We start from the raw sequence: 57,671 nt of genomic DNA, 5'->3' as shown, positions 1-57,671 counted from the left end.
GCAACTCTATGAAGTGGCAGGGGCGAGCCATGATAAGCAGCTTCACGCGACAGGCCAAATCGGTGCTGACGAATGTTTCACTTCAGTCCCGTTAACCTGATCGTTCCCCCGCTCTGCGTGGTAACGCCGCCCGGGACGCTCCGCGTCCCCTGTGACGCAGAGCGTCACTGGATGCATTCCCACGCAGAGCGTGGGAACGATCAACCGCGCGACGGTCTAAAATGCCGTTGCCCAACCTCCCAAGGAAGCCCCTTACGTGAAATCCCTCCTTGCTCTGTTTGCTCTCGTCGCGCTGCCGGTCATGGCCGCCGAGCCGACGCTGTACGGTCGCTACGAATACATCGCGCTGCCGGAAATCGGTGGCGAAGTGCTCAAGGCCAAGATGGACACCGGCGCGCTGACCGCCTCGCTGTCGGCCAAGGACATCGAGACCTTCACACGTGATGGCGAAGACTGGGTGCGTTTCCGCCTCGCCACCAAAGACGCCAGCAACAAGGTTTTCGAGCACAAGGTCGCGCGGATCAGCAAGATCAAAAGCCGTTCCGACGAGGACGATGAAGAGCGCGACAGCAGCGATGTCGCCAAGCGCCCGGTGGTCGATCTGGAGCTGTGCCTGGGCAACGTCAAGCGCACCGTCGAGGTCAACCTGACCGACCGCAGCCACTTCAACTATCCGCTGCTGATCGGCGCCAAGGCCCTGCGCGAGTTCGGCGCGGCGGTCAATCCGGCGCGGCGCTACACCGCCGACAAGCCTGACTGCTAAGTGGTCTGATTGACGTAACCCCGGGCTTGGGGCACCGTTCGCGCACTAACTGCCACGGGCTCGGACGCCATGCCGCACATCCTGATTGTCGAAGACGAAGCGGCGATTGCCGACACATTGATTTTTGCCTTGCAGGGCGAGGGGTTCAGAACCACGTGGCTGAACCTCGGCGCGGCGGCGCTGGAGCATCAGCGACAAACCCCGGCCGACCTGATCATTCTCGATATCGGTTTGCCGGACATCAGTGGCTTCGAAACCTGCAAGCAGTTGCGACGCTTCACGGAAGTGCCGGTGCTGTTTCTCAGCGCCCGCGACGCCGAGATCGACCGCGTGGTGGGTCTGGAGATCGGTGCCGACGATTACGTGGTCAAGCCGTTCAGCCCGCGTGAAGTGGCGGCGCGGGTCAAAGCCATCCTCAAGCGCATGGCGCCGCGTGCAACCCTGGAAGCAGGCTCAACGCTGTTTCGCATCGATGCTGAACGCGTGCAGATCAGCTATCGCGGCCAGCCGCTGAGCCTGACCCGCCATGAATTCCGCTTGTTGCAATGCCTGCTCGAACAACCTGAGCGGGTGTTCAGCCGCGAGCAATTGCTCGATGCGCTGGGCGTAGCGGCCGACGCCGGCTACGAGCGCAGCATCGACAGCCACATCAAAAGCCTGCGCGCCAAGTTGCGCCTGGTGCGCGCCGAGGCCGAGCCGATCCAGACCCATCGCGGCCTCGGTTACAGCTACAGCCCGGGGCACAGCTGATGTCGCTGGGGCTGCGGATTTTTCTGGTGTACGTGCTGTTTGTCGGCCTGACCGGTTATTTCGTCCTCAACACGGTGATGGAGGAAATCCGCCCCGGCGTGCGCCAGTCCACCGAAGAGACGCTGGTGGACACCGCCAACCTGATGGCTGAAATCCTGCGCGACGATTTCAAGGCCGGCACCCTCAGCGAGAACCGCTGGCCGCAACTGCTCCGTGCCTATGGCGAGCGGCAGCCGCAAGCGACCATCTGGGGCTTGCCGAAGAACCAGGTCAACCACCGCATCTACGTCACCGACGCCAAGGGCATCGTCGTGCTCGACTCCAGCGGCGTCGCGGTCGGCCAGGATTATTCGCGCTGGAACGATGTTTACCTGACCCTGCGCGGCGAGTACGGCGCGCGCTCCAGCCGCAGTGATCCTGATGATCCGAGCTCTTCAGTGATGCACGTCGGTGCACCGATCCGCGACAACGGCAAGATCATCGGCGTGGTCACCGTGGCCAAGCCCAACAGTTCGCTGCAACCCTACGTTGATCGCACCGAGCGGCGCTTGCTGTTTTACGGCGCCGGACTGATCGGCCTCGGTCTGCTCTTCGGCGCCTTGCTCTCATGGTGGCTGAGCCGCGCGCTGCACCGTTTGACCGGTTATGCCCAGGCGGTCAGCGAAGGCCGGCGCGTGGAAGTGCCGCACTATCGCGGCGGCGAACTGGAGCAACTGGCCACAGCGGTCGAGCAGATGCGCACGCAGCTCGAAGGCAAGGCCTACGTCGAGCGCTACGTGCACACCCTGACCCATGAATTGAAAAGTCCGCTGGCGGCGATTCGGGGCGCGGCGGAGTTGCTGCAAAGCGATATGCCGGCCGTCCAGCGTTTGCGCTTTGTCAGCAACATCGACAGCGAAAGCGCGCGGATGCAGCAGTTGATCGAGCGCCTGCTCAACCTAGCTCAGGTCGAGCAACGCCAAGGGCTGGAAGAACAGGTGGCAGTGCCGCTGGCGGCGTTGGTCGCAGAACTGCTCAAGGCGCAGGCCGCGCGGATCGAGGGCAAACAACTGCGCGTCGAGCAAGCAATCGGCGAGGATCTGCTGTTGATTGGCGAGCCGTTTCTGCTGCGCCAGGCGTTGGGTAATCTGCTGGAAAACGCACTCGATTTCACCCCGACGTCGGGGCTGTTGCGCTTGAGCGCCGAGCGGGTTGGCGAGCAGATCGAGTTCCGCCTGTTCAACCAGACCACGCCGATTCCCGATTACGCCTTGCCGCGCCTGACCGAGCGCTTCTACTCGCTGCCGCGCCCGGACAGCGGACGCAAGAGCACCGGACTGGGGCTGAACTTCGTTGAAGAAGTGGTCAAGTTGCATGGCGGGGTGATGCGCATTGGCAATGTCGAGCGCGGGGTTGAAGTGGTATTGCGCTTGCCTTGAAACCCAGTCGCGGCCTTCGCGAGCAGGCTCGCTCCCACAGGGGAGTGCATTCTCCACACAATCTCCATATTCCCACCACACTGCCACCACACCGCATCAGCAGACTCCCCCCATCCAAACAGGGAGAGTCCCATGAACAAGAATCTGACCATCAAACTCGGCGCGATCGCCTTGCTGATCCTGCTGTTGCTGATCCCCTTGCTGATGATCGACGGCATCATCGATGAGCGTCAGCAACTGCGCGACGGTGTGCTCGAAGACATCGCGCGCAGCTCCAGTTACAGCCAGCAACTGACCGGGCCGGTGATGGTAGTGCCGTATCGCAAGGTGGTGCGCACCTGGAAAACCAACGAGAAAACCAACAAGCGCTACGAAGAAGTCAGCGAAGCGCGCGGGCGTCTGTACTTTCTGCCGGAGCGTTTCGAGCTCGACGGGCAAGTACAAACCGAACTGCGCAAACGCGGCATTTACGAGGCGCGACTGTTCCACGCCGACAACCGCATCGATGGGCATTTTTCCCTGCCGGCGCAGTTGGGCATCAAGGAGAATTTTGCCGATTACCAATTCGACGCGCCGTTCCTTGCCGTCGGTATCAGCGATATTCGCGGCATCGAAAACGCGCTGAAACTCGAGCTCGGCGGCCAGCAACTGGACTTCGTGCCCGGCAGCGAAGTGGCCTGGATCGGTGAGGGCGTACACGTGACGCTACCGGCACTGGACGCCAGCAAAGCCACGCAACTGACCTTCGGTTTCGACCTGCGCCTGCAAGGCACCGGCTCGCTGCGGGTGGTGCCGGTGGGCAAGACCAGCAGCGTCAGCCTCGCCGCCAATTGGCCGCACCCCAGCTTCGTCGGCAACTTCCTGCCGGCCAAGCGCGAGATCAACGATCAGGGTTTCAGCGCCGACTGGCAAACCTCGTTTTTCTCCACCAACCTGCAAGAGGCGATGGAGCGCTGCGTCGCTGGCGACTGTGATGCACTCAACGGCCGCAGCTTCGGCGTCAGCTTCATCGACCCGGTGGATCAGTACCTGAAGAGCGACCGGGCGATCAAATACGCGCTGCTGTTCATCGTCCTGACCTTCGCCGGTTTCTTCCTCTTCGAAGTGCTCAAGAGCCTAGCGGTGCACCCGGTGCAATATGCCCTGGTCGGTGTTGCGCTGGCGTTCTTTTACCTGCTGCTGTTGTCGCTGTCGGAACACATCGGTTTTGCGCTGGCGTATCTGTTGTCGGCGAGTGGCTGCGTGTTGCTGATCGGCTTCTATGTCAGCCACGTCCTGCGCAGCGCGCGGCATGGCTTGAGCTTCTCGGCCGGGCTGGCGGCGCTGTATGGCTTGCTGTACGGCTTGCTCAGTGCCGAGGACTACGCGCTGCTGATGGGCTCGCTGATGCTGTTCGGTCTGCTCGGCGTGTTCATGGTGCTCACGCGCAAACTGGACTGGTACGGGATTGGTTTGAAGCCGGCCAGGCCGCTGGAGTTTGACGTGGAGGCGATGCAATGAGCGGGTGGCTTGGGTTACGCGAGGAACAGCGGGAAGCGGAGGTTTTGGTGACGCTGCTTATTGCGTCACTACCTCCGAAACCGAGTTGGTGCATTCGCGAGCAAGCTCGCTCCCACATTGGAATGTGGTCAACTGTGGGAGCGAGCCTGCTCGCGAAGAGGCCGGAACAGGCAGCCCAGATCTAAGGCTTGGGCATCGTCGCCACCATGGACGGTCGCTGACTCACCTCGAAATACCAGTTGGCCAGTTGCGGATTGGCTGCACGCCAGTCCATGTCCGGGAAGCGCAGATCCAGATAGCCCAAAGCGCAGGCCACGCTGATCGCCGCGACGTCGAAATGGCTGGTCAGCTCGGCAATCGCTTCGTTTTCCAGTACAGCGAGGGCGCGGCGGATCTTGTCGCGCTGGGCGTCGAGCCATTCGTCCCAGTGTTTTTCCACCGGGCGCAGGACGGTTTCATAACGCACCATCACCGAGGCATCCATGATCCCGTCAGCCATCGACGCCAGGGTCAGGCGCCGCCAGCGCGCCGCACCTTCACGGGGGATCAGCGGATTGCCGACGTGCTGCTGGTCGAGGTACTCGAGGATGACGCGGCTGTCATGGATGACATTGCCATCGGCCAGGCGCAGGGCGGGGATTTTGCTCAACGGGTTGTCGGCGATCAGCTCCGGGTTCGGGCTGACCGGGCTGAGCACACAGTCCTGCAGCGCGACACGATCCTGCTGACCGGTTTCGTGCAGCAGCACCATGACCTTGCGGACGAAGGGCGACAGGGTGTTGTGGTACAGGGTCATGCTGGGGGCGGACATGGCAAGGTCTCGATCAGGACAATGATCGGGCAGCATAGCCTGCTCGCGTCCGGCGCAGAACCCATGTGGGAGCGAGCCTGCTCGCGAAGGCGTCGTGACAGTCGACTTTGATGTTGAATGTGAGGGCGCTTTCGCGAGCAGGCTCGCTCCCACAAGGGATTCTCAGCTTCGCGGCAGAAAACCTCTTATCGCCAGAAATGCCGGCACGCCAAGCCCGACCCAGCTCAACGCATCCCAGATTCCATCCCCCAGCAACGCCGCAAACAGCCCCGCCGCACTGAGCAGGGCGATCACGATCGGTGTGCTGAAAACCTTCCAGAAACTCGACTGACGCGGCTTCATGCCGAGGCCTCCGCCGGTTCCAGAACAGGCTTGGCCGCCTTGCGCCGCACTACCCAAAGATAAACGCCACTGGCCAACACAATGATTGTCAGCACATCCAGGGTTGCCCAGAGAATCTTCATCGGCATGCCGCCGTAGTCACCAAAGTGCAGCGGCTGCGACATGCCCATGGCGTCCATGTACCACGGCCGTTCCGCCACGGCGGTGACCTGCAAGGACGTGGCGTCGATCAGCACCGGCGTCAGCAGGTGCGAAGTCAGGTGCGTGCCGCCCTTCATGAATACCGAGTAATGGTGCTCGCTGGAAAAGCGCGTGCCGGGGAAGGCGATGAAATCCGGCTTCATCCCCGGTGCGACTTCTTCGGCGATGTCGAGCAACCGCGTAGCCGGCGCCAGTTGGGTCAGCGGCGGCGCATCGCGATACGGCGCGATCAGCGTGGTCAACGCGTCGTTGCGCCAGGCGGCGATGAGCAGGTCGGCGCAGGCGCTGATCACCCCGGTCACGCCCACCACCAGGCACCAGGTCAAAGTGACGACGCCGATCAGGTTGTGCAGGTCGAGCCAGCGCAGTCTTGTCGATTTGTCCTGGCGCACGGTGCCGAATTTCAAGCGGCGCATGAACGGCAGGTACAGCACCGTGCCGGACACGATCGCCACGACAAACAACAGACCCATGAACGCCAGCAGCAGCTTGCCCGGCAGCCCGGCGAACATGTCGACGTGCAGGCGCAGGATGAACAGCATCAAGCCACCGTTGGCCGAAGGGGTTTCCAGCGCTTCGCCAGTGCGCGCATCGAGCATGAAGGTGTGCGAAGAGTTCGGCTCGGTGTCGGCCGTCCTGGCCATGATCGCGAATGCCGCGTTCGGCTCTTCGTCGTCATAACCGAAGTACTGCATGACTTCGCCCGGGCGATGTTTCTGCGCGGCATCGACCAGTTGCTGCAGATCGAGTTGCGGCGTGTCGGCCGGCATCTCGCGCAGTTCCGGGGCGTTGCCCAGCGCGTGATCAATCTCGTGGCTGAAAATCAGCGGCAGACCGGTCAGCGCCAGCATCAGCAGAAACACGGTGCAGATCAGGCTGGTCCAGGTGTGGATGAACGACCAGCGGCGGATGGTTTTACTTTTCATTGCATGACCTTCAAAAACACCAAAGCCGCCCGGTGCGGACGGCCTGGGAACAGGGCCTGTTTCAGCTCACTGGCTTACCACTTGTAAGTGGCGCTGGCGACGACACTGCGCTGGTCGCCGTAGTAGCAGTAGAAGCTGTCGCAGGTGGAAATGTAGTCCTTGTCGAACAGGTTGGTCGCGTTCACCGCCAGCGATGCACCTTTGAGACTGTTGTCCAGACGGCCGAGATCATAATGCACGCTGGCGTCGAACACGGTATAGGCATCGGCCTTGCCCAGCCAGGTGTTGGCCTTGTCGCCGTAGGTGTTGCCGGTGTAGCGCACGCCGGCACCGATACCGAAACCGTCGAGCACGCCGGCGTGCCAGGTGTAGTCGGTCCACAGCGAGGCTTGTTGGTTGGGCATCAGTTGCAGACGATTGCCCTTGTCGATGCCTTTCTGCACTTCGGACTTGGCCAGGGTGTAGGCGGCGATGACTTTGAGGTTGTCGGTCACATCCGACACCGCTTCGAGCTCCAGGCCTTTGACCTTCACTTCGCCGGTCTGGCTGGTCACCGAAACGTTGTTGACGAAGGTGTTCACCGCGACGTTCTTCTGGGTCAGGTCATACACGGCGGCGGTCAGCAGGGTCTTGCTGCCCGGAGGCTGGTATTTGATGCCCAGTTCCCACTGCTTGCCTTCGGTTGGCTTGAGCGAGCCGGTCGAGGTGGCATCGGCGCCGGTGGTCGGCTGGAAGGATTCGGCGTAGGACAGGTACGGCACGAAGCCGTTATCGAAGACGTAGCTGAGCGCCGCGTTGCCGCTGAATTTCTTGTCACGCTGGGTGTTGGTCGCATCGCCCTTGTTGAAGAATTCAGTGCTGGTGTGCACCCAGTCTTCACGGCCGCCGAGGGTCAGGCGCCACTGATCGAGGGCCATTTGGTCCTGCACATAGAGGCCGGTCTGGTAGGTCTTCTGGTTGTAGTCGTAAAACGCCGTGGAGCGCGCTGGACGTACGATCGGCTGGCCGAAGATCGGGTTGATGACGTTGGTTTGCAGGCCATCGCCAAAGATCGAGGTGTAGTTGGTGTTGCTGCGCTGGTGATCCAGACCCAGCAGCAAGGTGTGGCGAACCTCACCGGTGGCGAAGTCGGCCTGGAAGTTGTTGTCCACGGCAAACTGGCTGATGTCTTCGTCGACGCTGGTGCTGGTGCGGCCGACGTTGCCCTCTGCATCCACGGTGGTAAACGGGTAGGAACCGGGTGTCAGCGACTGGAACGACAGGTCCGACTTGGTGTAGCGCAGGTTCTGTTTGAACTGCCAGACATCGTTCAACCGATGTTCGAAGGCATAACCCAACGCGTAGTAGGTGCGGTCGTAGTATTCCCAATCCGGATCGCCGAGATTCTTGTGATGGGAAATATCACCGAGCGGCGATTTGATTTTGGTGCCCTGAATGGGCAGAAACTGGCTGGTGATGCCGGTGTCGTCGCGGGTGAACTGGCTCAGCAGAGTGAGTTTGGTGTCGTCATCGATGTTCCAGGTCAGGCTCGGCGCGATGTTGTAGCGCTTGTTGTCGACGTGATCGACCTGGGTGCCGCTGTCGCGCACCACGCCGCTGAGGCCATAGAGAAACTGCCCGGCCTCATCGATCTTGCCGGTGCTGGCGAAGTTAATCTGGCGGTGATTGTCGCTGCCGTATTGCAGCTGGATTTCGCTGCTGGCCTCCGCGCTCGGACGGCGGCTGACCATGTCGAGCAAACCGCCCGGCGGGGTCTGGCCGTACACCGACGAGGCCGGGCCACGCAGCAGGGCGAGGCGGTCGAGGTTCCAGGTTTCCTGTTTCGGATTGGCGTACACGCCTTTTGGCAGCGGCAGGCCATCGAGGAACTGGGTCGGTTCGAAACCGCGCACGCGCAGCCAGTCGGCACGGGTGTCGCTGCCGTAGCTGCTGGCGGTGATGCCCGGCATGTAGCGCACGGCGTCATCGAGGCTGTGCACGCTGCGGTCGTCCATTTGCTGGCGGGTCGCCACCGAAATCGAACGCGGTGCTTCGACCAGCGCAGTGTCGGTCTTGGTGCCGGCGGCGGTGCGGGTCGCGGTGTAGCCTTCGACCGGGCCCCAGGCGCTTTCGAAGTTTTCCACGCCGATGACCGAAGTTTCCGGCAGGGCCAGCGTGCCTTCCGGCACGGCCACCAGGGTGTAAGTGCCGGCGCTGCTCTGTTCCAGCTGCAGACCGGTGCCGCGCAAAGCCGCGCGCAGGGCACCGGCGGCGTCGTACTGGCCGTTGACCGGCGCCGAGGTCTTGCCGGCGGCCAGCGCAGGATTGAGCGACAGGGCGAGGCCGCCCTGGCTGGCGATCTGGTTCAGGGTGGTCGACAGCGGCGCCGCCGGCAGGTCGTAGGCGCGCACGCTGGACGCTTGCTCAGCGGCGAGCAACGGGCTGCTGATCAGCGGCGTGCCGAAAGCGATGGCAAAAGCCAGCAGACTGGGGCGCAACAAGGTGTCTGGCGAACGGGACATACGGCGGCTCCTGAATGGAAATATTTCTCAATTGCCTGTGTGCCGGACGAGATTGGAAAAGTGATAGGGCTGGGTGGAAATTCTTTTTTGCAGGAAATGGTTGTGCGGCTGATGGCGCCTTCGCGAGCAGGCTCGCTCCCACATTGATCGTTCCCACGCTCCGCGTGGGAACGATCATGTCAAGGGGCGGAGGGCTCCGCCTTCGCCACGGTGACCCAATACGGCGTATGCCGCTCGATCTGCACTGGCAGAGTCGGCAGCAATGCACTCAGTGCCTTGTCGGTGTCATGCAACGGAAAGCTGCCGGTAATGCGCAGATCGGCCACTTCCGGCGCCACGCCCAGATGCCCGCGACGATAGCGCCCCAACTCGTGCACCAGATCGCCCAGCCGTGCGTTGTCCACCACCAGCATGCCGCGCGTCCAGGCATCGGCGCCGGGGGCGAGGGCGGCAATCGAGCCCAGCCCGTCACTGCGCAGCAACACCTGCTGGCCTTCGCGCAGAATCTGTTCTTGCGGGTTGGCCTGGGCATGTGCCGCCACCGCTGACTGCAACACGCTCAGGCGTGTGCCATCGTTCTCGCGCTTGACCAGAAACCGCGTGCCCAGCGCACGCATGCTGCCCTCGCGGGTTTCGACGATAAACGGCCGCGCGTCGCCATGCCCGGTCTCGACGAGAATTTCGCCTTCCTGCAACACGATCAAGCGGCGTTCGTCATCGAAGCGTACGTCGACCGCGCTGTGGGTATTGAGGTTGAGCAGAGTGCCGTCGGACAGGCGCACGGTGCGCTGTTCACCGGTGGCGGTGCGCTGATCGGCGAGCCAGTAATCCAGCGGCAGGTAGCGCTCACTGACAAACAGCCCGAGCCCGATGATTACCACGACACTGGCCAGCCCACTGCCGAGTTTGCGCATGCGACGACGGATGCCTTCGCGCGATTGCAGCAACGCACTTCGGGCCGGGCCCTTGGCGACGCTGAAGCGCTGATCGAGCATGCCCAACTGGCGCCAGGCGCGGGCATGTTCTTCATGTGCCGCGTGCCACTTGGCGAATTCCTCGCGCTCCAGTGCGGTGCTCGAATCGAGGGTCAATTGCCAGGCAATCGCCGCGTCCAGCACATGCGCCGGCACGGGCCGCGAACTGGCCGCGGTCATGTCGGCTCACCGTAAAGGGCGATGTAACACTGGCGCAGGCCTTGGGCCAGATACTGCCGCACGCGCGGCACCGAGACGCCGAGTCTGGCGGCGATTTCGCCGTGGCTGAGGCCGTCGAGGCGGTTATACAGGAAGGCCGCACGAGCCTTGGTCGACAGCTTGCCGAGCAGACGGTCGATGGCCTTTAGGTCGTCGAGGATCATTTGCTGTTCTTCCACCGACGGCTGTTCGTTTTCGGGCATCAGCATCAGTTCGGTGAGGTAGGCCTGTTCCAGCGCGGCGCGGCGGAAGTAGTCGAACAACAGGCCTTTGGCGATCGCCACCAGAAACGCCCGAGGTTCGCGCGGCGTCAGCAGTTCGTCGCGGTTGAGCAGGCGCACGAACGTGTCCTGGCTCAGGTCTTCGGCACGCTGCGGACACGCCACATTGCGCCGCAACCACGCCAGCAGCCAACCGCGATGGTCGCGATACATCGCACCGACGAGCTCACTGTGGGGGTTGGGCACTGACGACACCGGACATCACCGATTGGGAAGTGTTAACTAACGAGAATAGTTCGCGATTCTGGCAGAGGTGGGAATGGTTAGCAATTGGCCACTGGTCAGGTGATGAATCAAGGGCAGCCCCTCACCCTAGCCCTCTCCCGGAGGGAGAGGGGACTGATCGGGGGATATTCTGGAGGTACACCGACCTGAACGATTTTCAGCGATTCCTCAATCGACTCGGTCTTTCAGGTCGATATAAGGCTTCAGACACCACGATCGGCTCCCTCTCCCTCCGGGAGAGGGCTGGGGTGAGGGGCTTTTGATCTGAATGATTCTAAAAGGACGGCGCCTGCTGCCTGCGCTTCCACTGGCTCAACCGCTGCTGCAACTGCAACGGACTGTAAATCTGCTGCGCCCGCGCCCGGCTGAACAGAATCAATGCCAACTCCGCCGTGGCCAGCGCATCGGCACTCGCGTTATGCCGCTCGAACACTTCGAGCCGGAACCACTCGATCCACTCATCCAGCCCCGCCTCGCGGATCTGCGCCTGCGGACACAGAAACGGCGCGATATCCGCCACATCCAGAAACACATGTTGCAGCTTGTGCCCCAAGTGCTCCTTCACTGCGCGCCCGAGCATGTGCTGATCGAACGGCGCATGAAACGCCAGCACCGGGCTGTCGCCGATGAACTCCAGCAACTCCAGCAACGCTTGCGCCGGGTCGCTGCCTGCGGCAATCGCATTCGGCCCCAAGCCATGAATCAGCACGCTGGGGCTGAGCTTCAATTCGCGGCATTGCAGCGTGCGCTCGAACTGCTGACGGAAATCGATCGCGCCGTCCTCGATCACCACCGCGCCGATCGACAGGACCCGATCCTTGCTCATATTCAGGCCGGTGGTTTCCAGGTCCAGCACCACCCAGCGCTGCTCGCGCAGGCTGCATTCGCTCAGCTCGGCAAGCGCCGGCAGCTTTGCCAGCCGCTGCTGCAAGTCCGCCGACACCACGGGGCTGGCCGGGCGTAGCCAGGAGAACAGGCTCATAGCTGATACCGCAAGGTCAGGCTGCTTTGCAGGCGCTGCGCCTGGCGCAGGGATTCGCGCAGGATACGTCGGTCGAGATGATTGAGGCTGTCGGGATCCACGCGGTTGGAGTACGGCTGATTTTCCCGGGTTTGCAACTGATGCTGCTGCATCCGCGTTTGTTGAATGAAGTGATAGGCCTCTTCATACGCCGCGCCGTCGAGCGGCTCGATGACCTCTTTATCGACCAGTTGGCGAAAGCGTTCGAGGGTGTTGTTGGCGTCAATGCCATTGGCCAGCGCCAGCAGACGGGCGCCGTCCACGAACGGCGTCAGGCCCTGGATCTTCAGATCCAGCGTGGCTTTCTCGCCGTTCTTGCGGGCCAGCACGAATTCACGGAAGCGCCCAACGGGAGGGCGATTGCGCAGCGCGTTCTCGGCCAGCATGCGCTGGAACAAACGGTTGTCGGCGACCTGATCGAGAATGCCCCGGCGCAATTGCTCGCAGCCTTGCTCATCGCCCCAGACCACGCGCAGGTCGAAATAAATGCTCGAGCCCAGCAGGTTCTCCGGCGTGGCTTCGCGGATGAACGCCGCGAAGCGTCGTGCCCATTCGGCCCGCGACAGACACAGCTCGGGATTGCCGGCCATGATGTTGCCCTTGCACAGAGTGAAACCGCACTGCGCCAGGCTCTGGTTGATCTGCTGGGCAATCGGCAGCAGCTTGCCGCGTATTTCTGCTGCGTGCGCCGCATCGCGAGCATCGAACAGGATGCCGTTGTCTTGGTCGGTGTGCAGCGTCTGCTCGCGTCGACCCTCGCTGCCGAAACACAGCCAACTGAACGGCACACCCGGGTCGCCCTTTTCGGCGAGGGTCAGTTCAATGACCCGACACACCGTATGATCGTTGAGCAGGGTGATGATGTGAGTGATCTGCGTCGACGACGCGCCGTGGGCGAGCATGCGCTCGACCAGTTGGCCGATCTCACCGCGCAAGGTCACCAGTTGTTCGACCCGTTGCGCGCTGCGGATGGTTCGGGCCAGGTGCACCAGATCGACCCGTTGCAGGGAGAACAGGTCACGCTCGGACACCACGCCACACAAGCGTTGATCCTTGACCAGGCAGACGTGAGCAATGTGCCGCTCGGTCATGGCGATCGCCGCATCGAAGGCACTGTGATCCGGCGACAGATAAAACGGTGATCGAGTCATGTGCTGTTCGATGGCGTCGCTGAAATCGCCGACACCTTCGGCGACCACATGGCGCAAATCGCGCAGGGTGAAAATCCCCAGCGGCGCCTTGTGCTCATCCACCGCGACGATGCTGCCGACCTGTTGCTCGTGCATCAGCTTCACCGCTTCACGCAGCGGCGTCTCGGCGCTGCAAGTCACCGGATGGCGCATCGCGAGTTCACCGAGACGAGTGTTCAGCGAGTATTGGGTGCCGAGGGTCTCCACGGCTTTTTGCTGGACTTGCTGGTTGACCTGATCGAGCAGGCTGCTCACCCCACGCAAGGCGAAATCGCGGAAGGCGCTGGAAAGGGCGAACAGTTTGATGAACGCCAGTTTGTTCAGTTGCAGGCAGAAGGTGTCTTCGCCCGCCAGATGTTCGGTGCGTGTGGCGCGCTCACCGAGCAGCGCCGCCAGCGGAAAGCATTCGCCGGTGGTGATTTCGAAGGTGGTCTCGGTGCCGGGCTTGGTGATGTGCTGGCGTTCGCCGACCACCCGACCCTGTTTGACGATATGAAAGTGTTCCACCGGGCCGTCGGCCGGTTTGATGATGCTCTCGCCCTGGGCAAAAAAACGCAGCTGACATTGCTCCACCAGATAGGCGAGGTGGGCATGTTCCATCTGATTGAAGGGCGGGAAGCGCTGGAGGAATTGCAGGGTGCCCTGAATGTTCTGCAACACCGCGGTTTTCCCTGCCTGGGTGAAGGCGTCCGCTTTGCTCATAACCATTACCGCAGTCTTTTTCGAATTGTTGTTGTCGGATCGTTGCGACCATGGTCGACCCCGGCGGGCAGGGTGCCCATTGGACGTAAGTCTAGGTTTTGCCACCATTGGCCGATTTTCGGAAATAACCTACGCAAAAGCTCGGAAAAGCTTGCGCTAGCCACTTGGAAAAAATTCCGACGAAGTGCACATTGAAGCGCTGTCCGGTGATGTCTGACGACTTGCCAGGGATTGTTTGAACATTTAGAGAGCGCCATGTCCGACCACGATATTTTGAGCGACGCCGAGCGGGAAGCGCTCAGCGCAGTGATGCTCGAACCTGATCTGCCGCCGCAGCGTGTTCTGATCGTCGACGACGACAAGGACGCCCGCGAGCTGTTGTCGGAGATTCTCGCGCTGGACGGCATTCGCTGCATGACCGCAGCCAGCGGTGAAACCGCGCTGAAAATGCTCGATGAAAAGCCTTCGATCGGTCTGGTGATTACCGACCTGCGCATGGGCAATGTCGATGGCCTGGAGCTGATTCGCCAGGTGCGTGAATCGGTACGGGCAGCGATGCCGATCATCATCGTCTCCGGCGATGCCGACGTGAAAGATGCGATCGAAGCGATGCACTTGAGCGTGGTGGATTTTCTGCTCAAGCCGATTGATACGGGGAAGTTGCTTGAGTTGGTGAAACACGAATTGGGCATAGAACCTTAAGACATATTTCGCCGCCCAGCAGATGATCGTTCCCACGCAGAGCGTGGGAACGATCAATCCACCTCAAAAACAAAAAGGCCCTGATCTCTCGATCAGGGCCTTTTTCATTCCAACCATCAACTCAAGTCACAGACCATTCTTGGCCTTGAACTCGCGACGACGACGGTGCAGCACCGGCTCGGTGTAGCCGTTCGGTTGCTTGGTGCCTTCGATGACCAGTTCGACCGCCGCCTGGAAGGCGATGTTGCTGTCGAAGTCCGGTGCCAGCGGGCGATACAGTGGGTCGTTGGCGTTCTGGCGGTCAACCACCGGCGCCATGCGCTTGAGGCTTTCCATCACTTGCTCTTGGCTGACGATACCGTGGCGCAGCCAGTTGGCGATGTGCTGGCTGGAGATCCGCAGCGTCGCACGGTCTTCCATCAGGCCGACGTCGTTGATGTCCGGCACTTTCGAGCAACCGACACCCTGGTCGATCCAGCGCACCACGTAACCGAGAATGCCCTGGGCATTGTTGTCCAGTTCGTTCTTGATCTGCTCTGGCGTCCAGCTTGGGTTCACTGCCAATGGAATGGTCAGGATGTCGTCCACCGAGGCGCGCGCACGTTTGGCCAGTTCAGCCTGACGCGCAAACACGTCAACCTTGTGGTAGTGCAGCGCGTGCAGCGCAGCGGCGGTTGGAGAAGGGACCCAGGCAGTGTTGGCGCCGGCCAGTGGGTGGGCGATTTTCTGTTCGAGCATCGCTGCCATCAGATCCGGCATCGCCCACATGCCTTTACCGATTTGCGCACGACCTTGCAGGCCAGTGCTCAGACCGATGTCGACGTTCCAGTTTTCGTAGGCGCCGATCCACTTCTCGGCCTTCATGTCAGCCTTGCGCACCACTGGGCCGGCTTCCATGGAGGTGTGGATTTCGTCGCCTGTGCGGTCGAGGAAACCGGTGTTGATGAACACCACACGCTCGCTGGCCGCCTTGATGCAGGCCTTGAGGTTGACCGTGGTGCGGCGCTCCTCGTCCATGATCCCGACTTTCAGGGTGTTGCGCGGCAAGCGCAGAACATCTTCGATACGCCCGAACAGCTCGTTGGTGAACGCCGCTTCTTCCGGGCCGTGCATCTTCGGTTTGACGATGTACACCGAACCGGTGCGGGTGTTGCGCCGCGAGGTGTTGCCGTTGAGGTTGTGCATTGCCGCCAGACAGGTCACCAGACCATCGAGGATACCTTCCGGTACTTCGTTGCCTTGGCTGTCGAGGATCGCATCGATGGTCATCAGGTGGCCGACGTTGCGCACGAACAACAGCGAACGACCGTGCAGGGTCACTTCACCGCCGTTGGGCGCGGTGTAGGTGCGATCCGGGTTCATGGTGCGGGTGAAGGTCTGGCCGCCCTTGGCGACCTCTTCCGACAGGTCGCCCTTCATCAGGCCGAGCCAGTTGCGGTAGATCACCACTTTGTCGTCGGCATCGACGGCGGCCACGGAGTCTTCGCAGTCCATGATCGTCGTCAGCGCCGCTTCCATGAGGATGTCTTTGACCCCGGCGGCATCGGTCTGGCCGACCGGGGTGCTGGCATCGATCTGGATTTCGAAGTGCAGGCCGTTGTGCTTGAGCAGAACGGCGATCGGTGCATTGGCGTCACCCTGGAAACCGATCAACTGAGCGTCATCGCGCAGGCCGCTGTTGCTGCCGCCCTTCAGAGTGACGACCAGTTTGCCGTCAGCGATTTTGTAGCCGGTCGAATCGACGTGGGAGCCGGCGGCCAGTGGTGCGGCTTCGTCGAGGAAAGCACGGGCGAAAGCGATGACTTTGTCGCCACGCACCTTGTTGTAGCCTTTGCCTTTTTCCGCGCCGCCGTCTTCGCTGATCGCGTCGGTGCCGTAGAGGGCGTCGTACAGCGAGCCCCAGCGGGCGTTCGAGGCGTTGAGCGCAAAGCGCGCATTCATTACTGGCACGACCAGTTGCGGGCCGGCGGTGCGGGCGATTTCATCGTCGACGTTTTGCGTCGTCGCCTGGAAATCAGCTGCTTCTGGCAGCAGATAACCGATCTCTTGCAGGAAAGCTTTGTAGGCCACGGCGTTGTGCGCCTGGCCGGCATGCTGCTGATGCCAGGCATCGATGCGCGCCTGGAAGTCATCGCGTTTGGCGAGTAGGGCTTTGTTCTTCGGCGCCAGGTCGTGAATGACCTTGTCGGCACCTTCCCAGAATTGTTCGGCGGTGAGGCCGGTACCGGGAATGGCTTCGTTGTTCACGAAGTCGAACAGGACTTTGGCGACCTGCAGGCCACCGACTTGAACGTGTTCAGTCATTGCTTGCCTCACTCTGCTCAGCTATTTCGCTTTTCAGCTCGTCAATTTAACAATGAAGCTTCCGGCCATTTAAACCACAAACCTGCGGACCAGTACATGCCATTACTGGCGGCTGGGCTAGGACCAATCAACGGCTTGGAGGCCTTGCTGACGGGGCTTTCAGGGTTGCGAAGGGCCTTGGGCAGACATCGATCCAGCGTTATGTAGTGCGCGCTGCGGCATACTACATGATGAGTTGCGCTTGTGAAAATCAGACTAATTACGTCGTTCTGCGACCTCATGACGCATTGCGGTCACGTCGCGGAACCGGATGTTCTCAAAAAAGCATTGGATTGTTCCAGCTAAATATCGAAAGTTGTACACATAATTACTGTGGGCCTGCTAAGGAGCAATTTGGGTGTAACGATTTGTGGCGAGGGGATTTATCCCCGTTGGGTGGCGAAGCCGCCCCCTGCGGTCCGGCTGGCAGACCCAATTGGCAGGACTCACGACTGCTGCGCAGCCGGACGGGGATAAATCCCCTCGCCACAGGTCATCATCTGCCAACACTGGGTCAGGCTGAATCAATCCGCTTGCCTATACTTGCCCTTCGATAACAAAAGTCATGACAAGAGGGCTGCGCCATGGACCATCTCGTACTCACCGTTTTCGCCCCGGACAAGCCCGGGCAGGTCGAGCGCATCGCCCAATGCATCGCCGAGCACGGCGGCAACTGGCTGGAAAGCCGCATGTCACGCATGGCCGGGCAGTTCGCCGGGATTCTGCGCGTGGGCGTGCCGGCGGAGGCTTACGACGAACTGGTCGATGCCCTGCAAGCGCTGTCGGCCAATGGCATTCGGGTACTGATTGCCGAAAGCGGAGTGGAGCAGTCCTGCACGTGGAAACCGATCGCTATGGAACTGGTCGGGAATGACCGACCGGGTATCGTCCGCGATATCACTCGGCTATTGAGCGAGCAGGGCGTAAACCTGGAGCGGCTGGTAACCGAGGTGCGCCCGGCGCCGATGAGCAGCGAGCCGCTGTTTCACGCCGAGGCGATTCTGGCGGTGCCACTGACGTTGTCACTGGATGTGCTGCAGGCGCGCCTGGAAACCCTGGCCGATGATCTGATGGTCGAATTGGTGTTACGCACAGAGGTTTAAGCGCAGACAGGGTTATTCAGGTTTAACGTGCACCTGCCTGTGGATAACCTGTAGAGACAGACCGCCAAGCCACGCCGGCCGTGGCTTTGCGCAGGTTGATCAAAAAACCGCCAACATTCAGTGACTTGCGCACAAACGGCGGGGATCACGCTGTGGATAAGCTTGGGAAGGAACGATGCAGGCCACGGTAACCGTGGCCTGTGGAGGTTTGTGCGTTTTTTGATCAGGTGCGCCGGCGCAGACTTATCCACGCATCGACGCTGTAGACCGCCAGACCGGCCCAGATAAACATGAACGCAACCAGCGTGCTGGACGACAAATGCTCGCCAAACAGCAGCACGGCTTGCAGCAACACCAGCGTCGGCGCGATGTATTGCAGGAAGCCGATAGTGGTGTAGGGCAAGTGGCGGGTGGCGGCGTTGAAACACACCAGCGGCACCAGCGTCACCGGCCCGGCAGCCACCAGCCACCAGGCTTCGGAGGTGGTCCAGAAAGCCGGCTGCACACTCGTCGCAGTCTGATTGAACAGCAACCACGCGATCGCAATCGGCACCAGCATCCAGGTTTCCACTACCAGCCCTGGTAGCGCTTTGACTGGCGCCTGCTTGCGGATCAGGCCGTAGAAACCGAAGGTCAGCGCCAGCGCCAGCGACACCCACGGCAAGCTGCCGACCTGCCACACCTGCTGCGCTACGCCGATGGCCGCGAGACCGACCGCAACCCATTGCATGCGCCGCAGCCGCTCGCCAAGGATCACCATGCCCAACAGCACGTTGACCAGCGGATTGATGTAGTAACCCAGACTCGCCTCGAGCATGCGGCCGTTGTTCACCGACCAGACATAGGTCAGCCAGTTGGCCGCGATCAGCGTGCCGCTCAGGGCCAGAATCGCCAGGCGCTTGGGATTGTCGAGCAACTCGCGCAGCCAGCCCGGGTGTTTCCACACCATCAGCAGCAACGCACCGAACAGCGCCGACCACAGCACCCGGTGGATGATGATCTCGACGGCCGGGACTTCGGCAATGGCTTTGAAATAGATCGGGAACAGGCCCCAGATGATGTAGGCGCTCAGGCCCAGAATGTACCCGCGACGCGGGTTGGCGGCTTGCATGCAGAATCCTTGCTCAGGCAGCTGACAAAGGAGGGATTGTAAGGAGATTTGTCTGCAAGTGAGTTGTGAATTTGTGAACACCGGACAAATGTAGGAGTGAGCCTGCTCGCGATAGCGACGGGTCAGCCAACATCAAAGTTGAATGTCCGTCCGCTATCGCGAGCAGGCTCGCTCCCACAGGTTTCAGGTTTGAATCAGAAGAGTTTCAGCGGTTCTTCATTCAGTGCCGCCAACTGCTCACGCAATGCCAGCACCTGGTCGCCCCAATACCGCTCCGTGCCAAACCACGGAAAGCTGTGCGGGAACGCCGGGTCGTCCCAGCGCCGCGCCAGCCAGGCGCTGTAGTGCATCAGGCGCAAGGCGCGCAACGGTTCGATCAGCGCCAGCTCGCGCGGGTCGAAATCATGGAATTCGTTGTAGCCGTCCATCAATTCCGACAACTGCCCGAGACATTCCTGGCGATCGCCGGCGAGCATCATCCAGATGTCCTGCACCGCCGGGCCCATGCGGCAGTCGTCGAGGTCGACGATGTGGAACATCTCGTCGCGGCACATCATGTTGCCGGGGTGGCAGTCACCGTGCATGCGGATGTTCTGGTGAGGCGTGGCTGCGTAGACGTCTTCGACGCGTTTGAGCAGGTCGCGGGCAACCGACTCGTACGCCGGCAGCAAACTCTTGGGAATGAAATTGCCTTCGAGCAGGGTGTTCAGCGAGGCATGGCCGAAGTTCTGCACGGCGAGGGCTTCGCGGTGTTCGAACGGCTTGGTGCCGCCCACCGCATGCATGCGCCCGAGCAACTGGCCGAGGCGATACAGTTGATCAAGATTGCCCGGCTCTGGCGCCCGACCACCACGACGCGGGAAAAGCGTGAAGCGAAAACCGGCGTGCTCATGCAGGGTTTCGCCGTTATGGATCAGCGGCGCCACCACCGGGATGTCGATGTCGGCCAGTTCGAAAGTGAACTGGTGCTCTTCGAGGATGGCTTCGTTGGTCCAGCGCTGCGGACGATAGAACTTGGCAATCAGCGGCTCGGAGTCTTCAATGCCGACCTGATACACACGGTTTTCGTAGCTGTTGAGCGCCAGAATGCGCGCATCGCTGAGGAAACCGATGCTTTCAACGGCATCCAGGACGAGATCGGGGGTGAGGGTTTCAAACGGGTGGGCCATGCTGACTCCTGCGCGCAGCAGGCTGCTGCGTCCGGCTCGGCATGGTAGCGCAGATGGCGGCGCGCAGGGTGTTGGTGTCTGCCCGGGCCTCTTCGCGAGCAGGCTCGCTCCCACCTTGGAATGCTATTCCCTGTGGGAGCGAGCCTGCTCGCGAGAGCGGTTTATCAGGCGCCGACGATCCCACCATCCTCGCGAGTAATCGCCATCACCGAAGACCTTGGCTTGCCATTGGGCAGATGCTCGGGGAAGGTCGAACCGCCGTTCTCGCCGGGATGCTGAATCCCGACAAACAGGGTTTTCTGATCCGGCGAGAAGCTGATCCCGGTCACTTCGCAACCCACCGGCCCGACCATGAAACGGCGAATTTCACCGGTCGCAGGATCGGCGCAGAGCATCTGGTTGTTGCCCATCCCGGCGAAGTCGCCAGCGTTGCTCGAGTCGCCGTCGGTGAGAATCCACAGGCGTCCGGCCTTGTCGAAACCCAGACCGTCGGGGCTGTTGAACATGTTCTGCGGGGTGATGTTGGATGAGCCACCTTTCGGCGTCCCGGCATGCACGCCCGGGTTGCCGGCGACCACAAACAGATCCCAGGCAAACGTCTTCGAGGCGTGATCGTTGCGGTCGGTACGCCAGCGCAGAATCTGCCCGTAAACGTTCTTCTCGCGCGGGTTTGGACCGCCCACCGGTTGCCCGTCTTCACCGCGCTTGGCGTTGTTGGTCAGGGTGCAATAAACCTGGCCGTCCTTGGGACTGACGACGATCCACTCCGGGCGGTCCATGCGTGTTGCGCCAACCACGCTGGCGGCAAGGCGCGCGTGGATCAGCACTTCTGCCTGATCGGCAAACCCGCTGCTGGCGTCGATGCCGTTCTTGCCGTGGGTCAGCTCGATCCACTGGCCCTGGCCTTTCGGGTGATCAGGGTTGCCGTCGCCGGCATCGAATTTGGCCACATACAACGTGCCGTGATCGAGGATGTCGCGGTTAGCCTTCTGATTGCGATGGTTGATGCGATCACGGCTGACGAATTTGTAAATGAACTCGCCACGCTCGTCATCGCCCATGTACACCACAGCGCGACCATCGTCGGTCTCGGCCAGTGCGGCGTTTTCATGTTTGAAGCGGCCCAGCGCGGTGCGTTTGACCGGAGTCGATTGCGGATCGAATGGGTCGATCTCGACCACCCAGCCGTGACGGTTGAGCTCGTTGGGGTTCTTGGCCATGTCGAAGCGCGGGTCGTGCGGGTGCCAGTTGATGTCTTTGCTGCTGGCGACAACGCCGTAGCGCTTTTGCGCGGCATCGAACTGCTGCTGGGCGTTGCTGCTGCCGAAGCAGTCGGTGAAGTTTTCTTCGCAGGTCAGGTAGGTGCCCCAGGGTGTCTTGCCGTTGGCGCAGTTCTGGAAGGTGCCGAGGACTTTCTTACCGTGCTTGTCGGCAGCGGTTTTCATCAAGTCGTGGCCGCGGGCCGGACCGCTGATGCGCAGCGGCGAGTTACCGTGAATCCGACGGTTGTAGCGCGAGCCCTGGACGAATTGCCACTGGCCGTTCTTGCGCTGCACTTCGATCACCGACACGCCTTCGCAGGCCAATGCCTTGCGCACGTCTTCAGCCGACTGCGGCATGCCGCCATGCGGATACAGGTAGCGATAGTTGGTGTATTCGTTGTTGATCGCCATCAGCGCGCGGTTCTTGTCGTCCGGGAAGGCGAACAGGCTCATGCCGTCATTGTTGTCGCCGAACTGCACTTCCTGTGCGGCAGCGGTGCCGTTACCGCTCGGATCGAAGGCCGGGCCGTTCTTGTGCAACGGCTGGCCCCAACTGATCAGCACCGAAGACTTGTAGCCCTTGGGCAGGCTGATGGCGTCGGTGGTCGCCGCAGGAATGCTCTCGAAACCGAGCAGGCGGCTGTTGCCGGCGCTGACGCTGGCGGCCATGACGCTGCGGCTCAGCAGGTTGCCGCCGAGGAACATCGCCGCGCCGCACAAGGCACCGGCGCTGATGAAACCGCGACGGCTGAGGCCGACCATTTTTTCCAGATCAGTGGATTGGTTTTCTTCTAATAGGCTCACATCAGGCTCCCTGCTTGGTTATGGGCAACACCTTAATGCGGGTCGATGACGCTTTTGTGGCAAGGACAAATCAGAGCGGCGTGCCGATCAGCACGTTGGACGGCGCACATTGCACCTGCACCGCAGACCCCACGGCGAGTTGCTGGTTGCGCAAGTGCAGCGGTTCGGCCAAGGCACAAAGTGTCTGGCCGTTGGGCAGGGAAATGCGCACCTCGCTGGGACCGTCCTCAGCATCGAGGATGGCTTCGATGGTGCCGCGCAGGACATTGTGTCCGGGCGTGGCCGGCTGATCGGCACCGAGCAAATCAAGCCAGCCAGCCTTGATCAGCGCCATGACTTCGGTACCGATCTGCAATTCCAGATGCACGGTGCTGTCGTGGGTGATCTGTGCCTCCAGAGCAATGCCTTCTGCCAGTTCGAGGCGGATCAGATCGTTGCGCCCCTGCGCCTGAATGGCCGCGACCGTGCCATGCAACTGATTGCGCGCGCTGGTCCTGAGCATCAGCCGCCCAAGCAGGTCGAGATCACTGGCGTCTTCCGCCGCTTCCAGCACCTGCGCCTGCAACGCCTGCAATTTCTGATACAGGCGCAGCACCCGCTCGCCCTCGCTGGACAGTCTGGCCCCGCCACCACCCTTGCCGCCCACCACGCGCTCGACCAAGGGCTTCTGCGCCAGATTGTTCAATTCATCAATCGCATCCCATGCCGCCTTGTAACTGAGCCCCGCGCTTTTCGCCGCACGGGTGATCGAGCCCTGTTCGGCGATGTGTTGCAGCAGGGCAATGCGCTGCGGGCGGCGGACGATGTGCTGGGAGAGCAGGGTGGGCAGGGACATGGCAGAACGCTTCTGGCTCGGGCGATGAGAGGGACGTTGGCCACTTGCAACGCGCGAGTCAAGCCTGACGCCGAGCCCCTGTGGGAGCGAGCCTGCTCGCGAAAGCGGTTGGACCAACAACAGCTTTGTTGAATGTGGCGCCCATTCGCCAGCAGGCTCGCTCGCACATGAGAACTGTATTCGCTTCAGGTACCGGGCTTCGGCGTCCGGGCCAGGCAATACACATCAACCCGCGCCGCACCTGCATTCATCAACAACCGCGCCAGTGTCTGAGCGGTCGCGCCCGTGGTCAGAACATCATCCACCAGCGCGAAATGGCGGCCGCTTACCTCTGCATCAGGCGCCAGCGCAAAGGCATTGCGCAAATTGCGTTTGCGCGCCTTGGCGTCGAGATCCTGTTGGGCGTCGGTGTCGATGACTCGCCGCAGCACCTGTTCTTCACACGGCAAATCCAGCGACACACTCAACCAGCGCGCGAGCATCGCCGCCTGATTGAATCCTCGCCGACGCAGGCGTTTATTCGCCAGTGGTACCGGTAGCAGCACATCGGGGCGCGGCAGGTCCTCGGCGAAGCGATGCTGCAGGTATTGGCCGAGAACGTCGGCGAGCAGGTGACCAAACGGCCATTTTGCGTTGTGTTTAAAGCGTGTAATCAGACTGTCCACGGGGAAGCCATAAACCCAGGGCACGGCAACCTGTTCGAAGGCCGGAGGCTCTAGCAGGCACTCGCCGCAAGTCAGGCCATCCGCCGCCAGCGGCAAAGCGCAGCTCTGACAATGACTGCCGAGCCAGGGCAATTCGGTTTCGCAGGCCTCGCACATTGGCATTTGTGCTTCTACGGGCTCATCGCACAGCAAACAGGTCTGTACGTTTTTTAAACAGATGTAAACCTGTCCCTGGTATTGCGGTTGACAGCGCATCGCTCTTCCTTAAATATGCCGAACATCCGTGTAGCGCCTGTGGATATTCCATTTTCCCCGGCGCCAGCCAAGCATAACCAAGGAATTGCCCATGAGCGCGAGCACCACCGCCACCCTGCGTCACGATTGGTCTCTGGCCGAAGTCAAAGCACTCTTCGTACAGCCATTCAACGACTTGCTGTTCCAGGCGCAAACGGTGCACCGCGCACATTTCAACGCCAACCGCGTGCAGGTCTCGACACTGCTGTCGATCAAGACCGGCGCCTGCCCGGAAGACTGCAAGTACTGCCCGCAGTCCGGGCACTACAACACCGGTCTGGAAAAAGAAAAACTGATGGAAGTGCAGAAGGTCCTCGAAGAAGCGGCCCGCGCCAAAGCCATTGGTTCGACGCGATTCTGCATGGGCGCGGCGTGGAAACATCCGTCGGCCAAAGACATGCCGTATGTGTTGAAGATGGTTGAAGGGGTGAAAGCCTTGGGCCTGGAAACCTGCATGACCCTCGGACGTCTCGATCAGGAGCAGACCGAGGCGCTGGCCAAGGCCGGTCTCGATTACTACAACCACAACCTCGACACCTCGCCGGAGTTCTACGGCAGCATCATCACCACCCGCACTTACAGCGAACGTCTGCAGACGCTGGCTTACGTGCGTGAGTCGGGGATGAAAATCTGCTCCGGCGGCATTCTCGGCATGGGCGAATCGCTGGACGATCGCGCCAATCTGCTGATCCAGCTGGCCAACCTGCCGGAGCACCCGGAGTCGGTGCCAATCAACATGCTGGTAAAAGTCGCCGGCACGCCGCTGGAAAACGCCGAAGACATCGACCCGTTCGACTTCATCCGCATGCTCGCCGTGGCGCGCATCCTCATGCCGCAATCTCACGTACGTCTGTCCGCCGGTCGCGAAGCGATGAACGAGCAGATGCAGGCCCTGGCATTTTTCGCCGGCGCCAACTCGATTTTCTACGGCGACAAATTGCTCACCACCGCCAACCCGCAGGCGGACAAGGACATGCAATTGTTCGCGCGCCTCGGTATCCAGCCGGAAGCTCGCGAAGAGCATTCCGATGAGGTTCATCAAGCTGCGATCGAGCAGGCACTGGTGGAGCAGAAGAGTAGCGAGCAGTTCTATAACGCTGCGGTGTAAAAAACCGCGCGGATTGCTCTGAAGGAATGCAAAACCCCTGTGGGAGCGGGCCTGCTCGCGAAAGCGGTTTGGTCGCCAACATCCCTGTTGGAGGTGACGCCCATTCGCGAGCAGGCTCGCTCCCACAGGGGATCTGTGTCATTTGAAAATCGAGGCCTGCATGTCATTCGATCTCGCCGCACGCCTTGCTGCCCGCCGTGCCGACCACCTCTACCGGCAGCGTCCGCTGCTCGACTCGCCGCAAGGCCCGCAAGTCGTGGTCGACGGCCAACCGCTGCTCGCTTTCTGCAACAACGACTATCTGGGCCTGGCCAATCATCCGCAGGTGATCGAAGCCTGGCGCGCCGGTGCCGAGCGCTGGGGTGTCGGCGGTGGCGCGTCGCATCTGGTGATCGGCCACAGCAGCCCGCATCACGCGCTGGAAGAAGCACTCGCCGATCTGACCGGACGCCCACGGGCGCTGCTGTTCACCACCGGCTACATGGCCAACCTCGGCGCGGTCACCGCGCTGGTCGGGCAGGGCGATACGGTGCTCGAAGACCGGCTCAATCACGCCTCGTTGCTGGACGCGGGCCTGTTGTCCGGCGCGCGTTTCAACCGCTATCTGCACAACGACGCCGAGAGCCTGGGCAAACGCTTGGAGAAAGCCACCGGCAACACGCTGGTGGTCACCGACGGTGTGTTCAGCATGGACGGTGACATCGCCAACCTGCCGGCACTGGCCCGCGCGGCCAAGGCCAAAGGCGCGTGGCTGATGGTCGACGATGCCCACGGCTTCGGTCCGTTGGGCGCCAACGGTGGCGGCATCGTCGAGCATTTCGGCTTGAGCCAGGACGATGTGCCGGTGCTGGTCGGCACTCTCGGTAAAGCCTTCGGCACCGCCGGGGCCTTTGTCGCCGGCAGCGAAGACTTGATCGAAAGCCTGATCCAGTTCGCCCGCCCGTATATCTACACCACCAGCCAACCACCGGCGCTGGCCTGCGCGACGCTGAAAAGCCTCGAGCTGCTGCGCAGCGAACACTGGCGCCGTGAACACTTGCAGACGCTGATTCGCCAGTTCCGCCACGGCGCCGAGCAGATCGGGCTGAAGCTGATGGACAGCTTTACGCCGATCCAGCCGATCATGATCGGCGATGCCGGGCGCGCCGTGCGGTTGTCGCAAATGCTGCGCGAGCGCGGCTTGATGGTGACCGCGATCCGTCCACCGACCGTGCCGGCCGGCAGCGCGCGACTGCGCGTCACGCTGACCGCCGCCCACAGCGAAGCTCAAGTGCAACAGTTGCTGGAAGGATTGGCAGATTGTTTCGCCCGATTGTCATTGGAGCCAGGCCATGCGTAATCGTCTGATCCTGCTGCCCGGCTGGGGCCTCGGCGTGTCGCCGCTGGAACCGCTGGCCGCAGCATTGCGTGGCCTCGACGAACATCTGCATGTCGAGATCGAACCGCTGCCGGAGCTGGACTCCGCTGACCTTGAAGACTGGCTCGACGAACTCGATGCGCACATTCCACAGGAAGTCTGGCTCGGTGGCTGGTCGCTGGGCGGCATGCTCGCCTCTGAGTTGGCGGCACGACGCGGTGAGGCGTGCTGCGGGTTGCTCACGCTGGCAAGCAACCCTGCGTTTGTTGCTCATGAACAGTGGCCGAGCGCGATGCCCGGCGAGACGTTCGATGCGTTTCTTGCCGGTTGCCAGGCCGATCCGCGTACCACGCTCAAGCGCTTCGCTCTGCTATGTGCGCAAGGTTCGCCAGACCCGCGTGGCTTGTCGCGGTTGCTGCTCGGTGGTGCGCCGGCAGCCGCGCCGACTGCGCTGATGGCGGGTCTGGAGCTGCTTGCGCAACTGGATACGCGCCAGGCGTTGCAGGGGTTTCGCGGCCCGCAGTTGCATCTGTTCGGCGGTCAGGACGCTCTGGTCCCGGCGGAAGCGGCCGGCGCATTGTTCGCGCTGTTGCCGGATATCGAAATTGGTCTGATCGAACAGGCCAGCCATGCTTTTCTGCTGGAAGACCCGCACGGAGTCGCGGGCGCGATCCAGGCGTTTCTACATGAGTGCGCTGATGACTGATCTGTCCCTTGTGCTGCCTGGGGGCTTGCCCGACAAGCGCCAGGTGGCGGCGTCTTTTTCCCGTGCTGCGGCCAGTTACGACAGCGTCGCCGAGTTTCAGCGTGACGTCGGCACGCAGCTGCTTGAGCGTTTGCCTGGGAGTTTCATGCCGTCGCGGTGGCTTGATCTCGGTTGCGGCACCGGCTATTTCACCCGGGCGCTGGCCTCGCGTTTCACCCAGGGCAGCGGTGTCGCGCTGGACATTGCCGAGGGCATGCTCAATCACGCACGGCCGTTGGGTGGCGCTGAGCATTTCATTGCTGGCGATGCCGAACGGCTGCCGTTGCAGGATGCGAGCGTCGATCTGATTTTCTCCAGTCTCGCGGTGCAGTGGTGCGCCGACTTCGAGGCGGTGCTCAGCGAAGCCTTGCGCGTGCTTAAACCGGGCGGGATTTTTGCCTTTGCTAGTCTATGTACAGGAACGTTGTTCGAGTTGCGTGAGAGTTGGCAGCAGGTCGACGGGCTGGTGCACGTCAATCGCTTCCGCGAGTTCGCCCGCTATGAACAGTTATGTGCCGGCAGTGGCATGCGCATTTTTGCGCTGCAGAATCAGCCGCACGTGTTGCATTACCCGGATGTGCGCAGCCTGACCCATGAGCTGAAGGCATTGGGCGCACACAATCTGAATCCGGGCCGGCCGGGCGGTTTGACCGGACGGGCGCGGATTCTCGGGCTGATCGACGCGTATGAGCGGTTCCGTCAGGCGTCGGGGCTGCCGGCAACGTATCAGGTGGTATACGCCGTGTTGGAGAAACCTCTATGAGCGCAGCCTATTTCATCACCGGTACCGACACCGATGTCGGCAAGACCACCGTTGCTGCCGGATTGCTCCATGCGGCGCGGTCGGCAGGCTTGAGCACGGCGGCGGGCAAACCGGTGGCATCGGGTTGCGACGTCACGTCCAAGGGCTTGCGCAATTCCGACGCCCTGGCGCTGCTGGCCGAATGTTTGTTACCGCTGACTTATCAACAGGTCAACCCGGTGGCGTTCGAGCCAGCGATCGCTCCCCATCTGGCGGCGCGCGAAGCAGGTGTGGCGCTGACGGTGCAATCACTGCTGGCGCCGATGCGCGGGATTCTGGCGATGAACGCCGATTTCACCCTGATCGAAGGCGCAGGCGGCTGGCGGGTGCCGTTGGCCGATCAGGACAATCTCTCGGACCTGGCGATTGCGCTGCAGCTGCCGGTGATTCTGGTGGTGGGCGTGAGGCTGGGGTGCATCAGTCATGCGTTGCTGACCGCCGAGGCGATTGCCCGCGATGGCCTGCAATTGGCGGGGTGGGTGGCGAATATCATCGATCCGAAAACTTCGCGGCTGGAGGAAAACCTTGCGACCCTGGCCGAGCGCATCCCCGCGCCGTGCCTGGGTCGCGTGCCGAAACTCAAGGCGTTGAGCGCCGAAGCGGTGGCCGAGCATTTGCAACTGGATTTGCTCGACTAAGCTTTTGCCTATGAACAGGCACTGTGCCATTAGTGTTTTTGACGGGCGTTTTGCTGGCGCGTCTGCTTCAATGGCGACCATTGATCCTTTGCAAGGACGAGAGCGACTATGGAAATCTCCGGCAACACAGCTTTTTATGCGGGGCTGAGCTCGATTCAGTCCGGGCAGAACCGCGTCGATCAGGCCGCCAGCCAGATCGCCAACAACACTATCGAACGTTCGGTGACCAGCCAGTCGTCCGAAGTGCAGGTAAATCGCCTGCGCGGTGTGGATCGCGCACAAGAATCGGATCTGGCGAGCAATATCGTCGAGCTGTCGCAGGGCAAGATCCAGGCAGAGTTGGGTGTGAAGGTGGCCAAGGCATCCGACGAAGTGCTCGGGACGATCATCGATACCTTTGCCTGAATGAATTTGTTGTAGACCCCGAAACGCCGCGCCCTGTCGCGGCGTTTTTCGTTTAAGTCCTTCTTGCTCAACTAATCTTTTTACAACGCCCGTGGCTTACGTGAAGTCGCGGCGATTTTTCGTTTCCGGCATTTGGAGAGCGTGATGACGAACGGCAAAAGATCGATGCTTGACAAGATTTCGGCGTAAACGTATGTTTCAAACAACTGTTTGACCGTCACAACAACTCAACACGGTCGTTCATTCCCGGTTACATCAGCAGAGGTTTATCGCTATGCCTGACTACAAGGCCCCCTTGCGTGATATTCGCTTCGTTCGTGACGAACTGCTCGGCTACGAAGCGCACTATCAGAGCCTGCCAGCGTGCGCAGACGCCACGCCGGACATGGTTGACGCCATCCTCGAGGAAGGCGCCAAGTTTTGTGAGCAGGTACTGGCGCCGCTGAACCGCGTGGGCGACATCGAAGGCTGCACCTGGAGCGAGTCCGGCGTGAAAACCCCGACTGGCTTCAAAGAGGCGTACAAGCAATTCGTCGAAGGCGGCTGGCCAAGCCTGGCCCACGACGTTGAGCACGGCGGTCAGGGTCTGCCTGAGTCGCTTGGCCTGGCGGTAAGCGAAATGGTCGGCGAAGCCAACTGGTCGTGGGGCATGTACCCAGGCCTGTCGCACGGTGCGATGAACACCATCTCCGAGCACGGCACCCCTGAGCAGCAGGAAGCCTATCTGACCAAACTGGTCTCCGGCGAATGGACCGGCACCATGTGCCTGACCGAACCGCACTGCGGCACCGACCTGGGCATGCTGCGTACCAAGGCCGAGCCTCAGGCCGACGGTTCCTACAAAGTCTCCGGCACCAAGATCTTCATCTCGGCCGGCGAGCACGACATGGCCGACAACATCGTCCACATCGTACTGGCGCGTCTGCCCGATGCACCGGCTGGCACCAAAGGCATCTCGCTGTTCATCGTTCCAAAGTTCCTGCCAAACGCCGATGGCACCATTGGCGCGCGCAACGCAGTGAGCTGCGGTTCGCTGGAACACAAGATGGGCATCCACGGCAACGCCACTTGCGTGATGAACTTCGACGGCGCCACCGGTTACCTGATCGGCCCGGCGAACAAAGGTCTGAACTGCATGTTCACCTTTATGAACACCGCTCGCCTCGGTACCGCACTGCAAGGTCTGGCTCACGCCGAAATCGGCTTCCAGGGCGGTCTGAAATACGCTCGTGATCGCCTGCAAATGCGCTCGCTGACTGGCCCGAAAGCACCGGACAAAGCCGCTGACCCGATCATCGTCCACCCGGACGTGCGCCGCATGCTGTTGACCATGAAGGCGTTCGCCGAAGGCAACCGCGCGATGGTCTACTTCACCGCCAAGCAGGTCGACATCGTCAAATACGGCGTCGATGAAGAAGAGAAGAAGAAGGCCGACGCGCTGCTGGCGTTCATGACCCCGATCGCCAAAGCGTTCATGACCGAAGTCGGTTTCGAAGCCGCCAACCACGGCGTGCAGATCTACGGCGGCCACGGCTTCATCGCCGAGTGGGGCATGGAGCAGAACGTTCGCGACAGCCGCATTTCGATGCTGTACGAAGGCACCACCGGCATCCAGGCCCTCGACCTGCTCGGCCGCAAAGTGCTGATGACTCAAGGCGAGGCTCTGAAAGGCTTCACCAAGATCGTCCACAAGTTCTGCCAGACCAACGAAGGCAACGAAGCCGTCCAGGAATTCGTCGCGCCGCTGGCTGCACTGAACAAGGAATGGGGCGAGCTGACCATGAAGGTTGGTATGGCTGCCATGAAAGATCGCGAAGAAGTCGGCGCGGCCTCCGTGGATTACCTGATGTACTCCGGTTATGCCTGCCTGGCCTACTTCTGGGCTGACATGGCACGTCTGGCTGCGGAAAAACTGGCTGCCGGCACCAGCGACGAGGCGTTCTACACCGCCAAGCTGCAAACCGCGCGCTTCTACTTCCAGCGCATCCTGCCGCGTACCCGTACTCACGTGGCCACTATGCTGTCGGGTGCTGGCAACCTGATGGACATGAAAGAAGAAGACTTCGCGCTGGGCTACTAAGCCTTAACGCAGTCTGACGAAAACCGCTGCTCCCGTTAGGGGGCAGCGGTTTTTTTGTTTGCGGATCGCTCAGATAGTCGAGCTTCCGGCCGTTATAGAGACCGTGTGTGATCTGGATCACATTGTGTGGGCTTGGCCGCACTTTGCAGGCACAATGCCATCTCTTTGCTATGACGGGTCGGAGCTTACCCTTGCCGCGTTCTTCCGCTGTACGTTTCAGCCATTTCCTGCCATCACTGCTGTTGTTGCTTGCGGGGTTGGCGGCTGCGTACGTCAAAGACCTCAGCGTATTCTTCACATCGCTGTTCAACGTCCTGCCGACATTGGTTCTGCTCCTCGGTGGCGCTTATTGCGCGGTGTATCGACGTCAGCGCGAACTGTTTCTGATGCTCACGGTGTACATCGCCTACTTTCTGCTGGACACCCAGACCGATTTCTACCGCGACAACGGCAAGGTTCGCGAGGACGCTGCGGTGGTGTTTCATCTGGTCTGCCTGCTGCTGCCGCTGTTGTTCGGATTATTCGCCGCATGGCAGGAACGTACCCATCTTTTTCAGGACATGGTTGCCCGGTTCGCTGTGCTGCTAGCGTTTGGCAGCGTGGCGCTGGGCCTGGAGCAAAGTTACCCACAGGCGCTGCTGCTGTGGTTGTCGGAGATCCGCTGGCCGGCGCTGCACGGCGCGTGGATGAGTCTGATCCAGTTGTCCTATCCGGTGTTCATCTCGGCCTTCCTGCTCCTGGCCTGGCAATACTGGCGCAACCCGCGCCCGCTGCACGCGGCGCAACTGGTCGGCTTGCTCGGGGTGTTCTGGATGCTGCCGAAGACCTTCATTCTGCCGTTCACCCTGAACATCATGTGCAGCCAGGTGATGCTGATGATCGCCGCAGCGGTTGCGCATGAGGCCTATCAAATGGCCTTCCGCGACGAGCTCACCGGTCTGCCGGGACGACGTGCGCTCAACGAGCGCATGCAGCGTCTGGGGCGCAACTACGTGCTGGCGATGAGCGACGTCGATCACTTCAAGAAATTCAACGACACCCATGGCCATGATGTCGGTGACCAGGTGCTGCGCCTGGTCGCCAGTAAACTGTCGAAAATCAGCGGTGGCGGTAGGGCGTATCGCTACGGCGGTGAGGAATTCGCCTTGGTGTTTGCAGGCAAAACCCTTGAGGAGTGCATGCCGCACCTGGAAGTGATCCGTGAGTCGATCGCCTCCTACAGCATTCAGTTACGCAACCAGGAAAACCGCCCGCAGGATGATCAGCAAGGTCGCCAGCGCCGCAGCGGTTCCGGGGCTTCGGCGGTGTCGGTGACGGTAAGTATCGGCGTCGCCGAACGTGTCGAGCAGCGCACCCCTGAAGAAGTGCTCAAGTCCGCCGATCAGGCGTTGTACAGCGCCAAGGGCGCCGGGCGTAACTGCGTCATGGCATTCGGGCAGAACCGCCGTGGCGCGGTGCGCATGGACACTGCTGCGGGTTGAGTGATGACGGCGCATTCAGCGCCTGTACAGTGATTGTCGCGCGTGATGGCCAGCAGTAGGTTTGAGGAATCTGCTGACGGAGAAGCCACCATGCCCGAGTACAAAGCTCCCCTGCGCGACATGCGCTTTCTGATCGATCACGTCTTCGACTTCCATACCAACTACGCCGCTCTCGGCGCGCATGACGCCAGCCCGGACATGATCAGCGCGATCCTCGAAGAAGGCGCGAAGTTCTGCGAGAACGTGCTGGCCCCGCTCAATCGCAGCGGCGATGAAGAGGGCTGCCATTTCGACAACGGCGTGGTGACAACGCCTACAGGCTTCAAGCAGGCCTTCGCACAATATGTCGAGGGCGGCTGGCATGGATTGGCGGCCGATCCGGCTTACGGTGGCCAAGGGTTGCCGAGTTCGCTGGGGCTGGTGATCAGCGAGATGGTCGGCTCCAGCAACACGTCCTGGGGCATGTACCCCGGCCTGACCCACGGCGCGATGTCGGCGATCCACGCCCACGGTACCGCCGAGCAGAAAGACACCTACCTGAGCAAACTCACCGCCGGCCAGTGGACGGGCACCATGTGCCTGACCGAAGCCCACTGCGGCACTGATCTGGGCATCATCAAGACTCGCGCGGTGCCCCGAGCCGACGGCAGCTACGCGATCACTGGCAGCAAGATTTTCATTTCCGCCGGCGAGCATGACCTGAGCGACAACATCATCCATCTGGTCCTGGCCAAGCTGCCGGACGCACCGGCCGGAACCAAGGGCATTTCCCTGTTTATCGTGCCCAAGTTCCTGCCCGATGCAGCAGGCGAAGCGGGTGCGCGCAACGGCGTTTCCTGTGGCTCGATCGAGCACAAGATGGGCATCAAGGCTTCAGCCACCTGTGTGCTGAATTTCGATGCCGCCACCGGTTACCTGATCGGCGAGCCGAACAAAGGCCTCAACTGCATGTTCACCATGATGAACCACGCGCGGCTCGGCACCGGCATGCAGGGGCTGTGTCTGGGCGAGGCGAGTTTTCAGGGTGCGATCAAGTACGCCAACGACCGTCTGCAGATGCGCGCGCTGACCGGCGCCAAGGCCCCGGAAAAACCTGCCGATCCGATCATCGTTCACCCCGATGTGCGGCGCATGTTGCTGACCATGAAAGCCTTCAACGAAGGCAACCGCGCGCTGACCTATTTCACCGCGCAGATGCTCGACGTCGCGCACCTGAGCAGCGACGCCGAGGCGCGTCAGGAAGCCGAAGACCTGTTGGCGTTCCTCACGCCGATCTGCAAGGCGTTCATGACCGACACTGGGCTGGAAGTGACCAACCACGGCATGCAAGTGTTCGGCGGCCACGGTTTCATTCGTGAGTGGGGCATGGAGCAACTGGTGCGCGATTGCCGGATTGCGCCGATCTACGAAGGCACCAATGGCATTCAGGCGCTGGACCTGCTCGGGCGCAAGGTGCTGGGCAGTCAGGGCAAGCTGCTGCGCGGCTTTACCAAGATCGTCCACAAGTTCTGCGCAGCGAACGCCGACCACGCGCAATTGGGCGGCTTCGTCGCGCAACTTGACGGGCTCAATCAACAGTGGGGCGACCTGACCATGAAGGTCGGCATGGCCGCCATGAAGAACCCGGACGAAGTCGGCGCCGCATCGGTGGATTACCTGATGTACAGCGGCTACATCATCCTGGGCTACCTGTGGCTGCGCATGGCGTTGGTTGCGCAGGCACAGTTGGAGGCGGGCGAGGGTGAGGCTGATTTCCTCAAGGGCAAACTGGCGACGTGCGAGTTCTACTTCAAGCGTTTGTTGCCGCGTACGGCTGCGCATCAGGCAGCGATCGAGGCGGGCAGTGATTGTTTGATGAATTTGCCGGCGCAGGCGTTTGCTTTGTAGGGCAGATCGAAAGATCGCGGCGATCTTTTTCTAGTGACTAAAAATAACAAATCAGTCACCGGCTGACCCTATGTGTCGCAAAAGTTGTTGAGGTACACTCGGGCTCAGAAAACATCATTCCACGAACCACCTGTTTAGATCTTGCGAGGTTTGCCATGGCTGACTACAAAGCGCCGCTGCGCGATATGCGCTTCGTCCTCAATGAAGTGTTCGAAGTCGCCAAACTCTGGGCCGAGCTGCCGGCGCTGGCCGAGACCGTCGACGCCGAAACCGTTGAAGCGATTCTCGAAGAGGCCGGCAAGGTCACCAGCAAAAGCATCGCGCCACTGAGCCGTGCCGCTGACGAGGAAGGTTGCCATTGGGCGGACGGTGCCGTCACCACCCCGGCCGGTTTCCCACAGGCTTATCAGACTTATGCCGAAGGCGGCTGGGTCGGCGTCGGCGGTGATCCGGCCTACGGCGGCATGGGCATGCCCAAAGCCGTATCGGCGCAGGTCGAAGAAATGGTCAACTCCGCCAGCCTGGCGTTCGGTTTGTACCCGATGCTGACCGCCGGCGCCTGCCTGTCGATCAATGCGCATGCCAGCGAAGAACTGAAAGCTGCGTACCTGCCGAACATGTACGCCGGCATCTGGGCCGGTTCCATGTGCCTGACCGAGCCGCACGCCGGCACCGACCTGGGCATCATCCGTACCAAAGCCGAACCTCAGGCCGACGGTTCCTACAAGGTCAGCGGCACCAAGATCTTCATCACCGGTGGCGAGCACGACCTCACCGAGAACATCATTCATCTGGTACTGGCCAAGCTGCCGGACGCCCCGGCCGGTCCGAAAGGCATTTCGCTGTTCCTGGTGCCGAAGTTCATGGTCAATGCCGACGGCAGCCTCGGTGCGCGTAACCCGGCCAACTGCGGTTCGATCGAGCACAAGATGGGCATTCAGGCCTCGGCGACCTGCGTGATGAACTTCGACGAAGCCGTGGGTTATCTGGTCGGCGAGCCGAACAAAGGCCTGGCCGCAATGTTCACCATGATGAACTACGAGCGCCTGGGCGTTGGCATTCAGGGCCTGGCCACGGGCGAGCGCTCTTATCAGAACGCTGTTGAATATGCGCGCGACCGTCTGCAGAGCCGTTCGCCGACCGGTGCGCAGAACAAGGACAAAGTCGCTGACCCGATCATCGTCCACCCGGACGTGCGACGCATGCTGCTGACCATGAAAGCCTCGAACGAAGGCGGCCGTGCGTTCTCCACGTATGTGGCGATGCAACTGGACACCGCCAAGTTCAGCGAAGACGCGACTACCCGCAAGCGCGCGGAAGATCTGGTGGCGCTGCTGACGCCGGTAGCGAAAGCCTTCCTGACCGACCTGGGTCTGGAAACTACCGTCCACGGCCAGCAGATTTTTGGTGGTCACGGCTACATCCGCGAGTGGGGCCAGGAGCAACTGGTGCGTGACGTGCGCATCACCCAGATCTACGAAGGCACCAACGGTATTCAGGCGCTGGACCTGGTCGGGCGCAAGATCGTTGGCAGTGGCGGCACGTTCTACCAGCTGTTCGCTGACGAGATCCGCCATTTCACCGCAACCGCCAGCGCCGATCTGGGCGAGTTCACCAAGCCGTTGAACGATGCCGTCGACACCCTCGACGAGCTGACCGCGTGGCTGCTGGACAGGGCGAAAAAAAATCCGAACGAAATCGGCGCGGCCTCGGTCGAATATTTGCAAGCGTTCGGCTACACCGCTTACGCCTACATGTGGGCGTTGATGGCCAAAGCCGCGCTGGGCAAGGAAGCGCAGGAGGATTTCTACGCGAGCAAGCTGGGCACCGCGCGCTTTTATTTCGCCCGCCTGCTGCCGCGTATCCACTCGTTGAGCGCGTCGGTCAAAGCCGGTAGCGAATCGCTGTTCCTGCTGGATGCGGCACAGTTTTGATCCTGTAGACGTCATGTAAGCATTTGCTTACGTGACGTGCTGCTGTTCTCCCATATCCGTATATTGGATCCACGGCTAATCTACATTTCATGGACGTCGCGCAGGAAGCGCAAAGTAAACAACACGGACACGTAGGATTCTGCCAGGGTGGCGGAGTGAAATGGATGTCAGGGAAACAGTCTGCAAAGCCCCGCTTCGGCGGGGTTTTCTTTTGCCTGAAGAAAAGTTTCAGGCGAGCGGATCGAGGGGCGGCTTCACTTCGCGATCGATCACCTCTTCAAGCAATGTCCGCAGCAATGCCAACGAGGCCTGCTGGCGTTGTACATCGCGGCACACCAGGCCGACTTTCAACGGCACGCGCGGTTCGCTCAGCGGTTTCCACAGCAAATCTCCATCGTCGTATTCCTTTTGCGAACGTCCCGGCAGCACCGTCGCCAGCCGGGTGTGTGGCAGGCTGTCGAGAATCCCCAACATATTGTTCAACTCGGCCTGCACCTGCGGGCGTCGACCGAGGCTGGTCAGTTGTGCCTGCCAGATCTGCCGGATCTGGAATTCTTCGCCGAGCAGCAACATGGGCAACTCAGCGGCCTGGCGCATCGAGACTTTCTTGAACTCGCGCAATGGATGGTCTGCCGGGATCACCAGCGTCAGTTCGTCTTCATACAGCAACACCCCGTGCAGACCGGGTTGGCGCGGCGGCAGATAGCTGATGCCGATGTCCAGCGAACCATTGAGCAGACGCCGCTCAATTTCCAGCCCGGTCAGTTCATAGATCTGCACCACCAGATGCGGCTGCGCCTTGCGCACACGCTCGAGCATTTGCGGCACAAGGCTGGTGTGCACCGTTTGCAGCACACCGATCGCCAGGGTGCGCAACGCCTGCCCCTTGAAATTACCCAACGCCTCGCGCGCCCGCTGCAAGCCATCGAGCAGCGGCAACGCGTGGTTGTACAGCGTATGCGCAGCGAGGGTCGGCAGCAGGCGTTTACTGCTGCGTTCGAACAGGGTGACGTCGAGATTCTGCTCCAGCTGACGGATCTGTTGCGACAGCGCCGGTTGCGAGATCGACAAGCGCTCAGCCGCACGGCCGACATGGCCTTCTTCGTAGACCGCGACGAAATAACGCAGTTGTTTGAAATCCATAAGTAGCGCTTATCGAAATGGCTGAAAAATCGAAATGGCCTGAAGCCGTTTGCGCGCCTAGTCTAACCGCATTCACAAGGCTTGCAGGGCCAGAAAGCGTGACGAATTCCATTTGCTTCGTTCGTGATTACATAGGCAGTTCAAAAAACCTCCAGCGAGGTTTCTCCGCATGAATCTGTTCAGTTTGCGGCGCCAGACGCCGAGTCTGGATGACCTCTGCTTCGAGGCGGGGCCATCCGCTATGACCGACCATCTCAATGCCCAACGCCTGATGCCCAGCGTCGATCGGCCGCAACAAGTGTTCGTTCGCGGCCAGGGTTCATGGCTATGGGACAGCAACGATCGCGCCTACCTCGACTTTTCCCAGGCCGGCGGCGCCAACAGCCTTGGCCACAGCCCCACGGCGCTGGTCAAAGCCATCGCCAATCAGGCCCAGGCGCTGATCAATCCAGGCTGCAATCTGCATAATCGCGGCATGCTCAGCCTCGCCGAACGTCTGTGCGCCAGCACGTCCAGCGATCAGGCCTACCTGCTCAACAGTGGCAGCGAGGCTTGTGAGGCGGCGATCAAACTGGCGCGCAAATGGGGGCAGCTGCATCGCGGCGGCGCCTCGCGGATCATCATGGCTGAGCAGGGTTGTCATGGCCGCAGTCTGGCGACGATTGATCGAGTGCCATTCAACGACCTGCCGGCGCTGCATGCGGCGGTGGACGCGCAGACCGTGGCGATCATGCTGGAGCCGATCCAGAGCGATGCCGGGGTCATTCCGGCGACCGAGCATTACCTCAAAGGGGTCGAGCGACTGTGTCGTGACCTGGGCATTCTGCTGATTCTCGACGAAGTGCAGACGGGTATGGGCCGCTGCGGCAGCTTGCTTGCCGAACAGTCCTACGGCATTCGCGCCGATATCGTCGTGCTCGGCAAAGGTCTTGGCGGCGGCTTGCCGCTGGCGGCCTTGCTGGCGCGAGGCAAGGCCTGCTGCTTCGCCACCGGCGAGCTGAGCGGCACCCATCACGGCAACGCCTTGATCACGGCGGCCGGTCTGGTAGTGCTCGACAGCATCCATGACCGAAGCTTCCTTCAGCAGGTCAACGACAACGGCCAGCACCTGCGCGAAGGCCTGGCGCGACTGGCGCACCGCTACGGTCACGGCGAGTTGCGCGGCCAAGGCCTGTTTTACGGGTTGACGCTGTCCGACGAATGCGCCGACGCCGTCGTCCATGCCGCACTTCACGAAGGCCTGATATTGAACGCCGCGCAGCCTGACTGCCTGCGCTTCACCCCGGCCCTCACTGTCAGCAAAGCCAACATCGACGAAATGCTTCTGCGCCTGGGCCGCGCCTTCTCGCGGGTGCGCACCGCCCAAGTGCACTGCCGCAAAGGCATTGCCGTCTGAGCCGAGCTGCCCCAACCGATCACCTGAACCGTCTCGCGGTATAACGCACGCCCCACGCCTGATTCTTTTGGCGTGGGGCGTTTTTTTGTGGCCGGGTTTTACAGACGGGATTTAGAGCTTGAGGGATCGTACCGCGGATGGTCTTTTAGAGAATGCCAGCAAGGGATGCGGCCACGGCCTGATCGGTATCACCGAAAAAGCCGTTTTGCGATCTGTACCACTGGGTGGTATGTTTTTGGAAGGGATACCTATGCCATTGAGGTTGTTCAAGACCAAACGCTTCGCCCTCCAGGCCAGCAGGGCGTGGATCACAGATGAAGAGTTGCAGGAGGCGTTTCACCAGATGCTTCAGGGACAGGCGGACGATCTTGGCGGAGGCGTGTGGAAGAAGCGCTTGAAGGCGAACCGCCACCGTTCGATTGTTTTGGCAAAAGGTGGACATTACTGGATCTACCAAGTGCTTTTCGCCAAGCAGGATCAAAGCAATATCACGCCAACAGAATTGAAGGATTTACGTAAATTGGCAAAGGTCTATGCGCAACTGACCGAAGAGCAGATCAGCGACTTGTTGGCGATGAAGGAGTTTGTGGAGATATGTCATGAGTAAGAAATTCAAAAGTGAAGTCTTTGAATCGATACACGAATCAGCCGGGGCGTTGCTTGCTGTCGGAGCAATCAACAAAGCGACGATGCGAGAATTCGATGACTCCTGTCTGGCATCGGTTCCCTTAGCGATCCCGGCTGAGGAGATCAAGGCGCTACGCGAACGTAACAAGGTCAGCCAGCCGGTGTTTGCACGCTATCTCAACACCAGTGCATCCACCGTCAAGCAATGGGAATCGGGTGACAAACATCCCAGCGGTATGGCGCTCAAACTACTGAGCATCGTACAAAAACATGGGTTGAAAATTCTCGCTTGAGCCTGACGCAGCTATTGCACTGAACCCTGACGAACGGCGCAGGTCGATTAGCTTGTATGGCTCAAGTGAGCCAACCCCCATTGAGGAGCTGCCCCATGGATTTCATTCGTATCATCATCGCTATTCTGTTGCCGCCACTGGGCGTGTTTCTGCAGGTCGGGTTTGGCGGGGCGTTCTGGCTGAACATTCTTCTGACGCTGTGCGGCTACATTCCAGGGATCGTGCATGCGGTGTATATCATCGCCAAGCGTTGAGTACGCTAGCGCAACTTAGATAGCTTTCGCGAGCAGGCTCGCTCCCACACTGGATCTGTGGTGTACACAAGTCCTCTGTGGGAGCGAGCCTGCTCGCGAATGGGACGACACGGTTTTCAGTCAACCAGCCCCATCACTCGCCGATAAAACGTCCACTCCCGCTCCAGCGCATGCGCCTGGTTAGCCGCGCGACGAAAGCCGTGGCGTTCGTCAGGGTAGTAATGCGCTTCGACCGGGATGCCGTTGTGCTCCAGCGCCGCGACCATGTCGCGGGTCTGTTGCGGCACGACCACCGCGTCCAGTTCACCCTGGAAGAAAATCACCGGCACGCGAATATTGTCTGCGTGCAGCAATGGCGTGCGGGCGGCATAGCGTTCGGCATCTCGCTCGGGATCGCCGATCAGCCAGTCCAGATAATCGCCCTCGAACTTGTGCGTGGCCCGTGCCAGCGCGACCGGATCGCTGACGCCATAGAGGCTGGCGCCTGCGCGGAAAACCTGCCTGAACGCCAGTGCGCACAATGTGGTGTAACCACCTGCACTGCCACCGCGAATGAACGCGCGGCCGCCATCGATCAAGCCTTGATCGGCGAGATAGCTGACCACCGCGCAGGCATCCTCGACATCCACCTCGCCCCAGCGCAGATGCAGCGCTTGCCGATATTCGCGACCATAGCCACTGCTGCCGCGATAGTTGAGGTCGGCGACAGCAAAGCCGCGCTGGGTCCAGTACTGGATACGCGGATCGAGGATCGGATAGCACGCCGAGGTCGGGCCGCCGTGGATAAACACCACCAGCGGCGGTTTCGCTTCACCGCTCATGGCCGGGTAGAAGAAACCGTGCGCCTCGCCGGAGCCGCTCGGATAACGCAAGGTCTGCGGACGGCTGATGCGTTCGGCAGGCAATGGAGCCACGCCGCCAGCGAGGATTTTCACGGCATGCGAGACACGATCAATGGCGATCACTGCCGACGGGCTGGTCGGCGATGCAGCGATGCAATAGATGAATTGTTGATCCATCGCCAAGTGGCGGAAGCGGCTGTAGTCACCGCTGAAATCTTCATTTCCCAAGGCCAGGCGCCCGAAACCATCCTCGCTCCAGCTGGCTAAGAATTGATCACCGACAGGCAGCCAAGTGCAGCCGCCAAGCTGCCACGGCGCGGGCGCGTGATCGGCCTCGGCACTCGGTAGCGCGTGCAAGCCATCGGACGTTTCGACCCACGGCTGCCAGTAGCCGCCACGATCTGTCAGGCAGTAGAGCCGGCCGTCGGCGTCGAAGCGCGGCTGTTGGATCGACTCCTCCATCTGCGCACCGGCAACACAGCGAGGCGCAGAAAAATCACCTTCCGCGACCATCAACCGCGTCGAGGTCCACGGCTGATGCGGTCGGCTCCACTCGATCCATGCCAAGCGCTGGCCGTTCGGGCTCAGCGTTGGCGACGCATAAAAATCCGCACCCTCGGCCAGCACCTGTCGCGTACCGCTCGCCAGATCAATCGCCACCAGGCGATGTCGATCCTGCTGCTCTTCGACCGCCAACACCCGGCCAGCGGCGAATTGCAGATCGCCGTAGCGGCCGTCAGTCGACGTCAGCGCAACCGGCTCGTCATCCAGCGCCTGCCGATACATCTGCTGATCCGCTTCATTGACGAAAACCACCCCGTCAGGCGTCAGACAAAACGCACCACCGCCATATTCGTACACGCGGCTACGCACGCTGAATCCGTCCGGCGTCAGACGTTTCGCCACGCCATCGCGCCAATGCCAGATCCGGCATGCGGCATCCTCGGGGCGGTATTCATTCCAGAACAAACCATCGGCGCCGAGCTGCAGTTCGGCGAAGTCGGTTCCGGCGGCGACGGCCTGGGCGGCGCTGAAAGGCTCAGCCCTTGGCGATGAGGCGTGAGTTTCGTTCATTGCGAAAGGCCAATTGTTCGATGGTTTGAGTGGCGCTCTCGGCTTCTTCGCGGGCCTTGAGGATCACGCCGTGATGTTCGGACTTGCTGCACACCGGGTCGGCGTTACTGGCGTCGCCGGTGAGCATGAACGCCTGGCAGCGGCAGCCGCCGAAGTCTTTTTCTTTCTCGTCGCAAGAGCGGCACGGCTCGGGCATCCAGTCGTAACCGCGAAAACGGTTGAAGCCGAACGAGTCATACCAGATGTGTTGCATGCTGTGATCGCGCACGTTGGGAAACTGCACCGGCATCTGGCGGGCACCATGGCAGGGCAGGGCGGTGCCGTCCGGCGTGACGGTCAGGAAGATGCTGCCCCAGCCGTTCATGCAGGCTTTCGGGCGTTCTTCGTAATAGTCCGGAGTCACGAAAATCAGCTTGCACGGATGCCCTTCGGCTTCCAGCCTGGCCCGGTATTCGTTGGTGATGCGTTCGGCGCGCACCAGTTGTTCCCTGGTCGGCAACAGACCGACACGGTTGAGCTGCGCCCAGCCGTAGAACTGGCAAGTGGCGAGTTCGACGAAGTCGGCCTCCAGCGCAATGCACAGCTCGATGATGCGGTCGATCTTGTCGATGTTGTGCCGATGGGTGACGAAGTTCAGCACCATCGGATAGCCGTGGGCCTTCACCGCACGAGCCATTTCCAGCTTCTGCGCAAAGGCCTTTTTCGAGCCGGCGAGCAGGTTGTTCACTTGCTCGTCGCTGGCCTGAAAACTGATCTGGATGTGGTCGAGCCCGGCCTTTTTGAAGTCGCTGATTTTCTGCTCGGTCAGGCCAATGCCGGAGGTGATCAGGTTGGTGTAGAAACCCAACTGCCGTGCTTCACGGATCAGTTCGGCCAAGTCCTGACGCACCAGCGGTTCGCCGCCGGAAAAGCCCAATTGCGCCGCGCCCATCTCCCGCGCTTCGCGGAACACCTTGATCCATTGCTCGGTGGTCAGCTCTTTGCCCTGCTCGGCGAAATCCAGCGGATTGGAGCAGTACGGGCATTGCAGCGGGCAGCGGTAGGTCAGCTCGGCGAGCAGCCACAGCGGCAGGCCGACTTGCGGTTTGGCCGGCAGATCAGCCAAGGGTGAGCCAGTGTTGCTCACGGGCAACCTCCATGAATTGCTCGACGTCGTCACCGAGCTCGGGCACGCCGGGGAACTGCTTGTCGAGTTCGGCAATGATTGCCGCGACATCGCGTTCGCCATCAATCAGGCCGCCGATCAGCGCGGCCGTTTCGTTGAGCTTGATCATGCCTTCCGGGTACAGCAAGACATGGCCCTTCTGCGCTGGTTCGTACTGGAAGCGATAGCCCGGGCGCCAGCTCGGCACTTTGCTGCGGTCGAAACTCATAAGATGATTCCTTTATGCCAGACCCGTTGTTCGGTCACGCTGTGATACGGCGGACGGTTCAGTTCATAGGCCATGCTCATGGCATCGAGCATGCTCCAAAGAATGTCCAGTTTGAACTGGAGAATTTCCAGCATGCGCTCCTGGCCTTCGCGGGTCTTGTAATGCTCAAGGGTGATCGCCAGCCCATGCTCGACGTCACGCCGCGCCTGACCGAGACGGGTGCGGAAGTATTCGTAACCGGCCGGGTCGATCCACGGATAATGCTGCGGCCAGCTGTCGAGGCGCGACTGGTGAATCTGCGGCGCGAACAATTCGGTCAGCGAACTGCTGGCGGCTTCCTGCCAACTGGCGCGACGGGCGAAGTTGACGTAGGCATCGACGGCGAAACGCACGCCGGGCAGCACCAGCTCCTGAGAACGCAATTGGTCCGGGTCGAGGCCAACAGCCTGTCCCAGACGCAGCCAGGCTTCGATGCCGCCATCTTCACCGGGTGCGCCGTCGTGGTCGAGCAGGCGCTGAATCCACTCGCGGCGGATTTCCCGATCCGGGCAATTGGCAAGGATCGCCGCGTCTTTCAGGGGAATGTTCACCTGATAGTAGAAGCGGTTGGCGACCCAGCCCTGAATCTGCTCGCGGGTCGCGCGGCCTTCGTACATCGCCACGTGGTACGGGTGGTAGATGTGGTAATAGGCGCCTTTGGCGCGCAGGGCCGCTTCGAATTCGGCGGGGGACAGCGGGGTGTCGGTCATGTCTGTTCTCCGGGGAACAACCGTTGAAATCCTGGGTGTCTATTCGGACACCTTCGCGAGCAAGCTCGCTCCCACAGGTTTTGTGTACGGCACAGATCCAATGTGGGAGCGAGCTTGCTCGCGAAGAGGCCGGTCGCTACAACACAATACTCATGCCATCAAACGCCACTTCAACATTACGCCGCACCAGCTCCGCACGCTCCGGGGAATCCTCGTCGAGGATCGGGTTGGTGTTGTTGATGTGGACAAGTACCTTGCGCTGCTCGGGCAACTGCTCCAGCACTTCGAGCATGCCGCCGGGGCCGTTCTGCGCCAGGTGGCCCATCTCGCGACCGGTGCGGGTGCCGACGCCACGGCGCTGCATTTCATCGTCATCCCACAGCGTGCCGTCGACCAGCAGGCAATCGCTGCCCGCCATGATTTCCAGCAGCGGCGCATCGACCTTGCCCAGCCCCGGCGCGTAGAACAGCTTGCCGCCGGTGTTGAGGTCTTCAACGATCAAACCGATGTTGTCGCCCGGATGCGGATCGAAACGGTGCGGCGAATACGGCGGCGCGGCGCTGCGCAATGGCAGCGGGGTGAAACGCAGGTTCGGGCAGGCCGCTACGGTGAAGCTCTGATCGAGCTCGATACGGTTCCAGTCCAGCCCGCCATTCCAGTGGGTGAGCATCTTGAACAGGGGAAAACCGGTGCTCAGGTCTTCGTGAACCATGTCCGTGCACCAGACCTGATGCGGGCAGCCTTCGCGCAGGCTGAGCAGGCCGGTGGTGTGGTCGATCTGGCTGTCCATCAGGATGATCGCGCTGATGCCGGTGTCGCGCAGGGCGCGGCCCGGTTGCAGCGGGGCGAAGCTTTGCAGTTGCGCGCGGATGTCCGGCGAGGCATTGCACAACACCCAGTTCACGCCGTCATCGGAAATGGCGATGGACGATTGGGTGCGGGCCTTGGCGTTCAGGCTGCCGTCGCGAAAGCCTGCGCAATTGACGCAGTTGCAGTTCCACTGCGGAAAACCGCCACCGGCGGCCGAACCCAGAATCTGGACGAACATGAACGCTCCATCATTTCAACGCGGAAAATAAAACGCCTCGGCGAGCCGAGGCGTTGCACTGCGATTCTGCGTAAGCAGAACTCAGCGGCTGGCGAAGTACATGGTGACTTCGAAGCCGATACGCAGGTCGGTGTAAGCAGGTTTGGTCCAGGCCATGAGATGTCTCCTTCTGAGGGTTGGGATAGCGCTATCCATAGGTATAGTCCACGGCAGCGCGAGGATGTTCCAATTAGTTAGGCGGCTATGTTACTCAAAATTTCAACGGCGTGACCCGTGAATCTTTGAGAAAGCTCCTTGCAGCCTCGGTAAAGATCAGTTTGTCGCGCGCCACGGCGCGTCCAGCATCGATTCATTGACCAGGCAATGCCAGCCGCCCTCGGCATTGATCAGACGCTGCGCAGCATTGAGCAAAGCCTGACGATTCAGCTGCTGGATCGCCGCGACCAACTGCTCACGGTAATCCGACGAATGGCCAGCGAGTTTGCCCTGCCACAGCAGCTCGGCAGCATCCTTGGTGGACAGTGTGGCGTCGTCGAACTGACCGGCGAGGCTTTGGCGCTGCTGCTTGAGGCTTGCGTCATCGAGCGTTTCGATCAACGCGGGAATGCCGTTGAAGAATTCTTGAATGTATTCGAGTAACTTGCCCGCCGGGTTCGTCGGCGATTGCACGCCAAAGACAATCGCGGTCATGCCGTGCAACTGACGCAGCGCGCTGAACACGGCGTACCCCAATTGCAGTTCGACGCGCAGGCGCTGGTAAAAAGGCGTCTGGCACACCTGAGCCAGAAGGCGCCATGCTGCTTCATCAGCGATGTCGCGGCTGGCAGTCGGGCAGACCAGCAGCAAGGCGTGTTCGCTGGAGGCCGTGTTGATCTGGCTCCAGTGGTACTGGGCTTGGGCGATCGGTGTCACCGCTAGCTGATTGTCAGGTGTGCCGGGAATGCGGCTCAGCGCCAGGCCCAAGGCTGATTGGGTTTGTTGGTTGAGGCCTAGAGCGAGGCCGTCCCAGCGCGAAGTTGTCCACAGCTGATTGGCGTCCTCGCTGGTTCCAATCGTGGGCAGGGATTTCTCTGGCAACGCTTCGAGTAGTTGGCGGATCGGCATCGACGGTATCTGCACCGCGTCGCGCGGCGAATCGGCGTCGATCATCGTCAGACATTTCAGCGCATGCTTGAGGACACTGGGCATCGGTTCCTGTAATCCGGTCATTTTCAGCAGGCATTGGTTACCTGCGGCGCTGAAAGACAAGTCCACTCCGGCTTCGGACGCATCCTGTCGGGTCTGGCGCAGACTGCGCTGCAATCTGGAGAGCAGATCTGCGCTGGCCGCCGCCTCGACCTGCCAGCGCAGACAGATCGCGCCTTCATCGCTGTTGTCCGGCAGCGCCTGACTGAAATGCATCGGCGAACGTTCGCGACGGCTGCGCGAGCGATCCTGGGCGAACGTGCGCAGGCCACGGTGGGCGCTGGTCTGGCCGCGAATCAGCCCGGCGTTGGCCAGCGGTTCACTGGCGCGCAAGAAAGGGTTGGCGGCGGGCAGATGCCAATGATCGCTGAAGTTATCCACAACGCCGATTTCGCGAAGGATGTGCTCAAGTGCGGTAGCGCCGGATTCGGACAGGCCGAATGCTTGCTGCTCGATGTCGGTTCGCGCCAGTTGCAACGCGCCGCTGACTTGCTGCTGGCGCTGAAGCAGGGCGGCGTATTCCTCGCGCAACGGCGTCCAGTCCTGACGGGCGAAGAAGCTCAGCCAATCCAGCAGGTGTTCGCGAATGGTATCCAGGCGGTCGCCGCCAGCATTGAATTGAAGATGCAGCAGCGCTTGGCCGGCGAACTGGTAAAGCGGCGTGGCTTTCAGGCTGTCAGCCAGATTCTGTTGATGCAGGTATGCGAGCAATCCACCAGGTTTTGCGCTTTTCAACCAATGACAGAGAAAAGCCATCGCCTCGGCGGATGACTCGGGCAACGCGTCGAAAGCAAATAACAGGTTCGTGTGAGCGCCGACCTGTTGATAACTTTTCACTGCCAACGGTGGCGGTGCGGCCTGGGCAACTTTATCCCCAACCGATAACACCGCTGCGAATTGCTGCGCGAGCTCCCGAAGCTCATCGATACTTTGTGGCCCGACCAGACTGAGGGTCATTTGCCCGGTTCGATAAAACCGCTGATGGAGATCTTTCAGCGCCGACTGAAACCCAGGCGATTCGACCTGCAAGCTGTCCCGATTGCCCGCATGAAACCCGCGCAACGGATGCTCCGCTGGCAAACCTTCATACAAGGCAAACTGCTGCTGCGCTGTCGGATCCTGCGACCAGGCGACGAATTCGGCCTGCAGCACTTCCCGTTCACGCAGTTGATCGTCCCGATTCATACGTGGCCGGGCGAGCATGTCTGACAGACGCTCGAGCCCCGCGCTGAAGGACGACACAGGCAACTCGAAGAAAAAGTCCGTGGTGCGCTCACGGGTGCTGGCATTCACTTGGCCGCCGTGACGTTGCACGTAGGCCATCAGCCCTTCGTCTGTGGGAAAACGCTCAGTGCCGAGAAACAGCAAGTGCTCAAGAAAATGCGCCAACCCCGGCCATGCCAATGGCACGTCATGGCTGCCGGCCGCCACGCGCAACGCGGCAGCGCTGCGCTTGAGACCGGGCACGTGGTGCAGGGTCACGCGCAGGCCGTTGGCCAGGGTTTCAGAGTGGGGGCGGAGATGAGTCGGCGCGGGCATGGGCACTTCCAGAACAATGAAGTGCCCATGCTAGCGGATTAGCGGCGGTTGAGCGCGCCGTAAAGCTCCGGGCGGCGATCGCTGAGATAGCGATTGGCCTGACGTGAGTCGTTCATCAATTGGCGGTCCAGTTCACCGACGATCAACGCTTCGTCCAGACCTGCCAGGGCGATGCGGCTGCCGTCCGGCGCGGCAATGCTGCTTTGCCCACAGTACTGAATATCGCTTTCATGGCCGCAGTAATTGGCGTAAGCCACGTAGCACTGGTTTTCGAAGGCGCGGGCACGCACGGTGACATCGGCAACGAAATCGAACGGAATCATGTTGGCCGTCGGCACCACGATCAGCTCGGCGCCGGCCAAGGCCAGGCGCCGCGCGTTTTCCGGAAACTCCAAGTCGTAGCAGATCAGGAAGCCGAGCTTCCAGCCGTTCAATTCAACCACCGGCAAATCGGAGTCACCGGGGCTGAACATCGACCGGTCGAGGTCGCCGAACAGGTGTGACTTGCGGTAATTGCACAGGCGCTCGCCATGGGCGTCGATCAGTTGCACGGCGTTGTAGATCTGACCGTCGGCGGTGCGCTCCGGATAACCGTAAACGATCGCCAGACCCGCAGCCTTGGCAATCCGGCCGATCTGCTGCGCCCATTCACCGTTGTAGACCTCGGCCAGCGTGCCGACCGCTTCGGCGCCGATGTTGTAGCCGGTCATGAACATCTCCGGCAGCACCAGCAGGTCGGCGCCCTTGGCCTCCATCGCCACCTGATGCAGGCGCTGCAGGTTGGCGGCGGGGTCCAGTGGCAGCGGTGGACATTGGTAAACGGCTACGCGCATCGGGGAATCCTCTTACTCGGGCAGGGCGATAGGGCCGATGTCTTTGAACACATCACCCGGTCCCGGGTTCTCTTTATGTGTGGATCCGCCGAAATGTTTCATGATGCCCCACACCGCGTTGAGCGAAGTCTGCACTGCGCCTTCGACCCACGCCGGTGTCCACGACACGTCGTCGCCGGCGATGAAAATCCCGCGCTGCTCGGCCGGCATGTCGTCCTGCATGAAGTGCGCGTACATGCGCTGGTTGTAGCGGTAATGGCCGGGCAGGGCGCCTTTGAAGGCACCGAGGAAATACGGATCGGCTTCCCACGACACGGTGATCGGGTCGCCGATGATCCGCGCGGCGATGTCTACTTTCGGGTAGATCTTTTTCAGCGCGTTCAACGCCAGCTCAACGCGTTTTTCCACCGGATGCGGGAGCATTTTCAACGCGTCGCTCATCCACGAGTAAGACAGGCAGATCACCCCCGGCTTGTCGTCGCCGTTGTCGAACAGATAGGTGCCACGGGTCAGGCGATCGGTGAGGGTCATGCTCATCACGTCGCGGCCGGTCTCCGGATCCTTGTCTTTCCAGAATGGCCGGTCGACCATCACGAAGGTTTTCGACGACTGCATGTAGCGCGTGCGGTCGAGGGCCATCCACATCTTCTGCGAGAACAAGGTTTCATCGCATTCGATCTGAGTGGTCAGCAGCCAGCTCTGGCAGGTTGTCAGGACGGCGGCATATTCGCGGGTGTCACCGTTGTTGTCGGTAACGGCGAAACGGCCCTCCGGTGCATGAGCAATTTTCTTCACACCGGAACGCGGCGCGCCACGGTGCAGGGATTTCAGGCTGGTGCCGGCCGGCCAGTGCACGCAGCGCTCCGGCACATGGCGCCAGATGCCCTGCGGCACCTGCTCGACGCCACCGACCACCAGGTGCTGGTGATCGTCGCAATTGGTCATTACCACGCGGAAGATTTCCAGCATTGAATTGGGAAAGTCCGAATCCCAGCCGCCGGTGCCGAAACCGACCTGGCCGAATACTTCACGGTGCTGGAACGACAATTTGGCGAAGGCTTTCGAGGTGGCGACGAAGTCGTAAAAAGTCCGGTCGTCCCACAGCGGCACCAATTTGTTCCACAGCTCTTTCAGGCGCGGCACATCGCGATCACGGATGGCTTGCTGGATGTCGGAGAACTGCGAACCGGCTTCCAGCGCATCTGCCCAGGCGTCAGCCACTTCCTGAAACAATGCAGGAAGATCCTTCAGGCTCTCGGCGTAATAGGTTTCGCCCTCCAGATCGATCACGGTACTGCCTGAAGCGCCGGTCAGCGGGTTGGGGAAGGGCTTGGTTTCCAGGCCGAGCTTGTCGACGTAGTGGTAGAACGCTGTGGAGGACACCGGAAAGCGCATGCCACCGAGCTCGGCGACGATGGCATCGGTGCCGTTGAAGGCCTGCGAGCGCAGACGACCACCGAGTTTCGACGCCTCGTACACCACCGGCTTCAAACCGAGTTTCATCAGTTCATACGCAGCCACCAGACCGGCAATACCCGCGCCGACAATCGCCACCTCAGCGCCATGGTGCTGCTCGGGAATGCTGCCCAGGCCGGCGGGATGCTCGATCCAGTCGTCAAACGCGAACGGAAAGTCCGGACCGAAAATGGTGACTGGTTTTTTTCCGTCTGCAGGATGGCGATTGTTCTTGTTCATGGCTGACCTTGTTGGCGACCCGACGCAGGATTCGCGTCTGAGTATAGGAAAAGATGCCAGCCATTCTAGGGAGCGTGGAGCGCGTTAATAAGACGCAATGTGTCGTCGTTTTGCCTGATTGTTGTGCAGACTGACGATTGCGGGCTGCATACCGACCAAAGAAGTGGGAGCGGGCGTGCTTGCTAAGCGGCTCAGCCAGAATGCCCGGCCAATGCTCAGACCGGCTGCCCGCGATCAATCTTGCTGCTCAGAATGATCGAAGTCGTAGTTTTCTCCACCCCATCGACGCTGCCAATCTGATCCAGCAATTGATCCAACTGCTCCGGCGAATCGGTGCGCAACCACGCCACATAATCAAACTCGCCACTCACCGCACACAGCTGCTGCACCTGCGCCATCGCACTCAAGCGCCGCAGCACGTCCTTGCCGGAACGCGGCTGCACCTTGATCCCGACGTAGGCTTGCAAGCCACCATCGACCACACGCTGACCCAAGCGCACGCCATAACCGGTGATTACCTTGGCCTTTTCCAGCCGGGCCAGACGCGACGTCACCGTCGTGCGAGCAATGCCTAGCTGACGGGCGAGCATGGCCACGCTTTCGCGGGCGTTGATTTGCAGCGCGGCGATTAGCTGGCGGTCGATTTCGTCGAGGCTGGGGTGGCGAGTGTCTGGCAAGGGAGGCTCCGATGGCGTGGGCGATGAGATTGCCGATGGTACAGGGTCAAGCGCATTGGGGCATATTTGGAACCTATCGCTCGAAGGGAGGGATAACGGCTGTGACGGTTGCTCTTGTCAGGTTCAAGGGCTATGATCGGCACGTCAGCACAGACCGGAACTTTGCAAGCAAAGGGTGTTGATTTCGGTGGCGCGAGCCACTCCTAGCCAGTGAGCGGGATAAGCGGGAAACCGTAAAAGGACAGGCCGATATTTCAGATTTACAGAAAGCCCCGTTGCGCAAGCATCGGGGCTTTTTGCTTTCTCTCACACGGATTTCCCCGCGTTACGCATTTCCAGAATGTAGCGGACGTTATGTGGTTTTCCTTTCGGCAGCTTCGAGCGTCCCCATTCAGCGACCTCGTAGGCGGAAATAATCCGGAGTTTGAGAAAGTTCGTTGCATTTTGCGGCTTGCTGATCGAAAAAAAGACCGCGTAATCATGCAAATCAAGGCAGTAATAGCGCTGACTGTTTTCGACGTAGAAGGGCACAGCCAAGCCTTTAAAAAAGCGTTTTTGCAGGTATTCCGTGATCTGGCTGCTGTAGTAGTGGCGGTCTGCACAAAAATACCGGACTTCTCCTCTGTGTCTTAGTGGCAGGCCGTGACCTTTGTCATCGGTGAAACAGTGGAACCCGAATTCAAACCTGACGACAAGCTGCTGCTCCGCCACTTCAAATGTCTGTTCAAAAGGCTGTAGATGCGCCATGCAATATCTGCGTCCGCCAATAATCAGGTCTTTCCATTCCATTGTTACTGTCGCCGGACGTATTGATTTCTAGGGATTTCCAAGCCCGGTCGCTGATAAGCAGCGACGTCTCGAGAGTATCCCTGCGAAGACATCATCAACAGATGTCTAACCGCTCAAAACCGCAGCTTAGGATCTTTCCTACAGCTCTGGTTAGGTCTTCCGAACATTGCGCCCGTCGAGACGAAACCCAACCACTCGCCCACAAAAAAGCCGCGCATTCAGCGCGGCTTTTCAATTTGGTGGGCCCACACGGACTCGAACCGTGGACCAAAGGATTATGAGTCCTCTGCTCTAACCAACTGAGCTATAGGCCCTCAGTAGGCCGCGGATTATAGCGACGGTTTCGCGGCTGTGCTATCCGAAAAATCCGATACGGTTACATGCAGAAACGTCGCGGCGAATTCCTCCGGGGGCAGCGGCAGGCTGACGATGTAGCCCTGGATCTGTTCACAACCTTCTGCGGCGAGGAATTGTTGTTGCGCCTGTGTTTCCACGCCTTCGGCAATCACGGTGAATTGCATGCTGCGACCGAGCGCGATGATGGCGCGTACGATCGCTGCGTCGTGGGGGTCGTCAGGCAGTCCGCGGACGAAGGATTGATCAATCTTGAGGATGTCCAGCGGCAGGCGTTTGAGGTAGCTGAGCGAGGAGTAGCCGGTGCCGAAGTCGTCGATCGCCAGTTGCACGCCGAGGTGTTTGAGTTGGTGCAGCACCGCCAGCGCCTCTTCGGCCTGACTCATGATGAAATTCTCGGTAATTTCCAGTTGCAGTAAATCCGGCCTGAGGCGGTTGTCCTTGAGCAGTTGTTCGATGCGCACCAACAGGTTGGGCTGACGCAATTGCGCACCGGCGAGGTTTACCGAAAGCGGCCCCAACGGTTGGTAGATCTCGTTCCACTCGAACATCTGCCGGCAAGCGGTCTCCAGCACCCAGTCACCTATCTGCAGGATCATGCCGTTTTCTTCCGCTAACGGAATGAAATGCTCGGGCGGCACATCGCCGAAGGTTGGGTGGCGCCAGCGAATCAGCGCCTCTGCACCGACCAGACTGTGGTCGACCAGGCTGATTTTTGGTTGGTAATAGAGAAACAGCTCATCACGCTCGATGGCACGGCGCAGTTCGTGCTCCAGCGCTATGCGCTCGCTGGCCTGGGCGGTGAGGTCGCGGGTGTAGCTTTCGACGCGGTTGCGTCCTTTGGCTTTGGAGCGGTACATCGCCGCGTCGGCGTTTTTCACCAAGGTGGCCACATCGCAACCGTCGCGGGGATAGAGGCTGGTGCCGATGCTGGCGCTGATAAAGAACTCGTGTTCGCCGGCCTGGAACGGTGCACCGAAGCAGTTGAGCAGTTTCGTCGCGATGTTGTCGGCGTCGCTGGCTTGCTGCAAGCCTGGCAACAGGATGATGAACTCGTCACCGCCCAATCGCGCGACCGTGTCGATATCGCGCAGTTGTTCTTTCAAGCGCACGGCAATGCCCTTGAGCAACAGGTCGCCGACCGGATGGCCGAGGCTGTCGTTGATGTGTTTGAAACGGTCGAGATCGAGAAACAGCACCGCGCCCTGGCCGCCATTTTCCTGCTGGCTGGTCAGGGCCATTTGCAGGCGGCTCTCGAACAAGGTGCGGTTGGGCAAACCGGTGAGCGGGTCGTGGTGGGCCTGATAATCGAGTTTGGCCTGGGCGTGCTTGAGGCTGGAAATATCGGCGAACACCGCGACGAAGTGAGTGATGAACTTGTCGCGATTGCGCACCGCGCTGATTGTCAGCCAGCTCGGGTACAGCTCGCCGTTCTTGCGCCGGTTGGAAATCTCGCCTTGCCAGTGTCCCTCGTCGGTCAATTGATGCCACATCGCTGCGTAGAAAGCGCTGTCATGCAGCCCTGAGGCCAGCAAGCGTGGCGTGTGGCCCAGCGCTTCACTTTCGCTGTAACCGGTGATTTCGGTGAAAGCACGATTGACGGCGCTGATGTGTTGTTGAGTATCGGTGATCAATACGCCCTCGGCGGTGCTCTCGAAAACGGTGGCGGCCTGCTGCAGTTTTTCCTGCATGAGATGGCGTTCGGTGATGTCGCGGGCGATGGTCAGCATGCAATCCTCGTCGCCAATCGGCAGCGGTCGACTGGACACTTCGCACAGGCGAATCTGCCCGTCGCTGCGACGGATGTGGCAAGTGAAGTCGCGGACGAAACCGTCGCGTTGCAGCAGGTCGAGCATCTGTTTGCGTTCGTTGAGGTTGACCCATATACCCAGATCCAGCGTCGAACGATCCACCGACATGGCGCTGTTGAAACCGGTGATGCGGCTGAAGCCCTCGTTGACCTCCAACAGCAGGCCGTCGCTCTGACGCGACAGCAACAGACCGTCGGGCGACGCATGGAAAGCCTTGGCGAATTTTTCTTCAGAAGTTTGCAGTTGCTGTTGGGTTTCCTTGAGCTGGCTGATGTCGCGCACCACGACTACCAGCGCCGGCGTGGTATCGAGGTCGAAAGGCTCGGCGGAAATCAGCCCGGTGAACAACTGGCCGTTGTTGCGGCGAAAGGGCATTTCCAGATTACGGATACTGCCGGCCTGCAAACGCTGCAAGAGGCCCGGCCCGACGCCGGGGATGCCCCAGATATTGAGGTTGGTGGCGGTCTGGCCGATCACGTCCTCGGCCCTGAGGCCGATCTGCTCCTCGAAGGCCTCGTTGACCTCCAGCAGGCAGCCGTCGGACAGGCGTGCAATCACCAGAATGTCCGGGCATTGCTCGAACACCGAAGCGAACTTCTGCTCGGACAGCCGCAGCGCTTCTTCGGTGCGTTTGATTTCGCTGATATCGATCATCAACCCGCGCATCACCGGTTCGTGGCCATGCTCGATCAGGCTGACAATGTCGCGTACCCACAGGCAGCGGCCGTCGGCGGTGATTACGCGATAGTCGACGATGTGATCGCGGCCCTGGCGCAGCGCTTCCCTGCAATAGTTCTGCGTGCGGGTCAGGTCGGCCGGGTGAATGATGTTGTGCCAGAAACCCGGAATCAGCCAGTGAGACTGTGGATACCCGAGCAAGTCTTCAGCATGGGGCGAAACATAGCTGTAGGTGAAGTCGCTCATCCGCGCTTCCCAGGCGATGGCCGACAAGCTCTCCACCAAGCCGCGGTAGTGATATTCGCTGCTGCGCAATTCCTGCTCAAGGTCGATGCGCCGGCTGATTTCCGAGCTCAGTCGGCGGTTGATGCGAATCACCACGGCTAGGATGGTCATCAGCAACAACAGGCCGGGCAGGCCGTACATCAGCAGGTCTGACCAGAACGTGCGGTGGTCGAGCACATTACCGACCCAATGTTCCTGGATGCTGCTGATTTCCGCCGGCGTCATGTCGGCAAGAACTTTATCGAGAATGCCCACCAACATCTTGTTGTCGCGGGGCACGGCCATCGCCAGTTGATAGCGATACGGTGTCTCGCCACTGACGTAAAGTCCGTCGAGCTTGAGTTGGCGCAGGCTCCACACGCTGGAAGCGAGATCGCCGACCACCGCGTCTACTTCATCGGTCGCCAAAGCTTGCAGCGCCGAGCTGACATTGGGCATGGCGACCAGATTCAGATCGGGGTGGTGAGTACGCAGCAGTTCGTGGGGGGCGTAGTTTTCCACCACGGCGATTTTCAGACCGTACAGGTCGTCGAGTTTGCGCGGCTGGGCGCCGCCGACATGGGCAAGGATGACGATCGGGAAGTCGAGGTACGGCCGGGTAAATGCCAGGTAATTCTGGCGCTCCGGCGTGGACATGATCCCTGGCAGCAAATCGATCTTGCCTTTTTTCACCTGCTCCAGCACCACCGTCCAGCTTGCCGGTTCGATCGGCGTCAGCTTGATCGCCAGACGTTGGCGAATCACGTCGATATAGTCAGCGGCCAGACCCTGATAGCGGTTCTGGTCGTCCCGAAATTCGAAAGGCGGCCACGACGCGTCGACACCCAGGCGCAAGTCAGGGTGAGCCGCCAGCCAGCTGCGTTCTTCATCGGTGAGAGTCAGCGCGTCAGCCGTGGCGGTGCAGATCATCAATGACAGCAGAAAAAGCACGGGCGCCAGTCTGGGCATAACGCTCTCGTCACGGCTTGGGGATGATTGTTTCGAGTGTAGACGGGGTACGCGGTGGGGAGGGCGGAGCGGGGCATTTAATCTGCCATAAAACAAAACCCCCGGCCTGGGCCGGGGGTTCTGGTATCACTCGTCGAGGAAGGAGCGCAGATGCTCGCTTCGCGTCGGATGGCGCAGCTTGCGCAGCGCCTTGGCTTCGATCTGACGGATCCGCTCACGCGTTACGTCAAACTGTTTGCCTACTTCTTCGAGCGTGTGGTCGGTGTTCATGTCGATACCGAAACGCATGCGCAGTACCTTGGCTTCACGGGCAGTGAGGCCGGACAGCACTTCGCGAGTCGCTTCCTTCAGGCTTTCCACCGTGGCGACATCGATTGGCGACTGCATGGTCGAGTCTTCGATGAAGTCGCCCAGATGGGAGTCTTCGTCATCACCGATCGGGGTTTCCATGGAGATCGGCTCTTTGGCGATCTTCAATACCTTGCGGATCTTGTCCTCAGGCATTTCCATGCGTTCACCCAGCTCTTCCGGGGTCGGTTCGCGACCCATTTCCTGCAGCATCTGCCGGGAAATACGGTTGAGCTTGTTGATCGTCTCGATCATGTGCACCGGAATACGGATGGTGCGGGCCTGGTCGGCGATCGAGCGAGTGATCGCCTGACGGATCCACCAGGTGGCATAAGTCGAGAACTTGTAACCACGACGGTATTCAAACTTGTCCACCGCCTTCATCAGACCGATGTTGCCTTCCTGGATCAGATCGAGGAATTGCAGGCCGCGGTTGGTGTACTTCTTGGCGATCGAGATCACCAGACGCAGGTTGGCTTCAACCATCTCTTTCTTCGCGCGGCGGGCCTTGGCCTCACCGATCGACATGCGACGGTTGATGTCCTTGATTTCTGCGATGGTCAGCCCGGTCTCGGTTTCCAGCGCAATCAGCTTCTGCTGGCAACGGATGATGTCCGGCTGCACGCGACCGATGGCTTCGGCGTACTTGCTCTTGCCTTTGGCCAGCGCGTCGGACCAGCTTTCGTCGACTTCGTTGCCCGGGAACTGACGCAGGAAATCGGCGCGTGGCATACGTGCATCACGTACGCACAGCTGCATGATCGCGCGCTCTTGCTGACGCAGACGATCCAGGGCACTGCGAACACGCTCGACCAGGGCTTCGAATTGCTTCGGCACCAGTTTGATCGGCATGAACAGCTCGGCCAGGGCCAGCAACTCGGCAACCGCTGCCTTGTTGTGACGACCGTGCTTTTTCAGGGCCTTGCGGGTGATTTCCATCTGGTCGGCGACGGCGCCGAAGCGCTGTGCCGCGATGACCGGATCCGGACCGCTTTCTGCTTCTTCTTCGTCATCGGAAGATTCGGCATCATCGTCGTCGGTATCGTCGTCAGCCTTGACGGCTTTCGGGTCGACCGGTGGCGGCACTTCTGCCGCAGGCGGCGCGATGCCGTCGTCCGGGTCGATATAACCGCTCAGGACGTCGGACAGGCGACCACCTTCGGTGGTGACGCGGGTGTACT

48 protein-coding genes and 1 tRNA gene are annotated in these 57,671 nt (G+C 60.8%); 20 read left to right on the top strand and 29 right to left on the bottom strand.

The features are described from left to right. Nucleotides 1–256: 256 nt before the first annotated feature. From D8U70_RS11745 to creD, 4 genes are all read left to right on the top strand, one after another. The gene (locus D8U70_RS11745; RefSeq protein WP_016772839.1) at nucleotides 257–763 is read left to right on the top strand and encodes an ATP-dependent zinc protease; all 507 of its coding nucleotides are present in this window, start codon (nucleotides 257–259) and stop codon (nucleotides 761–763) included. Between the two features lie 69 nt (nucleotides 764–832). Then, on the top strand, nucleotides 833–1,513 hold the full coding sequence (gene creB, locus D8U70_RS11740; RefSeq protein ID WP_130928935.1) for a two-component system response regulator CreB: 681 nt from the start codon (nucleotides 833–835) through the stop codon (nucleotides 1,511–1,513). Beyond that, a complete protein-coding gene (gene creC, locus D8U70_RS11735) occupies nucleotides 1,513–2,931 on the top strand; it encodes a two-component system sensor histidine kinase CreC (protein ID WP_130928934.1) in 1,419 nt (472 codons plus the stop codon). The genes creB and creC overlap by 1 nt, the downstream gene beginning before the upstream one ends. Nucleotides 2,932–3,063: 132 nt before the next feature. Continuing rightward, nucleotides 3,064–4,431 carry a cell envelope integrity protein CreD gene (creD, locus tag D8U70_RS11730; RefSeq protein WP_122881843.1) on the top strand — a complete coding sequence of 456 codons (1,368 nt, stop codon included), beginning with the start codon at nucleotides 3,064–3,066 and terminating at the stop codon, nucleotides 4,429–4,431. A 181-nt stretch (nucleotides 4,432–4,612) separates the two neighbouring features. On the opposite strand, the gene D8U70_RS11720 is transcribed toward creD, so the two are convergent. From D8U70_RS11720 to D8U70_RS11680, 8 genes are all read right to left on the bottom strand, one after another. Beyond that, a complete protein-coding gene (locus D8U70_RS11720) occupies nucleotides 4,613–5,242 on the bottom strand; it encodes a glutathione S-transferase (RefSeq protein WP_130928933.1) in 630 nt (209 codons plus the stop codon). Nucleotides 5,243–5,404: 162 nt separating this feature from the next. After that, nucleotides 5,405–5,584, bottom strand: coding sequence for a hypothetical protein (locus D8U70_RS11715; protein ID WP_016772844.1), 180 nt, complete (start codon nucleotides 5,582–5,584; stop codon nucleotides 5,405–5,407). Next, the gene (locus D8U70_RS11710) at nucleotides 5,581–6,711 is read right to left on the bottom strand and encodes a PepSY-associated TM helix domain-containing protein (protein ID WP_130928932.1); all 1,131 of its coding nucleotides are present in this window, start codon (nucleotides 6,709–6,711) and stop codon (nucleotides 5,581–5,583) included. The genes D8U70_RS11715 and D8U70_RS11710 overlap by 4 nt, the downstream gene beginning before the upstream one ends. 74 nt (nucleotides 6,712–6,785) lie before the next feature. Then, the gene (locus D8U70_RS11705; RefSeq protein ID WP_130928931.1) at nucleotides 6,786–9,212 is read right to left on the bottom strand and encodes a TonB-dependent siderophore receptor; all 2,427 of its coding nucleotides are present in this window, start codon (nucleotides 9,210–9,212) and stop codon (nucleotides 6,786–6,788) included. Nucleotides 9,213–9,391: 179 nt separating this feature from the next. Then, nucleotides 9,392–10,366 (bottom strand): FecR family protein, encoded by a 975-nt coding sequence (locus D8U70_RS11700; RefSeq protein ID WP_130928930.1) that lies wholly within the window; start codon nucleotides 10,364–10,366, stop codon nucleotides 9,392–9,394. Then, nucleotides 10,363–10,839, bottom strand: a complete 477-nt coding sequence (locus D8U70_RS11695; protein WP_241664653.1) for an RNA polymerase sigma factor — start codon at nucleotides 10,837–10,839, stop codon at nucleotides 10,363–10,365. The genes D8U70_RS11700 and D8U70_RS11695 overlap by 4 nt, the downstream gene beginning before the upstream one ends. A gap of 346 nt (nucleotides 10,840–11,185) precedes the next feature. Continuing rightward, on the bottom strand, nucleotides 11,186–11,893 hold the full coding sequence (locus tag D8U70_RS11685; protein WP_130928928.1) for a 3'-5' exonuclease: 708 nt from the start codon (nucleotides 11,891–11,893) through the stop codon (nucleotides 11,186–11,188). Beyond that, nucleotides 11,890–13,824, bottom strand: coding sequence for a putative nucleotidyltransferase substrate binding domain-containing protein (locus tag D8U70_RS11680; protein ID WP_306662997.1), 1,935 nt, complete (start codon nucleotides 13,822–13,824; stop codon nucleotides 11,890–11,892). Before D8U70_RS11680 ends, D8U70_RS11685 begins: the two co-directional genes overlap by 4 nt. Nucleotides 13,825–14,079: 255 nt before the next feature. On the opposite strand from D8U70_RS11680, the gene D8U70_RS11675 reads away from it, so the two are divergent. Beyond that, nucleotides 14,080–14,526 (top strand): response regulator, encoded by a 447-nt coding sequence (locus D8U70_RS11675; RefSeq protein WP_016772851.1) that lies wholly within the window; start codon nucleotides 14,080–14,082, stop codon nucleotides 14,524–14,526. 126 nt (nucleotides 14,527–14,652) lie between these two features. Here D8U70_RS11675 and D8U70_RS11670 read toward each other — a convergent pair whose 3' ends face one another. Next, complete coding sequence (locus tag D8U70_RS11670) at nucleotides 14,653–16,830, bottom strand: malate synthase G (RefSeq protein WP_130928927.1); 2,178 nt, start codon at nucleotides 16,828–16,830, stop codon at nucleotides 14,653–14,655. A 623-nt stretch (nucleotides 16,831–17,453) separates the two neighbouring features. Between D8U70_RS11670 and D8U70_RS11665 the strand changes: the two genes are divergently transcribed. Next, nucleotides 17,454–17,972, top strand: a complete 519-nt coding sequence (locus tag D8U70_RS11665) for a glycine cleavage system protein R (RefSeq protein WP_130928926.1) — start codon at nucleotides 17,454–17,456, stop codon at nucleotides 17,970–17,972. Between the two features lie 223 nt (nucleotides 17,973–18,195). Here the strand turns inward: D8U70_RS11665 and rarD are convergent, their stop codons facing one another. The 5 genes from rarD to D8U70_RS11640 all read right to left on the bottom strand — a co-directional run bounded on the left by rarD (nucleotide 18,196) and on the right by D8U70_RS11640 (nucleotide 24,073). Next, the gene (gene rarD, locus D8U70_RS11660) at nucleotides 18,196–19,083 is read right to left on the bottom strand and encodes an EamA family transporter RarD (RefSeq protein ID WP_122603156.1); all 888 of its coding nucleotides are present in this window, start codon (nucleotides 19,081–19,083) and stop codon (nucleotides 18,196–18,198) included. 194 nt (nucleotides 19,084–19,277) lie between these two features. Continuing rightward, complete coding sequence (locus tag D8U70_RS11655; protein WP_039757662.1) at nucleotides 19,278–20,252, bottom strand: serine/threonine protein kinase; 975 nt, start codon at nucleotides 20,250–20,252, stop codon at nucleotides 19,278–19,280. A gap of 164 nt (nucleotides 20,253–20,416) precedes the next feature. Beyond that, entirely contained in the window at nucleotides 20,417–22,318 is a 1,902-nt protein-coding gene (locus tag D8U70_RS11650; protein ID WP_024014570.1) for a PhoX family phosphatase, read from the bottom strand. A 70-nt stretch (nucleotides 22,319–22,388) separates the two neighbouring features. Continuing rightward, the gene (locus D8U70_RS11645; protein ID WP_073476512.1) at nucleotides 22,389–23,153 is read right to left on the bottom strand and encodes a TOBE domain-containing protein; all 765 of its coding nucleotides are present in this window, start codon (nucleotides 23,151–23,153) and stop codon (nucleotides 22,389–22,391) included. A 185-nt stretch (nucleotides 23,154–23,338) separates the two neighbouring features. Then, nucleotides 23,339–24,073: a ComF family protein gene (locus tag D8U70_RS11640; RefSeq protein WP_130928925.1), complete on the bottom strand. Its 735-nt coding sequence runs from the start codon at nucleotides 24,071–24,073 to the stop codon at nucleotides 23,339–23,341. Nucleotides 24,074–24,164: 91 nt separating this feature from the next. Between D8U70_RS11640 and bioB the strand changes: the two genes are divergently transcribed. The 10 genes from bioB (at nucleotide 24,165) to D8U70_RS11590 (ending at nucleotide 36,549) form a co-directional block, all read left to right on the top strand. Then, nucleotides 24,165–25,220, top strand: a complete 1,056-nt coding sequence (gene bioB, locus D8U70_RS11635) for a biotin synthase BioB (RefSeq protein ID WP_016772860.1) — start codon at nucleotides 24,165–24,167, stop codon at nucleotides 25,218–25,220. Between the two features lie 160 nt (nucleotides 25,221–25,380). After that, entirely contained in the window at nucleotides 25,381–26,559 is a 1,179-nt protein-coding gene (gene bioF / locus D8U70_RS11630) for an 8-amino-7-oxononanoate synthase (RefSeq protein WP_130928924.1), read from the top strand. Then, nucleotides 26,552–27,283: an alpha/beta fold hydrolase gene (locus tag D8U70_RS11625; RefSeq protein WP_130928923.1), complete on the top strand. Its 732-nt coding sequence runs from the start codon at nucleotides 26,552–26,554 to the stop codon at nucleotides 27,281–27,283. Before bioF ends, D8U70_RS11625 begins: the two co-directional genes overlap by 8 nt. Beyond that, nucleotides 27,276–28,085 (top strand): malonyl-ACP O-methyltransferase BioC, encoded by an 810-nt coding sequence (gene bioC, locus D8U70_RS11620; protein WP_130928922.1) that lies wholly within the window; start codon nucleotides 27,276–27,278, stop codon nucleotides 28,083–28,085. Before D8U70_RS11625 ends, bioC begins: the two co-directional genes overlap by 8 nt. Further along, complete coding sequence (gene bioD / locus D8U70_RS11615; RefSeq protein ID WP_130928921.1) at nucleotides 28,082–28,762, top strand: dethiobiotin synthase; 681 nt, start codon at nucleotides 28,082–28,084, stop codon at nucleotides 28,760–28,762. Before bioC ends, bioD begins: the two co-directional genes overlap by 4 nt. 108 nt (nucleotides 28,763–28,870) lie before the next feature. After that, nucleotides 28,871–29,167 (top strand): hypothetical protein, encoded by a 297-nt coding sequence (locus D8U70_RS11610; protein ID WP_016772865.1) that lies wholly within the window; start codon nucleotides 28,871–28,873, stop codon nucleotides 29,165–29,167. A gap of 274 nt (nucleotides 29,168–29,441) precedes the next feature. Then, entirely contained in the window at nucleotides 29,442–31,247 is a 1,806-nt protein-coding gene (locus tag D8U70_RS11605; RefSeq protein ID WP_024014564.1) for a phenylacyl-CoA dehydrogenase, read from the top strand. 191 nt (nucleotides 31,248–31,438) lie between these two features. Beyond that, nucleotides 31,439–32,728, top strand: coding sequence for a GGDEF domain-containing protein (locus D8U70_RS11600; RefSeq protein WP_041476719.1), 1,290 nt, complete (start codon nucleotides 31,439–31,441; stop codon nucleotides 32,726–32,728). Nucleotides 32,729–32,818: 90 nt separating this feature from the next. Beyond that, the gene (locus tag D8U70_RS11595; protein WP_130928920.1) at nucleotides 32,819–34,615 is read left to right on the top strand and encodes an acyl-CoA dehydrogenase C-terminal domain-containing protein; all 1,797 of its coding nucleotides are present in this window, start codon (nucleotides 32,819–32,821) and stop codon (nucleotides 34,613–34,615) included. Between the two features lie 155 nt (nucleotides 34,616–34,770). Continuing rightward, the gene (locus tag D8U70_RS11590) at nucleotides 34,771–36,549 is read left to right on the top strand and encodes an acyl-CoA dehydrogenase C-terminal domain-containing protein (RefSeq protein ID WP_073476529.1); all 1,779 of its coding nucleotides are present in this window, start codon (nucleotides 34,771–34,773) and stop codon (nucleotides 36,547–36,549) included. A 228-nt stretch (nucleotides 36,550–36,777) separates the two neighbouring features. Here the strand turns inward: D8U70_RS11590 and D8U70_RS11585 are convergent, their stop codons facing one another. Then, the gene (locus D8U70_RS11585) at nucleotides 36,778–37,692 is read right to left on the bottom strand and encodes a LysR family transcriptional regulator (RefSeq protein WP_073476532.1); all 915 of its coding nucleotides are present in this window, start codon (nucleotides 37,690–37,692) and stop codon (nucleotides 36,778–36,780) included. 169 nt (nucleotides 37,693–37,861) lie between these two features. Here D8U70_RS11585 and D8U70_RS11580 point away from each other — a divergent pair, with 169 nt between their 5' ends. The 4 genes from D8U70_RS11580 (at nucleotide 37,862) to D8U70_RS11565 (ending at nucleotide 40,262) form a co-directional block, all read left to right on the top strand. After that, nucleotides 37,862–39,088, top strand: a complete 1,227-nt coding sequence (locus D8U70_RS11580) for an aminotransferase class III-fold pyridoxal phosphate-dependent enzyme (protein ID WP_073476534.1) — start codon at nucleotides 37,862–37,864, stop codon at nucleotides 39,086–39,088. A gap of 250 nt (nucleotides 39,089–39,338) precedes the next feature. After that, nucleotides 39,339–39,695, top strand: a complete 357-nt coding sequence (locus D8U70_RS11575; protein ID WP_039757680.1) for a type II toxin-antitoxin system RelE/ParE family toxin — start codon at nucleotides 39,339–39,341, stop codon at nucleotides 39,693–39,695. Further along, the gene (locus tag D8U70_RS11570; RefSeq protein ID WP_039757682.1) at nucleotides 39,688–40,008 is read left to right on the top strand and encodes a DNA-binding transcriptional regulator; all 321 of its coding nucleotides are present in this window, start codon (nucleotides 39,688–39,690) and stop codon (nucleotides 40,006–40,008) included. The genes D8U70_RS11575 and D8U70_RS11570 overlap by 8 nt, the downstream gene beginning before the upstream one ends. A gap of 95 nt (nucleotides 40,009–40,103) precedes the next feature. Beyond that, complete coding sequence (locus D8U70_RS11565) at nucleotides 40,104–40,262, top strand: YqaE/Pmp3 family membrane protein (RefSeq protein WP_003228885.1); 159 nt, start codon at nucleotides 40,104–40,106, stop codon at nucleotides 40,260–40,262. Nucleotides 40,263–40,378: 116 nt separating this feature from the next. Here D8U70_RS11565 and D8U70_RS11560 read toward each other — a convergent pair whose 3' ends face one another. From D8U70_RS11560 to rpoD, 14 genes are all read right to left on the bottom strand, one after another. Beyond that, a complete protein-coding gene (locus tag D8U70_RS11560; protein ID WP_130928919.1) occupies nucleotides 40,379–42,178 on the bottom strand; it encodes a S9 family peptidase in 1,800 nt (599 codons plus the stop codon). Continuing rightward, nucleotides 42,144–43,304: a pyrroloquinoline quinone biosynthesis protein PqqE gene (gene pqqE / locus D8U70_RS11555; RefSeq protein WP_122699663.1), complete on the bottom strand. Its 1,161-nt coding sequence runs from the start codon at nucleotides 43,302–43,304 to the stop codon at nucleotides 42,144–42,146. Before pqqE ends, D8U70_RS11560 begins: the two co-directional genes overlap by 35 nt. Then, a complete protein-coding gene (gene pqqD / locus D8U70_RS11550) occupies nucleotides 43,276–43,551 on the bottom strand; it encodes a pyrroloquinoline quinone biosynthesis peptide chaperone PqqD (RefSeq protein ID WP_016772874.1) in 276 nt (91 codons plus the stop codon). The genes pqqE and pqqD overlap by 29 nt, the downstream gene beginning before the upstream one ends. Then, nucleotides 43,548–44,300: a pyrroloquinoline-quinone synthase PqqC gene (pqqC, locus tag D8U70_RS11545; protein ID WP_039757691.1), complete on the bottom strand. Its 753-nt coding sequence runs from the start codon at nucleotides 44,298–44,300 to the stop codon at nucleotides 43,548–43,550. Before pqqC ends, pqqD begins: the two co-directional genes overlap by 4 nt. A 136-nt stretch (nucleotides 44,301–44,436) precedes the next feature. Next, complete coding sequence (gene pqqB, locus D8U70_RS11540) at nucleotides 44,437–45,348, bottom strand: pyrroloquinoline quinone biosynthesis protein PqqB (RefSeq protein WP_130928918.1); 912 nt, start codon at nucleotides 45,346–45,348, stop codon at nucleotides 44,437–44,439. An 81-nt stretch (nucleotides 45,349–45,429) separates the two neighbouring features. Next, nucleotides 45,430–45,504: a pyrroloquinoline quinone precursor peptide PqqA gene (pqqA, locus tag D8U70_RS11535; RefSeq protein WP_003444522.1), complete on the bottom strand. Its 75-nt coding sequence runs from the start codon at nucleotides 45,502–45,504 to the stop codon at nucleotides 45,430–45,432. 156 nt (nucleotides 45,505–45,660) lie between these two features. Continuing rightward, complete coding sequence (pqqF, locus tag D8U70_RS11530; protein WP_130928917.1) at nucleotides 45,661–48,072, bottom strand: pyrroloquinoline quinone biosynthesis protein PqqF; 2,412 nt, start codon at nucleotides 48,070–48,072, stop codon at nucleotides 45,661–45,663. A 38-nt stretch (nucleotides 48,073–48,110) separates the two neighbouring features. Beyond that, complete coding sequence (locus tag D8U70_RS11525; protein ID WP_130928916.1) at nucleotides 48,111–48,905, bottom strand: carbon-nitrogen hydrolase family protein; 795 nt, start codon at nucleotides 48,903–48,905, stop codon at nucleotides 48,111–48,113. A gap of 12 nt (nucleotides 48,906–48,917) precedes the next feature. Next, a complete protein-coding gene (locus D8U70_RS11520; RefSeq protein ID WP_024014552.1) occupies nucleotides 48,918–50,600 on the bottom strand; it encodes an NAD(P)/FAD-dependent oxidoreductase in 1,683 nt (560 codons plus the stop codon). Nucleotides 50,601–50,815: 215 nt separating this feature from the next. After that, nucleotides 50,816–51,277 carry an Lrp/AsnC family transcriptional regulator gene (locus D8U70_RS11515; protein WP_073476545.1) on the bottom strand — a complete coding sequence of 154 codons (462 nt, stop codon included), beginning with the start codon at nucleotides 51,275–51,277 and terminating at the stop codon, nucleotides 50,816–50,818. Nucleotides 51,278–51,583: 306 nt separating this feature from the next. Then, complete coding sequence (locus D8U70_RS11510) at nucleotides 51,584–52,024, bottom strand: hypothetical protein (RefSeq protein WP_130928939.1); 441 nt, start codon at nucleotides 52,022–52,024, stop codon at nucleotides 51,584–51,586. Between the two features lie 279 nt (nucleotides 52,025–52,303). Further along, nucleotides 52,304–52,380: transfer RNA gene (locus D8U70_RS11505), tRNA-Ile, on the bottom strand. Nucleotides 52,381–52,395: 15 nt separating this feature from the next. Further along, a complete protein-coding gene (locus D8U70_RS11500; protein ID WP_130928915.1) occupies nucleotides 52,396–56,142 on the bottom strand; it encodes a bifunctional diguanylate cyclase/phosphodiesterase in 3,747 nt (1,248 codons plus the stop codon). A 126-nt stretch (nucleotides 56,143–56,268) separates the two neighbouring features. After that, the coding region (rpoD, locus tag D8U70_RS11495) for an RNA polymerase sigma factor RpoD (RefSeq protein WP_130928914.1) at nucleotides 56,269–57,671 on the bottom strand (1,403 nt) is incomplete at its 5' end.

The sequence above is a fragment of the Pseudomonas sp. Sample_20 genome (assembly GCF_004307585.1).
Classification (GTDB): domain Bacteria; phylum Pseudomonadota; class Gammaproteobacteria; order Pseudomonadales; family Pseudomonadaceae; genus Aquipseudomonas; species Aquipseudomonas atacamensis.
This window is presented reverse-complemented; position numbering and strand designations above follow the sequence as displayed.

Coding starts and splice junctions, on each gene's coding strand:
- creB (WP_130928935.1), top strand. CDS start 833: ATGCCGCACATCCTGATTGTCGAAGACGAAGCGGCGATTGCCGACACA.
- creC (WP_130928934.1), top strand. CDS start 1,513: ATGTCGCTGGGGCTGCGGATTTTTCTGGTGTACGTGCTGTTTGTCGGC.
- creD (WP_122881843.1), top strand. CDS start 3,064: ATGAACAAGAATCTGACCATCAAACTCGGCGCGATCGCCTTGCTGATC.
- D8U70_RS11720 (WP_130928933.1), bottom strand. CDS start 5,242: ATGTCCGCCCCCAGCATGACCCTGTACCACAACACCCTGTCGCCCTTC.
- D8U70_RS11715 (WP_016772844.1), bottom strand. CDS start 5,584: ATGAAGCCGCGTCAGTCGAGTTTCTGGAAGGTTTTCAGCACACCGATC.
- D8U70_RS11710 (WP_130928932.1), bottom strand. CDS start 6,711: ATGAAAAGTAAAACCATCCGCCGCTGGTCGTTCATCCACACCTGGACC.
- D8U70_RS11705 (WP_130928931.1), bottom strand. CDS start 9,212: ATGTCCCGTTCGCCAGACACCTTGTTGCGCCCCAGTCTGCTGGCTTTT.
- D8U70_RS11700 (WP_130928930.1), bottom strand. CDS start 10,366: ATGACCGCGGCCAGTTCGCGGCCCGTGCCGGCGCATGTGCTGGACGCG.
- D8U70_RS11695 (WP_241664653.1), bottom strand. CDS start 10,839: ATGTATCGCGACCATCGCGGTTGGCTGCTGGCGTGGTTGCGGCGCAAT.
- D8U70_RS11685 (WP_130928928.1), bottom strand. CDS start 11,893: ATGAGCCTGTTCTCCTGGCTACGCCCGGCCAGCCCCGTGGTGTCGGCG.
- D8U70_RS11680 (WP_306662997.1), bottom strand. CDS start 13,824: ATGAGCAAAGCGGACGCCTTCACCCAGGCAGGGAAAACCGCGGTGTTG.
- D8U70_RS11675 (WP_016772851.1), top strand. CDS start 14,080: ATGTCCGACCACGATATTTTGAGCGACGCCGAGCGGGAAGCGCTCAGC.
- D8U70_RS11670 (WP_130928927.1), bottom strand. CDS start 16,830: ATGACTGAACACGTTCAAGTCGGTGGCCTGCAGGTCGCCAAAGTCCTG.
- D8U70_RS11665 (WP_130928926.1), top strand. CDS start 17,454: ATGGACCATCTCGTACTCACCGTTTTCGCCCCGGACAAGCCCGGGCAG.
- rarD (WP_122603156.1), bottom strand. CDS start 19,083: ATGCAAGCCGCCAACCCGCGTCGCGGGTACATTCTGGGCCTGAGCGCC.
- D8U70_RS11655 (WP_039757662.1), bottom strand. CDS start 20,252: ATGGCCCACCCGTTTGAAACCCTCACCCCCGATCTCGTCCTGGATGCC.
- D8U70_RS11645 (WP_073476512.1), bottom strand. CDS start 23,153: ATGTCCCTGCCCACCCTGCTCTCCCAGCACATCGTCCGCCGCCCGCAG.
- D8U70_RS11640 (WP_130928925.1), bottom strand. CDS start 24,073: ATGCGCTGTCAACCGCAATACCAGGGACAGGTTTACATCTGTTTAAAA.
- bioB (WP_016772860.1), top strand. CDS start 24,165: ATGAGCGCGAGCACCACCGCCACCCTGCGTCACGATTGGTCTCTGGCC.
- bioF (WP_130928924.1), top strand. CDS start 25,381: ATGTCATTCGATCTCGCCGCACGCCTTGCTGCCCGCCGTGCCGACCAC.
- D8U70_RS11625 (WP_130928923.1), top strand. CDS start 26,552: ATGCGTAATCGTCTGATCCTGCTGCCCGGCTGGGGCCTCGGCGTGTCG.
- bioC (WP_130928922.1), top strand. CDS start 27,276: ATGACTGATCTGTCCCTTGTGCTGCCTGGGGGCTTGCCCGACAAGCGC.
- bioD (WP_130928921.1), top strand. CDS start 28,082: ATGAGCGCAGCCTATTTCATCACCGGTACCGACACCGATGTCGGCAAG.
- D8U70_RS11610 (WP_016772865.1), top strand. CDS start 28,871: ATGGAAATCTCCGGCAACACAGCTTTTTATGCGGGGCTGAGCTCGATT.
- D8U70_RS11605 (WP_024014564.1), top strand. CDS start 29,442: ATGCCTGACTACAAGGCCCCCTTGCGTGATATTCGCTTCGTTCGTGAC.
- D8U70_RS11595 (WP_130928920.1), top strand. CDS start 32,819: ATGCCCGAGTACAAAGCTCCCCTGCGCGACATGCGCTTTCTGATCGAT.
- D8U70_RS11590 (WP_073476529.1), top strand. CDS start 34,771: ATGGCTGACTACAAAGCGCCGCTGCGCGATATGCGCTTCGTCCTCAAT.
- D8U70_RS11585 (WP_073476532.1), bottom strand. CDS start 37,692: ATGGATTTCAAACAACTGCGTTATTTCGTCGCGGTCTACGAAGAAGGC.
- D8U70_RS11580 (WP_073476534.1), top strand. CDS start 37,862: ATGAATCTGTTCAGTTTGCGGCGCCAGACGCCGAGTCTGGATGACCTC.
- D8U70_RS11575 (WP_039757680.1), top strand. CDS start 39,339: ATGCCATTGAGGTTGTTCAAGACCAAACGCTTCGCCCTCCAGGCCAGC.
- D8U70_RS11570 (WP_039757682.1), top strand. CDS start 39,688: ATGAGTAAGAAATTCAAAAGTGAAGTCTTTGAATCGATACACGAATCA.
- D8U70_RS11565 (WP_003228885.1), top strand. CDS start 40,104: ATGGATTTCATTCGTATCATCATCGCTATTCTGTTGCCGCCACTGGGC.
- D8U70_RS11560 (WP_130928919.1), bottom strand. CDS start 42,178: ATGAACGAAACTCACGCCTCATCGCCAAGGGCTGAGCCTTTCAGCGCC.
- pqqD (WP_016772874.1), bottom strand. CDS start 43,551: ATGAGTTTCGACCGCAGCAAAGTGCCGAGCTGGCGCCCGGGCTATCGC.
- pqqC (WP_039757691.1), bottom strand. CDS start 44,300: ATGACCGACACCCCGCTGTCCCCCGCCGAATTCGAAGCGGCCCTGCGC.
- pqqB (WP_130928918.1), bottom strand. CDS start 45,348: ATGTTCGTCCAGATTCTGGGTTCGGCCGCCGGTGGCGGTTTTCCGCAG.
- pqqF (WP_130928917.1), bottom strand. CDS start 48,072: ATGCCCGCGCCGACTCATCTCCGCCCCCACTCTGAAACCCTGGCCAAC.
- D8U70_RS11525 (WP_130928916.1), bottom strand. CDS start 48,905: ATGCGCGTAGCCGTTTACCAATGTCCACCGCTGCCACTGGACCCCGCC.
- D8U70_RS11520 (WP_024014552.1), bottom strand. CDS start 50,600: ATGAACAAGAACAATCGCCATCCTGCAGACGGAAAAAAACCAGTCACC.
- D8U70_RS11510 (WP_130928939.1), bottom strand. CDS start 52,024: ATGGCGCATCTACAGCCTTTTGAACAGACATTTGAAGTGGCGGAGCAG.
- D8U70_RS11500 (WP_130928915.1), bottom strand. CDS start 56,142: ATGCCCAGACTGGCGCCCGTGCTTTTTCTGCTGTCATTGATGATCTGC.